This window comes from Pseudoalteromonas sp. TB41 (assembly GCF_000497975.1).
In the GTDB taxonomy this organism is placed as follows: Bacteria; Pseudomonadota; Gammaproteobacteria; order Enterobacterales; family Alteromonadaceae; genus Pseudoalteromonas; species Pseudoalteromonas tetraodonis.
In genome coordinates, this window is record NZ_AUTH01000069.1 from 1 (window position 1) to 57,671 (window position 57,671).

Sequence of the window (57,671 nt, forward strand, 5' to 3'; positions counted from 1 at the left end):
TTTGTTTAAATTACGTTACGCTGGCCTTAGGGCTTTAAAACTGCTGTAAATTGACAGTAATTACGGTTTTTGATAACGTATGGCAAAATTTGGTATGACCAATTTACCTTTTGGTCAGGTCATTCAGTTAAAAGCCTTCTTTAATGGGCTGCTAGCACTTATACAACGCGGACGTTGATTGATGTCTTTAAAAATTAAAGCGGCAAAATTATCTGATGTTATTTTACAACAACTTGAGAACATGATTCTTGAGGGGTCGTTAGCACCAGGAGAAAAGTTACCACCGGAGCGTGAACTCGCTAAGCAATTTGAAGTGTCGCGTCCGTCGTTGCGTGAAGCCATTCAAAAGCTTGAGGCAAAAGGGCTCGTAACCCGTCGTCAAGGTGGTGGAACGTATGTAAAAAATCAATTGGAGGAGGGGCTGACTGATCCGTTGTTTGATTTGATCAGTAAACACCCCGAATCGCAATTTGATTTATTAGAATTTCGTCATGCGCTAGAGGGAATTGCGGCTTATTACGCAGCACTTCGCGGAACAAGTAACGATTTTGCAAAAGTAAAACAGAGCTTTGATCAGATTGCATTAGCTAAAGATGAATTAAAGCAAAAAGCCAAAGCGATTAATGACTTTCATTTTTGCATCGCTGAGGCGTCTCATAACGTAGTGTTACTGCATTTAGTAAGAGGGATGCAAAGCTTACTTGAGCAGAATGTTTTACAAAATTTAACGGTGTTACTTAAAAAGTCAGATATAAGCAGCCAATTAGCCGAGCATAGACGCTTATTGATGGATGCAGTGATTGACGGTAATCCTGAACAAGCTCGCTTAGCGAGTAATGCGCATTTAGCCTATATTGAAGAAGCATTGCTTGAAGCGGGTAAAGAGCACTCGCGAATTGAACGTAGTTTGAGACGCACCAAACAAAATTAAGCAAGTACATTCACTGTTAACTTGATTCAACAGTGAAGTATTCAATACATAAAATTAGTATTTTAAACATAAGGAAACCTCCATATGTCTGAAGTCAATAAAATTGACGTAGACGCGCTAGAAACACAAGAGTGGTTACAAGCTCTTGAATCAGTTGTGCGCGAAGAAGGTGTTGAACGAGCTCAGTTTTTACTTGAGCAAGTGTTAGAGCAAGCCCGCTTAGACGGTGTTGATATGCCAACTGGCATTAACACAAACTACGTTAATACGATCCCGGTTGATCAAGAACCTGCCTACCCTGGTGATGTAAATCTTGAGCGCCGTATTCGTTCAATTATTCGTTGGAACGCGATTATGATTGTATTGCGTGCATCGAAAAAAGATCTCGACTTAGGCGGCCATATGGCGTCTTACCAATCGTCTGCTGCATTTTATGAAGTATGTTTTAACCATTTCTTTAAAGCGCCAAATGATGTTGATGGTGGTGATTTAGTTTATTACCAAGGTCATATTTCTCCGGGTATTTATGCGCGTGCATTTGTTGAAGGGCGTTTAAGTGCCGAACAGCTTGATAATTTCCGTCAGGAAGTAGATGGTAAAGGCTTACCTTCTTACCCTCACCCTAAATTAATGCCGGAGTTTTGGCAGTTCCCAACGGTATCTATGGGCTTAGGTCCAATTTCTTCAATTTACCAAGCACGTTTCTTAAAATACTTAGATGGCCGTGGCTTAAAAGACACTAAAAACCAACGTGTATACGCGTTTTTAGGTGACGGTGAAATGGATGAGCCAGAATCACGTGGTGCTATCTCTTTCGCTGCACGTGAAAAGCTGGACAACTTATGTTACTTAGTTAACTGTAATTTACAGCGCCTAGACGGCCCAGTAATGGGTAACGGTAAAATCATTCAAGAGCTAGAAGGGCTATTTAAAGGCGCTGGCTGGAATGTTATTAAACTTGTTTGGGGCAGCGGTTGGGATATTCTCCTTGCTAAAGACACCACAGGTAAATTACTACAGTTAATGAACGAAACTGTTGATGGTGATTACCAAACATATAAAGCGAAAGATGGCGCGTACGTACGTGAACATTTCTTTGGTCGCTACCCAGAAACAGCAGCACTTGTTGCTGATATGACCGATGAAGAAATTTTCGCCCTTAAGCGCGGTGGTCATGAGCCTTCAAAACTGTTTGCTGCATTTAAAAAAGCAGAAGAAACGAAAGGTCGTCCAACAGTGATCCTAGCTAAAACTGTAAAAGGTTACGGCATGGGTGAAGCAGCTGAAGGTAAAAACATTGCGCACCAAGTTAAGAAAATGGATATGTCGCATGTGGCTCACTTACGCTCTCGTTTAGGCTTAGATGATTTAGTATCTGAAGAGCAATTAAAAGAGCTACCATACTTAGAGCTTGAAAAAGATTCACCTGAGTACAAGTATCTACATGCTCGTCGTGATGCATTACAAGGTTACACGCCAACGCGTATCGCTAAGTTTTCTGAAAAGTTACAGTTGCCAGAAGTTGACGCATTCAAGCCGTTACTTGAAGAGCAAAAGCGTGATATTTCAACCACTATGGGCTTTGTACGTGCTCTTAATATTTTATTAAAAGATAAAGGTATTGGTAAAAATATTGTGCCAATTATTGCCGATGAAGCACGTACTTTTGGTATGGAAGGTTTATTCCGTCAAATCGGTATTTACAACCCACATGGCCAAAATTACACCCCTCAAGACCGTGATATTGTTTCTTACTACAAAGAAGCAACCTCAGGGCAGGTATTACAAGAAGGGATTAACGAGCTAGGTGCAATGTCGTCATGGGTTGCTGCTGCAACATCATACAGCACCAACGACTTACCGATGATCCCATTCTACATTTACTACTCTATGTTTGGTTTCCAACGTGTTGGTGACATGGCATGGATGGCAGGGGATCAACAAGCACGTGGTTTCTTATTAGGTGCTACAGCGGGTCGTACAACGCTAAATGGTGAAGGCTTACAGCACGAAGATGGCCACAGCCACATTCTTGCAAACACGGTACCTAACTGTATTTCTTACGATCCTACTTATGCATTTGAAGTAGCGGTTATTGTGCAAGACGGTATTCGTCGTATGTACGGTGAAGAGCAAGAAAACATTTACTACTACCTAACGCTAATGAACGAAAACTACCATCAGCCAGCAATGCCAGAAGGCGCTGAAGAAGGTATTCGTAAAGGTATCTACAAGCTAGAAAGCTACGAAGGTAAAAAAGCCAACGTACAGCTATTAAGCTCAGGTACTATCATGACTGAAGTGCGTAAAGCGGCGGCAATTTTAAGCGAAGACTATGGTATTGCATCTGATGTTTACTCTGTAACTTCATTTAATGAACTTACGCGTGATGGACAAGATGTTGAGCGTTTCAACATGCTTAATCCAGAAAGCGAGCAAAAAACAGCTTACATTACAAGCGTATTAAACGATTCAGTCACTGTTGCTGCAACGGATTACATGAAAAACTACGCAGAGCAAGCACGTTCATTTATCCCAAGCAGTAACTACAAAGTATTGGGTACAGATGGTTACGGTCGTTCAGACAGCCGTGAAAACCTACGTCGTCACTTTGAAGTTAACGCAAGCTACGTGGTAGTTGCGACATTATCTGAACTTGCTAAACGTGGTGAAGTTGAAAAGTCAGTGGTTGTTGAAGCAATTAAAAAATTCAACATCGACACTAACAAACTAAATCCACTGTACGCATAAGAGGTTTGCAATGAGTATTGAAATTAAAGTACCTGATATCGGTGGCGATGAAGTAGAAGTAACCGAAATACTAGTGAGCGTTGGCGATAAAGTTGAAGTTGACCAATCACTATTAAGTGTTGAAGGTGATAAAGCTGCGATGGAAGTACCTGCTGAACAAGCCGGTACGGTAAAAGAAATTAAAGTAAATGTGGGTGACACTGTTACCACAGGCACTTTAGTGTTCATCTTTGAAGGTGAAGCGCAAGACTCTGCTGCTGACTCTAAAGAAGCTGAAAAAACCGAGGAAGCTGCACCTGCTGCGTCATCGGCTTCATCAATCAAAGAAGTCACTGTGCCTGATATTGGTGATGACGAAGTTGAAGTAACTGAAATTATGGTTGCAGTTGGTGATAGCGTAGAAGAAGAGCAATCTGTCTTAAACGTTGAAGGCGACAAAGCGGCAATGGAAGTACCAGCACCCTTTGCCGGTACAGTAAAAGAAATTAAAGTAAATACTGGTGACAAAGTGAAAACGGGTTCATTAGTATTTGTTTTTGAAGTGTCAGGTGGTGATAACCAAAGTGCCCCTGCAGCGGATTCAAAAGCACAAGAGAAGCCTGCTGAACAAGCATCGGCATCAAGCACTAAAGAAGTTAGCGTGCCTGATATTGGTGATGACGAAGTTGAAGTAACAGAAGTTATGGTTGCGGTTGGCGATAGCGTAGAAGAAGAGCAATCTATCTTAAACGTTGAGGGCGATAAAGCTGCTATGGAAGTACCGGCGCCGTTTGCTGGTACTGTAAAAGAGATTAAAGTAGCGACTGGCGATAAAGTTAAAACTGGCTCATTGATTTTTGTATTTGAAGTGGCGGGTAGTGCACCAGCTGCAGCACCTGCAGAAAAATCAGCACCAGCGCCTAAAGCAGAATCTAAGCCGGCAGCTCAGACTGAGTCAAAACCAGCAGCATCATCTGCTAAAGCAAGCTCTGAAAGCTTTGAAAACAATAGCGCTTATGCACATGCATCCCCAGTGGTTCGCCGTTTAGCACGTGAGTTTGGTATTAACCTTGCCAACGTTAAAGGCACGGGCCGTAAAAACCGTGTTGTTAAAGAAGACGTGCAAAACTATGTTAAGCAACTGGTTAAGCAAGTTGAGTCTGGTCAAGTACCAGCAGCTAAAGGCAATGCGGGGGGCGGTGAGCTTGGTTTAATTCCATGGCCAAAAGTTGATTTTGCTAAGTTTGGTGAAATAGAAGAGAAAAAACTCTCTCGTATTCAAAAGCTGTCAGGTAAAAACTTACACCGTAACTGGGTGCAAATCCCCCATGTTACCCAGTTTGATGAAGCGGATATCACGAGCCTTGAGCAGTTCCGTAAAGAGCAAAACGCGCTTAACGAGAAGAAAAAGCTGGGTGTTAAAATTACGCCACTCGTGTTTGTAATGAAAGCAGCAGCTAAAGCGCTTGCTGAGTTCCCGACATTTAACTCATCGCTTTCAGAGGATGGCGAAAGCTTAATTCTTAAAAAGTACATTAATATTGGTGTAGCGGTTGATACGCCTAATGGCTTAGTTGTACCAGTATTTAAAGATGTTGATAAAAAAGGCATTATTGAACTCTCTCGTGAACTAATGGAAGTATCTGTTAAAGCACGTGATGGCAAGTTAAGTTCATCAGATATGCAAGGTGGTTGTTTTACTATTTCAAGCCTAGGTGGCATTGGTGGTACGGCATTTACGCCGATTGTGAATGCGCCTGAGGTGGCAATTTTAGGTGTGTCAAAATCTGAAATGAAGCCTAAGTGGAATGGTAAAGAGTTTGAGCCTAAGCTAATGGTTCCACTTTCAATGTCTTACGACCATAGAGTGATTGACGGTGCACTTGCTGCACGCTTTACTGTTACTCTTGCAAGTTACATGAGTGATATACGCCAGTTAGTGATGTGATCACTACAGAGTGAGTAAAATCAAATCCCAGCCAGTTGTTTTTAGCTGGGATTTTTATCATTTGCAATGATACAATATTTGCACAAATGCCCTTTTCTGCCTTGCAGAAACATGGCAGTTAAATTTTGGGGCTGTGTCCCGTTCAAACAATAAAGGTAATAGCATGAGCAACGAATTAAAAACTCAAGTTGTTGTACTAGGCGGTGGTCCTGGTGGTTACTCTGCGGCTTTTCGCGCTGCTGACTTGGGCTTAGAAGTTACATTAGTAGAATCTCGCGAGACATTAGGCGGTGTATGTCTTAATGTTGGTTGTATTCCTTCTAAAGCACTTTTACACGTAGCTAAAGTGATTGATGATGCTGCAGAAATGTCATCTCACGGCGTTACTTTTGGCGCACCAAAAATTGACTTAGATGAAGTTCGTTCTTGGAAAGAGTCTGTTGTTGGCCAGCTTACAGGTGGCTTAGACGGCATGGCTAAAATGCGTAAAGTAAAAGTTGTATCTGGTTACGGTAAATTTACTGGTAGCAACACTTTAGATGTTGAAGGCGCTGACGGTAAAACAACCATTACCTTTGATAACGCAATTATTGCTGCGGGTTCTAAACCTGTAAATTTACCTTTCATCCCAGAAGATGATCGCGTTATTGATTCAACGGGCGCGCTAGAGCTTAAAGATGTTCCTGAAAAGCTACTTGTTTTAGGTGGTGGCATTATCGGTCTTGAAATGGGTACGGTTTACCGTGCACTAGGTTCTGCAATTGATGTTGTAGAATTTGCAGACCAACTTGTTCCTGCTGCTGATAAAGACGTCATTAAAATTTACCAAAAGCATGTTAAAGACAAGTTTAACGTGATGCTTTCAACTAAAGTAACTGGCGTTGAAGCAAAAGACGACGGTTTATATGTTACGTTTGAAGGCAAAAATGCACCGGCAGAGCCAGTACGTTATGACAAAGTACTTGTTGCTGTAGGTCGTACACCAAATGGTAAGATGTTAGACGCTGATAAAGCGGGTGTGAATGTTGATGAGCGTGGTTTTATTAACGTTGATAAGCAATTACGTACTAACGTAGAACATATTTTTGCAATTGGTGACTTAGTGGGTCAGCCTATGCTTGCGCATAAAGCAGTTCATGAAGGTCATGTTGCTGCTGAAGTTATCTCTGGTCAAAAACATTACTTTGATCCTAAGTGTATTCCTTCAATTGCTTACACTGACCCTGAAATTGCATGGGCGGGTGTAACTGAAAAAGAAGCCAAAGAGCAAGGTTTAAGCATTGAAACAGCAGTATTCCCTTGGGCTGCATCGGGTCGTGCAATTGCCTCTTCACGTACTGAAGGTTCTACTAAGCTTATTTTTGATAAAGAGAGCGGCCGTATTATCGGTGGTGCTATGATTGGTATTAACGCAGGCGAAATGCTGGGCGAAATCGGTCTAGGTATTGAAATGGGTGCAGATGGTGAAGACCTAGCGTTGACTATCCACGCTCACCCAACATTGAACGAATCAATTGGCCTTGCAGCTGAAATTTTTGAAGGTTCAATCACTGATTTACCAAACAAAAAAGCAGTTAAAAAGAAGAAGTAATTTAACTTTTTAATTTAGTTTTTAAAAACCCAGCTTTTGCTGGGTTTTTTTTTATAGTCGCCAATTCAAAAATAGATAAAGCAAAACTAGCTTTTATTGGTATCGTTTTTTATTTTGAGCTGATAGCTGATAGCTGATAGCTGATAGCTGATAGCTGATAGCTGATAGCTGATAGCTGATAGCTGATAGCTGATATCTATTCCCTTTTATTTTAGCTACAATGCGCAGCCATCAATTTATAGGTAATAAACCACAGTGATTCAAGGTTTCAAAAATTCAGTTTTAGCGTTACGTGCCCAGCAAATAAGTGAATCTCGACGCGAGTTTAATGCCCGGGGCGGTAAGATGGACCGCTGTGAGCAATGCTTAATTGCAAAGCATTACTGTATTTGTGAGGGCGCTGAGTACGCAAGTTGCGACGCTGCGGTTTGTTTACTGATGTATCATAATGAAAGTTTTAAACCGTCTAATACAGGGCGTTTAATTGCTGAAATAGTCCCTGATAATTATGCGTTTCGCTGGGATAGAACCTCCCCAGATCCTGCTTTATTAGCATTATTGAATAATGATAAATATCAGCCTTTTGTGATTTTTCCTGCAGAAGATGTTGAAACAGATAGAGTAGTAACGCAAGTAGAGCCTGTTGCAGGTAAAACGCCTTTATTTATATTCTTAGATGGTACATGGCGTGAAGCTAAAAAAATGATCCGCAAAAGTCCTTATCTAGATAATTTGCCCGTGCTTTCTATTACTGCACAAAAGCTCTCAGATTACCGATTACGTGTAGCACCCCATGCTCACCAGTTAGGTACGGCAGAAGTGGCTATTATGGTATTGGCATTAGCGAATGAGGTTGATGCGAGTACTAAATTAGAACAGCATTTTATCAAATTTCGCGACGCCTATTTACTCGGTAAGCGCAACAAAGGCAGGCCGGAATAAACTGCAAGATGTTGATACGAAAAAGCTGAATTTAACACTTGAGTATAGCTTAAACATATATAATTTTGGCTGACCGCTGACCGCTGACCGCTGACCGCTGACCGCTGACCGCTGACCGCTGACCGCTGACCGCTGACCGCTGACCGCTGATTTTCAGGCAAAAGAAAAGCGCGAACCATCTCTAGTCGCGCTTGCGGAATCTTCTAACTTTGTTGCATCCTGCAATTGAACCTAATCAACTCCAATTTTTACGATCCGTGTTATTACAATATTACTTTCTAGTTCTATGTAATATAGGCTATCCGGGCCTGTCTCCATAAATCCCTAAAACATCCTGTAAGGTAAAATCTATTACCAATCCTTATTGCACATCCGAGTGCATTCCTTTTGCTACCATTCCGTTGTGTTGCCCTAAGGCCTGTCCGTTTTATTCCCTATCCTTTAGCAACAACTTTTCCGTGTTGTTATCCATTACGCATCATCCTGATGCTATCCCTTATGCAACATTCCATTGCGATACTCATCCTGAGCCTGTCCTTAAATTCCTGTTATCCTAAAAACCAAACCTTGGTATTCGAGTAGTTAGTCCGTTTCCATTTACTCGGTAAGCGTCGTTGCTTATTTATGGGTTAATTATAGAGAGTGATTTGCAGTAAATGTAGGATAAAACCGCTTATGGTTTATGTTCTTACAAATGAAATATTTTTAAATTATATAAAATACAATAACTTGCTATGTTTTTGTGGTGTTATACAGAGTGTTTTTACTCATTAGCTGTCATAAGCGTAAGAGATGTCTTACAAGGGTTTTCTTTTTTTGGCGTATTTACCACGAAGTGATTATATAAAGTGTGCACTTTTTAGTTCATCGCGGTAAAATTAATGATAATAATTATTAGTTAGGTAAGACAATATGAAAAAAACACTCGCGCTTGTTGTTGGGTTAATTGCCTCAGCACCGGCTGTTGCAACCGATGTTGTGAATATTTACTCATTTCGACAACCTTTTTTAATTAAACCTATTTTAGACGATTTTACACAGCAAACGGGCATTAAAACCAATGTGGTGTTTGCTAAAAAAGGCTTAATAGAACGTGTTAAGCGTGAAGGTAAACACAGCAAAGCCGATTTAGTTTTAACCTCAAACTTTAGTGCTTTAATTCAATTAGAAGAGCTAAATCTTACGCAAACTATAGAAAGCGAGCTGGTTAATAATAATGTCCCGGCGGCATTTCGTGATGGCGATGGTCAGTGGGTAGCGCTCACTAAGCGCGTGCGTAATGTTTACTCTTCAAAAGAGCGTTTAGGCGCATTGCCTAACCTTACCTACGAAGCGCTTGCTGAGCCGCAATACAAAGGACAAATTTGTACTCGCTCTGGCAAACACCCATATAACTTAGGCCTTGTAGCTTCTATGATCGCTCATCATGGTGAAGCACAGACGAAAACATGGCTTGAGGGTGTAAAAGCTAATTTAGCGCGTAAACCTCAAGGTAACGATCGAGCGCAAGTTAAAGCGGTTAAAGAAGGTTTATGTAATTTAGCCTTAGGTAATAGTTATTACTTGGGCAAAATGCTGCAAGATGAAGCACAAAAACCATGGGCTGAAGCCGTTCATATTAACTTTCCAAATCAAACTGACCGAGGATCACATATAAATGTATCGGGTGCGGTTATTACTAAGTATGCTAAAAACCCTGAAAATGCCTTGAAACTCATAGAGTATATGACAGACAATAAGGCGCAAAATATGTATGCCTCGCTCAATATGGAGTATCCGGTTAAGCCAGGTGTGAAACTTTCTAGTTTGGTTGCATCATGGGGAAGCTTTAAGGAAGACAGCTTACCGCTTGATGAAATTAGCAAATATCGTCCGTTAGCCCTTAAGCTAATTGATGAGGTGAAGTTCGATCTTTAATGACTTATAAATTTCAGCTGTCGAAATGGCAGCTTATTGCGTGGTCGACGGGGTTATTGCTGTCGACCCCGTTGTTTTTCCTACTATTAGAATCTTTACAAGGCGACTCAGAGGTATTTACCCACCTGTGGAATACCGTACTGTGGGACTATATAAGCAATACCGTATTACTGGTTTTAGGTGTAGGGTTACTTAGCTGCTTTATTGCGTTACCACTGGGTTGGCTCACTGCTTATTGCCGTTTTCCTGGTAAAAAACAATTTGAATGGGCACTGATGCTGCCTCTTGCCATGCCTACTTATATTATTGCTTATGTGTACACCGATTTACTCGACTATGCGGGGCCGGTACAAATAACTCTAAGAGAGTGGTTTGGTTGGCTGTCGCCAAGTGACTACTGGTTTTTTGATATACGCACCTTACCAGGGGCAATTGTTATGATTGCGCTGGTACTCTACCCGTATTTATATTTAATTTTTAAAACTGCACTGCGAGAACAATCTTTTAAGTTAGTCCAAGCCAGTCAGTTAATGGGGCTAAATGCATGGAAAAGCTTTTTTAAAGTCAGCCTTGTATTATCCCGTGGTGCCATTGTAGCGGCACTTGCTTTGATCAGCATGGAAACTATGGCTGATTTTGCTACCGTTAGCTACTTTGCAGTCAGTACATTAACCACCGCAGTATACGATACTTGGTTTGGTTATTACTCATTAACTGCAGCAGCAAAAATTTCAGGGGTGATGTTGTTACTGCTATTCTTAGCATTGATCACCGAGCGTTTTAGCCGTCGTAACCAAGCGGTGTTTGAGCGTCAATCGAGTGTGAACAGCGAGGCGCTTTATATCCTCAAAGGTAAGTCTGCATGGTTAGCAACGGGGTTTTGTAGCTTTATTTTAATTATTTCGTTTATTATTCCGATGGTTGTATTGCTCAAATATGCAGTTATGTATTTTGATCAAGCGTGGAATAGTGAGTTTTTTAGCTATGCATGGCAAAGTTTAAAAGTGGCGGCTGTAGTCAGTGTGGTGACTATTATACTGAGTGTTTTAGTGGTGTTTTATCAGCGCATTGCTAAACAAACAAATCCATTAATACCCGGGCGTTTGGCCAGTACGGGCTATGCGTTACCCGGCACAGTATTAGCGATAGCGGTATTGTTGCCACTCACCCTATTAGAAAATACTATCAACCGCACTTTAGCTCCTTATCATTTAGATATTGGTTTATTACTTACTGGCAGCTTACTCACTATTATTTTTGCTTATATAGTGCGGTTTTACGCCGTTGCACACGGAGCTATTGAGTCGAGCTTTTCACGTATTAGTCCCTCCCTTGATATGGCAAGCCAGTCAATGGGAAAAAGCCAAGGGCGCACATTACGCTTAGTGCACTTACCTTTATTACGCCGAGGCTTATTAACCGCAGGTTTATTGGTCTTTATCGAGTGTATGAAAGAGCTACCCGCAGCTTTGTTGTTAAGGCCTTTTGATTTTGAAAGCTTAGCAACTCATGTGTTTCAGTATGTAAGCGATGAACAATTAGAGCTGGCCTCTATATCGGCTTTGTTTATTGTGGTGGTGGGGTTTATTCCGTTATATTTTATTAACCGTTCAATGGAGCAACGTAGCTAAATGAGTAGTTTGATTTTACAAGGCGTGAGCTATGCATATAACGGGACTAAGGTGATAGATAATTTAGATTTAACCTTAGGTAAAGACGAAATAGTGTGTTTACTCGGAGCCAGTGGCTGCGGTAAAACCACCACACTAAAAGCCATTGCAGGATTAATTGAAGCCAAACAAGGGCAGGTATTTATTGATGGTAAGCTAGTTAGTGATGCTAATACGTTTGTTTCACCTGAGCATCGTAATATTGGCATGATGTTTCAAGACTATGCGTTATTTCCGCATTTAACGGTGGCTAATAATATTGCGTTTGGGCTAAGCGGTATGAGCAAAGCAGATAAACACGCACGCGTAAGTGAAATGCTAAAGTTGGTACACTTGGTAGGCTGCGCCGATAGATTCCCTCATCAACTCTCTGGTGGGCAACAGCAGCGAGTAGCGATTGCACGCGCATTAGCTTATAAACCTAGCTTACTGTTACTTGACGAGCCATTTTCTAATATTGATACCCAAGTACGATTTGAGTTAATTGCCGACATTAGGCGCATTATTAAGGCGCAGCAAGTATCGGCTGTGTTTGTTACTCACTCAAAAGAAGAGGCGTTTGCTTTTTCAGATACGCTTGCGGTTATGCACCAAGGTAAAATTGCGCAGCAAGGTACGCCAGAACAGCTTTTTGCTAAACCACGTTCAAAGGAGGTTGCAGAGTTTCTGGGTCAGGGCATATACTTAAGCGCAACCGTATTAACCGCCACTGAATATCAAACGCAGTTTGGGGTGGTTGAATCAATACAGCCACAGCAGCATGGCGTGGCGGATAAGGGCGTTATTTATGTGCGTCCGCATCAACTTGAACTTGCTAGTAATAACGATACGCAACAGCAATCTGAGCGGGTTAGTATATTAAGTAGTCGCTTTATTGGCTCCGCTTATGTATACACTGTGGTTATTGATGAGCAAGAAATAGAAGTTGCAGCCCAGTATGGCCAGTCATTTGAAATAAATGAACAGGTTATAATAAAAATAAAACCGCACACGGTGAATTTTTTTGAATCGTAATTAATCGCTGTGTTTTGCTCTAAAAAGTAAGGAATGACAATGGCGCAAGCGCAATCAGGGATTTGTGCTGAAGCAAACTTACACGGTTTGCACTTATTTTTTAATGTACTTGATGGTCACGACGAATCACTTCGCGCTAAGCTTAAAAAAGTGAGCGATATTGAAGATGAGTTTAGTGATCAGTTCTCTGAATCTATGCTTTCTTGTATGGTCGCCATTGGCGCGCAATATTGGCCACACATTCTGCCTGATTATATGCCAAGTGAGCTGCAAAGCTTTCCTAATATCACCCATAGCGATTTTGTGATGAGTGCAAGGCCATGCGATTTATTTGTACAAATCCGCTCAGACAGAGAAGATGTAAACCACCTGTTTGCATTGCAAATATTAAAACTTTTCAACCCTGATGTTGAGCTGGTGGAGCAAATTCGAAATTTTCGTTTTTTAGATGGCCGTGATTTTAATGGTTTTATTTATGCGGGCGATACTCCGCATGGTCGTCAAAAACGGGTAACGGCCCTCGTTAATAAGCCTGATAGCTTTGAAGATCAAGGCAGCTATATTCATGTTCAGCGCTATAAGCATGACTTAACGTTATGGCAGCACTTGTCGTTGCAAGAACAAGAACAAATAATGGGGCGTACTCGTCTCGACAATACCCTAATAAGCCCCGCACTTGAAAGCAGCCATGCAACCCGAAGTGAATTAAAAGATGAACAGGGGCAAGCATTATTACTAAATCAAAGTATGCCTTATGGCGACGTGTATGAGCAGGGGATGTTAATGATTACGTGCTCGGCTAAAGGGGATGCGTTCGAGAAAGTACTCAATAGCCGATTAGGGCAGGGGGAGTATTACGACCATTGGCTTGATTTTACTCAAGCAGATATGGGCTCTGCGTTTTTTGCACCCTCAGTGCGATTTCTAAAGCAGCTATAAAACAAGCCAGTAACGGCTACGTATCAGTATAGCCGTAACAGTGATAACCAAACGAGTTTAAACCGTATCAAACAAAATACGCACACGCTCTAATGTGAGGTCTATTTCTGATACTTTCGCTGGCGCAATAAAAATAGTGTCATCGCCGGCAATTGTTCCTAATACGCCATCTGCTTTACCTAATGAGTCAAGTAAACGGGCAATTAGCTGAGCAGCCCCAGGACTGGTGCGAATAATAATCATCATTTCGTTATGCATAATATCAATAACTAACTGGCGTAACGGGCTTTTAGCGGTTGGTACACCCATTTCGGCAGGTAAACAGTACACCATTTCTTGTTTTGCATTGCGGGTACGTACCGCGCCAAACTTACTTAACATCCGCGACACTTTACTTTGGCTAATATTATCAAAGCCTTGTTCTTTTAATGCGTCAACTATTTCGCCTTGTGAGCCAAAATTCTCTTCTTTTAAAAGTGCTTTAAAGGCTTTTACCAATGCTTCTTGTTTGTCTTGTGGTTGCATAGTGTCTAATTAGTTATGTTGTCGATACTGCAAATTCTACACAAAAATGCATATTTATGCAGCAGTTGTTTAGGTTTTGCTGCGTTTAAACAGCAAAGTTTACAACTATGGTCGAAAATATAGCTAAAATAGGCAGGATAAATTTGTTTTTAGTCGCTAATTTCTTTATCTTATAAACCACAAATATTTCCTTCCTCAAATCACGGAGAATTCCAATGAAAGTTGCTGTATTAGGTGCTGCAGGTGGTATCGGTCAAGCGTTGTCTTTATTATTAAAAACAGGCTTACCAGCTGGTTCAGAATTATCACTATATGATGTTGCGCCAGTAGTTCCTGGTGTTGCTGTTGACCTTTCTCATATCCCAACAGATGTAAAAGTTGAAGGTTTTGGTGCAGATGCACTAGATAAAGCATTAACAGGTTGTGATATTGTTTTAATCCCAGCGGGTATGCCACGTAAGCCAGGTATGGATCGTGCAGATTTATTTAATGTTAACGCTGGTATCATTAAAACATTAGCAGAAGGTATTGTTGCTAACTGCCCTAAAGCGCTTGTAGGTATTATCACTAATCCAGTTAATGGAACTGTACCTATTGTTGCTGAAGTATTCAAAAAAGCAGGTACTTACGATGCTAAGCGTGTATTTGGTATTACAACTTTAGATGTGATCCGTTCTGAAGCGTTTATTGCTGAACTTAAAGGCGTAGACGTAGCAAGTGTTAAAGTACCAGTGATTGGTGGCCACTCAGGCACAACCATTCTACCGTTACTTTCTCAAGTTGAAGGTGTTACTTTCACTGATGAAGAAGTAGCTACACTAACTCCTCGTATCCAAAACGCAGGTACTGAAGTAGTTAATGCTAAAGCGGGCGGTGGTTCTGCAACATTATCTATGGGTGCTGCTGCAGCACGTTTTTGTATGTCTTTAGTTAAAGGCTTACAAGGTGAAGACGTTGTAGATTATGCATACGTTGCTGTTGAAAATGGCGATGCAGAGTACTTTGCACACCCAGTACGTTTAGGCAAAAATGGCGTAGAAGAAATTCTTTCTTACGGCACTCTAAGCGCATTTGAAGAGCAAGCTAAAAATGACATGCTTGAAACGCTGAAAAAAGATATCAAAGAAGGTGTTGATTTTATGGCGTAATAGCCAAAATTAACCCATAAAAAAGCCTGCATTTGCAGGCTTTTTTATTGCTCGGAATTATCTACACAGTATTACTTAGTGGTCGCGGTCAACCGATATTCTAGCTAAGCTAATTAGTGCTTGCTTGTAACTCGACTCCGCTAAGCAATCTAAACAGGCAATTGCTTTTTCTGCTTCTTGCTCGGCTTTTTCCATTGTGAACTCAAGGGCATTGGTATGTTTGAGCGCAGCCAGTATCTCGTCAAGGTGCTCCATACCATTACAGTGCTCAATAGCGTCTCTTATTAACTGTGTTTGATGCTCACTACCGTGTTGCATTGCATATATAAGAGGTAACGTCGGCTTACCTTCAGCTAAATCGTCGCCAATGTTTTTACCAAGTTGGTCGGCATCAGCGTTGTAATCTAAAACATCATCCACTAACTGAAAAGCAGTACCTAAATGCATGCCATACAAATTAAGTGCCTCTAGTACACTATCGTCTTGCTCAGTAATAATGGCCGCAAGACCCGTCGCTGCTTCAAATAGCTTGGCGGTTTTAGAATAAATAACCTGCATATAGCTGGCTTCAGTGGTATCAGGGTCGTTGCAGTTCATTAATTGCAGCACTTCACCTTCGGCAATAATGTTGGTTGCATCAGCCAGTACTTGCATTATTTGCATTTTACCAAGACCCACCATTAGCTGAAACGAGCGGGTGTAAATAAAATCACCCACCAGTACGCTAGCAGCATTACCAAACTCAGCATTTGCTGTAGGTGTGCCACGGCGCAAATTAGATTCATCTACAACATCATCATGTAAAAGCGTTGCGGTATGAATAAATTCAATGATAGTTGCTAGCGTAATGTGATCTTTGCCTTGGTAACCTAGCGCTTTAGCCGCCAAAATAGCCAACATAGGGCGAACACGTTTGCCACCGCTGTTAACAATATACAAACCAAGTTGATTAACTAACGCCACATCTGAGCGCATTTGCGCATGTATTAGTTGATTGACGTCATTCATATCGCTTTCGATTAACGCCTGGATAGCTTTTATATCCATTGATCTCCGAGCCAATTTTAATGTGTGAACGGCGCAGATTGTACAACAAAAAATGCATTAGCTCGATATTTTGTGATGATTCCTTAAAAAAACACCCTTAAGTAGGTTAAATGACCTATTAACCTTGTGAATAATTGATTAAACATCCTGGTTTAATTTTGAATCACCCCTGGCGGTTAATTGAACTACATAGGCTCGCTTTGTTATTGCTAATTTATTTTCTGTAACCGTTAAAAAGCGCTTGGCAAAGGGGGATTTTAATATAAAATAGGGGAAATATTGAATTGCTCTCAATGCAGCTACTTTTTATTCATTTAATTACAAAAAGAGGCTTGCTAGTTTTTACGCATTAGCGTAAACTTCGCGCCCTATTGAAGAATATTTTAGTTGCGTCGATTTGAGGGCGCACAGACGGAGTTAATTATGTACGCGGTTTTCCAAAGTGGTGGTAAACAGCACCGTGTGACTGAAGGTCAAACAATTCGTCTTGAGAAATTAGACGTTGAAACTGGTGCAGCAGTTGAATTTGATTCAGTACTTTTAGTTGCTGATGGTGAGAAGATCGAGATTGGTGTACCGTTCGTAAACGGTGGTAAAGTAACAGCTGAGGTTGTTTCACACGGTCGCGGTGAGAAGATTAAGGTTGTTAAATTTAGACGCCGTAAGCATTCTCGTAAGCAAATGGGCCATCGTCAATGGTTCACAGAAGTTAAAATCACTGGCATTAGCGCTTAATTAGAGGTACTTAGAAATGGCACATAAAAAAGCAGCTGGTAGTACTCGTAACGGTCGCGATTCAGAAAGCAAACGCCTAGGTGTTAAGCGTTTTGGTGGCGAATCAGTTCTAGCGGGTAGCATCATTGTTCGTCAGCGTGGAACTCGTTTCCACCCAGGCGCAAACGTAGGTATCGGTAAAGACCACACTATCTTCGCAAAAGCAGATGGTAAAGTTCAGTTTGAACAAAAAGGTCCTTTAAACCGTAAATACGTAACTATCGTAGCTGAGTAATCAGTAAGGTAGTTAAAAAACCCCGCCTTTGCGGGGTTTTTTGTTTTAAGCATGTTTAAATATATACCCAAGTGTTTTTATGCTCAGTGTGCTCTATAGGCCACTTAGGTATATAATAGAGTTATTAACAAGCCAATCCCTAAAGTGAGTAATCATGAAGTTTGTAGATGAAGTAGAAATTCGCGCAGAAGCTGGTGACGGTGGCAGCGGCATCGTGTCTTTTCGTCGTGAGAAATATGTTCCAGATGGTGGACCTGATGGCGGTGACGGTGGAGACGGTGGTAGTGTTTATCTACAAGCTGATGAAAACTTAAATACCCTTATTGACTATCAATTTGAGCGTTTTCACAGAGCAGAACGCGGTACAAACGGTCAAAGCCGTAATTGTACGGGTAAGAAAGGTGAAGACCTGATCGTTAAAGTGCCTGTTGGTACACGTATTATTGATGTTGATACACAAGAATCATTAGGGGATTTAACCCAAGATGGTCAACGAATTGTGGTTGCAAAAGGCGGTTTCCATGGCTTGGGGAATGCGCGTTTTAAATCAAGTACTAATCGTGCTCCACGTCAAAAAACACTTGGCACACCGGGTGAAGTACGTAACCTTAAGTTAGAGCTAATGCTACTGGCTGATGTCGGCTTACTAGGCTTACCAAATGCAGGTAAATCAACCTTTATCCGCAGTGTGTCAGCTGCAAAACCTAAAGTAGCTGATTATCCATTTACTACGCTGATTCCTAACTTAGGGGTTGTTCGTCCGGAAGCAAACAAATCATTTGTCATCGCTGATATTCCAGGTTTGATTGAAGGCGCGTCAGAGGGTGCGGGATTAGGTATTCGCTTCTTAAAGCATTTAGAGCGTTGTCGTGTGCTTTTACATATTATAGATGTAATGCCAGTTGATGGCTCTAATCCTGTTGATAATGCATTTGCAATCATCAACGAGCTACACCAGTACAGCCCTAAGCTTGCTGAAAAGCCACGCTGGTTAGTATTTAATAAAATTGATTTATTGCCTGAAGATGAAGCCAAAGCCTTATGTGAGCAAATTGCAGAAGAGTTGGGTGAGTCTGAAAATATTTACAGTATTGCTGCAATTAATAAATTAAATACGCAGCCATTAATTCACGACATCATGACGCTACTTGATAACATGCCTAAAGAGAAGTTTGTAGAAGTGGCTGACGAAGAGGTTGAATTTAAGTGGGATACCTACCATCAAAAAGCCACTAAAGGCGATGATGATGACTGGGATGATTGGGATGAAGATGATTACGACGTAGAAGTTGTCTACGAGCGTTAATAATTGTTTATATTTAAAAGGAGCTAACGCTCCTTTTTCTTTAATTAATAATAAAGTATTGGGTATTTAGTGTGATAATTTCAATGATTGCAGCAATGGCAAATAACCGTGTCATTGGCTTAGATAATAAAATGCCATGGCATTTACCTGGTGACCTTCAGCACTTTAAAAAAGTAACCTCTGGTAAACCCGTTATTATGGGGCGCAAAACATTTGAATCAATAGGCCGACCGTTACCTGGGCGACGTAATATTATTATTACTCGTAATAAAGACTATCACGCATCAGGAATTGAAACAGTAACCACACCAGAAGCTGCACTTGAGCTTGTTAATGATGTTGCAGAGGTGATGATAATTGGTGGCGGAAACATCTACCAGCAGTTTTTAGCGCAGGCGCAGCGCTTGTATTTAACCTTTATAGACTTAGATGTTGAAGGGGATACACAATTTCCTGATTATAAAAGTGTTGCAAACTGGCAAATTGAAGATGAAATGTTGATGACGCCCGATGATAAGAATAAATATAGTTATAAGTTCGTAACTTTGAATAAAGTTTCTTAACATTATTGCGAAAATCTGAGCGTGTTGGTACAATATTAAACAGTCGAGTACGAAAAAAGTATTAATATAGGGTGTCCAATCAATGATTAAATTACCAAAGCTAGTTGTAATTGCTGCTATTGCAGCGGGTTCGTTCGCTTATACTGCGCCTGTAAGCGCTGATGATCAGTTAGCTGTTTCAGTCTGTGAATACATTGCCGCTGATGATAAAAATCGTCTGCGTAGCAAACTAAAAAGTTCACGTGTGAAAGTACGTAATATCTATGATGCAGTTTTCTGTAATGGTAACAACTTATTGCGTCACGCTGTTGCAAGTAATGCGGTTGATACGGGTGAGTACATTGTTAAAAACTTATCAAAAAGCTCACTTGAAGATGGCGCAGATATCGCTTGGGCTGAGGCAAATCATGCTGGTTCAGCTTTAATCCCTATTATTAAAGACCGCGCAGGCCTTTAATTAAAAGCTTAATTTAAAAAAACCGCGTTTATACGCGGTTTTTTATTAGTTACCTTAAACATCCTTCCATTGAGCCTTTATCTATCTCTCAATACACCTGACTATTACCCTAATTAAGTCTTTTACATAAAAATGTCATAAAAATTCAATACTCTGTATGAATGTCACTTTTGAGATATGTTTATGCGTGTATCATTTTTTACCCGTCTTTTAGCTATTTTATTAACGTTAGCCAGTGTGTTGCTCGCTGCTACCTTGTTATGGGCAAGTCATACATTACTAAAAATTCAAGAACAAGATATTGCTTATAGCCAATTAAAAAATACCATAATGGTCGATCTTGCTGGCCTTTTAGAAGACTACTTGGCACGAGGCAATAGCCAATACCTGACGCAATCTTCAGCTTTAATTGAACAACTTAAAGCGCAGCAGCTAACGGTACTTCCCTCTGAGTTAGAAGTGCGCCTTTCAACACAGCTATTTTCACTAAATAAAGACATTAACGGTAAATACAGAGCACTAGGAAAGCTCTCAGGTAACGAAACTGCGCTTTTAGACAATGCTCTGAGACAAATGGCGGGCTCAGCGTCATCGCTTATAAATTATGTACAAAAAGCATCAACTCAAAGTAGCCATGCTCTAAGCTACAATAAGTTGGCGAGTGATTATTATAGTGAAGTGGTTAATTTATCTTTATCGACCTATCAACTGCTAAATGATTACCAGCCTGAAATTGAAAAAAGCCTGCAACAAAGCGTAAAAAATTTAAACTTACTCGCTGCAAAAATTGCACAGTTGCCTAATTTAGGAGTGATGACTGAGGTTGATGAATTTGCTTTATTTGTAGATGAGGAGCCAGAGGATTTGGCTGCTGATATAAAAGCGGAGTTGGTTAGTTGGCCTAAGCGCTATTTACGTGATTTAAGCAGTACTTTATCGCAAGCAAAGCAGCGTAATTCTGGAACAAATGAATTACGGAAACAAATTAGCTTACTATCAAAAACAGTGATTGAAGCAGAGCAAACATTAAAAGCGCAGCAAGATACCGTGAAACAACAAGTTTTTTGGGTATTTGGAATAGCGATAGGTGGATTAGTAATATTAGCTTTTGGTGTTTATTGGGGGCAACGTAAACAGGTTTTACAGCCTTTGCGACAGCTGCGAGATGGATTTGCATTCCTAATCGAAAGCAATGAGTTAAAAAATATTACAGTGAATAATCCTAAAACAGAGGTTGGTGAAATAGCGCAGTATTTTAACCTGTTAATTGAGCGCCAGCGTCTGGAGGCGCAAGAAAGAGCGAGTATGCTTGGTGTCGTTAGTGACTTCATGGAGCAAATGAGTGAGCATTTAGAAAAAATAGGTACAAAAAGTGCGACTAGCTACGAACAAGTTGTTAAAAATGAAAGTTTACTAGTAAATATTCAACACATAGGTGAGCAGGTTAATCATATTAACGCTCAAGCTGCTGAAAATGCTCAAAGTACTTATGAGGCAATGCAGCAAAGTGTTGGTTTTGCTAAAAATATGCTTAATGCGAGTTCTGATACACAGCAACGTATTGAACAAGGTATGCACAGTGTGCAAGAGTTACTGAGCGGCGTACAAGGAGTGAGTAATATAATAACGGTTATTCGCACCATAGCTGAACAAACCAATTTATTAGCACTGAACGCTGCAATAGAATCAGCAAGAGCCGGTGAGCAAGGCCGAGGTTTTGCGGTGGTTGCTGATGAAGTAAGGCAATTAGCCATGCAAACCCAAGGTTCGTTAAAAGAGATTAACGATCAGCTGGCGTTATTAAGTGAGAACTCTCAAATGGTCTATTCACAAATTAATGCGTTAACTGAGGATGCACAGCTACAAACCGAAAATGCCCAAGAGCTTCAAGCAAACTCTGAAGGGGTCGCAAATAATGCTCAGCAGGCAAACACAGTTGCAGTTGAAGCAATGGAGCTTGCAAAACAGCAAAGCAATTTCCTTAGTGACTTTACCCAATCAATGCATAATATGAAAAGCCAAGTAAATGAGTCGAGTGAGTTGGTGTCTGATATTCGCTCGCAGCTAGAGCTGCAAATGGCAACAATTAGAAAGGGATTGGGTTTAGACAGTGATGCAGTTTAATCTCGGTATTAACTCGAAACCGTAAATATTAACCTGTATGCTAAAAGTCTACGTAATTACCCAAAGGATTTAACATGATTGAACAAGGTCAAACAATACCCGCAGTTAGTCTATCTAAGCTAACCGATGACGGTATGCAAACACTGACAAGCAATGAATTATTTGCAGATAAAAAAGTCGTGTTATTTGCAGTGCCAGGCGCTTTTACACCAACGTGTTCGAATGCTCATTTACCTGGATATATCGCGCTAGCCGATAAAATTAAGGCTAAAGGTATTAACGCTATCTATTGTGTATCGGTAAACGATGCATTTGTGATGAAAGCGTGGGGTGAGTCACAAAATGCAGAGCATATAGATATGCTTGCAGACGGTGATGCTAGCTTTACCCGTGCTTTAGGGCTTGAAAAAGATACCGCAGGCTTTGGTGGAATACGCTCAAAACGATACGCGATGGTTGTTGATAATGGTGTTGTTACTGGTCTATTTGTAGAACAAGACAAAGAGTTTGTAATAAGCAGTGCTGAAGCTGTTTTAGCAACGCTTTAAAACTGACGACTTTAATCAGAGAATAAAAAGCCGATACAGTGTATCGGCTTTTTTTATCTAAAGAGAGGATGTTTTATGGCTGGTATTGGCCGCTTAGCGTTAAACCAGAAAATGTTTGATACGCATTAACACTTAAGTGCCATGTTCCCGCTTGAGGATTACTAAAAGTACAAGTTTCGGCGTTACCATTTTTATATGGACGACAATCATAGCTTGAGCTTGTTGGCTGGCTACCAAATTTTACAAATAAGTCTGCATCACCGGTGCCGCCTGACGTTGTAACAGTAAAGCTTGCCATACCCGCCGGTACATCTAGCGTGTAATGTTTCCACTGACCTGCATTTGCTGTGATATCAGACACTGTGCCACCACCTGCTTGAGGTGTACCTGAACCACCACCTGTTGAACCACCCGTAATGTTACCGACTAAACTCACGCCACTGTAGGCTGAATAACCACGCAGCATTACATGGTAAGTGCCGGCTGTTGGACTATCAATAGAACATTCTTCACTGTTTCCACCTTTATATGGACGACAATCATAAGTGGTTGAGGTTGGTTTACTACCTGCACGTACATACAAGTCAGCATCCCCTGTGCCACCACTCATAGTGAAAGTAACATTGGTTGCACCACTTGGTACTGTCATAGTGTAAAAGTCTTGTGCACTTGCCGCACCGCTTAAACCGGTTTTGACTTCTCCATCAACAAGTTCGTTATCACCCGTTGTTGGCGGTGTACCACCAGATGCTGCAGCAACCGCAGCGGCCGCATCAACAATACCTGTACCACAGCTGGTACACGTGGCAGAGAATGGACGAGTGGTTGTTTTTAAAATACTTTCTATTTCATCAGGAGTCGCGTTTGGTTTTGCTTGTTTGATCAGTGCAGCAACACCCGCAACATGAGGAGCCGCCATTGAGGTGCCTTGCGAAAAGCCATAACTGTCGCTTGATGGTGTTGTTGAACCTGAATTGTAAGTTGATAAAACACCTTCAGAATCATTGGCAAAGCTTTGCGCGCCACCCGGTGCTGCCACATCAATATTACTTCCGTAATTTGAGTAATAAGCGCGACCACCATTACGGCCAACCGATGCAACATTAACAACACCATTACAGTTACCTGGGTTGTAGTTTGCAGAATTATCGTTATCGTTACCTGCAGCAATAACAACAACTGTGCCGTTGTTACGAGCGGTATTAATGGCATTTTGCGTGGTTGAACTACATGCACCCGCACCACCTAAACTCATGTTAATTACATCGGCTGGATTAGCATTTGCTGATGTACCCGATACATTACCACCTGAGGCCCAAATGATACCGTCAGCAATATCGGAGGTTAAACCACCACATTTACCCAATACACGCACAGGTACTACTTTGGCGTCATAAGCAACACCAGCAACGCCTTCACCGTTATTCGTTACTGCAGCGACAGTGCCTGCAACGTGAGTACCATGCCAACTAGAGCCTTGTGCACCGTTATTACCACATTCACCAGCTGCAACCGCATCCCCTGGATCGCGAGCATCGTTGTCACGGCCATTGCCATCATTGGCGACTGATAGATTAGAGATCATATCGTAGCCTGGTAAAATATTAGCGTTTAAATCAGCGTGAGGGCGGTAGCCCGTATCAAGCACAGCGACAACCACACCACTGCCTGTTGCCGTATCCCAAGCTGTTGGTAAGTTAAGTCCACCGGCTTGCTCATAGTAATGCCATTGATCATCAAAACGCGGGTCATTTGGTGTCGCAAATGGTTTTAGCATTTGATCGACTTCAATATATTCAACATTACCCGAATTAACCATTTCCTGCATGAACTGCTGGGCCTCTTCAGCGTTTAGTTTTTTATCGGCACGCATTACGTGATGGTTATTGAGTGCCATTGCGCGAACATACTTGGCTTTAACTTTGCCTTTTTTTGAGGTGAAGTTTTTTACAAAGCTTTGCGCTTTTTTATTCATCATTGCTGGTGATGCATCAGCGGTTGAGGTACTCATCATATCGTTGTTATTTTTATATTTAATGATGAATTGAGTCTCAAAGCCACCTTGATTTAGTAACTTGGCTGAGGTTTCTGCCATTGAAGGTGCGATTGCTTGCGCTGGGTTAGCCATGCTTGAGCTGGCAGCAAAGAGTGTACTTATTGTTAGCGCAACAGCGCATTTTTTGAATGAATTATTAGAAGTCATAATTACCCTTAGTTTTATTATTATTTGTGAAAATCCACAAAGCGGGTACAAAGGTAAATGATCTGTTAACTATTTTGAAATATTAAATACGTATGTACCTATTTCATTTAGTTATAACCGCGTATTTAGTGCGCTTTCAGTTGTTTTGTATTTGTTTTATTGATATTAGCGATCCTAATGTATTAGATTTTTTTTGGTGTTTTTTATCATTAATTAACTTTTATTGATAAATTAAAAACAATACAAAAGGGGTGTTGACCTTTGCGGATTAAAATAAGTTCAATCTAGGAAGAGGTTAACCGCGGCGCGCGATTTGTAACCTTGTGGGCTAAGTAAAAATCGAGCAAAGCTTCTTCGTCCTGCTTACGCTTAAGATAAACACGCTCTGGCTATCTGGTTATTATTGAAACTTTGTTATAATTCACAAAAGTTTTTAAGAGATAACTAAATGACTCACGTTGATGTGATAGTGATTGGTGCCGGAGCCGCTGGTTTAATGTGTGCGGCACAAGCAGGGTATCGCGGTCGAAGCGTCACAGTACTTGATATGGGTAAAAAGCCAGGACGTAAAATTTTAATTAGTGGCGGTGGGCGTTGTAATTTTACCAATGAAAATGCAAGCCCTAGCAACTATTTATGCGCAAACCCCCATTTTGTAAAATCGTGCTTAAGTCGTTATACGCAGCACGACTTTGTAGAGCTTGTAGACCGACATGGTTTGGCATATCACCATAAGACACTCGGGCAATTATTTTGTGACAATAGCGCACAAGACATTGTTGATATTTTACTAACCGAGTGTGAGTGGGCGGGCGTTACTATTAAACTGCGCAGCGAAGTGTTAAATGTCGCTAAAACAGCTACCGGCTATAGTGTGACCACTGAACAAGAAACACTTACTTGTGAGTCGCTTGTGGTTGCATCGGGTGGGTTAACCATGCCTAAACTGGGTGCTACGCCAATCGGCTATAAAATTGCAGAGCAATTTGGCTTAAAGATATTGCCGACTATGGCTGCTTTAGTTCCCTTTACCTTACATCAGCACGATAAAGACCGTTTTGAAGGGCTTTCGGGTATTAGTATTCCTTGTGAAGTTGCAAGCGAAGATGGCACCGTATTTAAAGAGAATATTTTATTTACTCATCGTGGGCTATCTGGGCCTGCTATATTGCAAATAAGCTCATTTTGGCGAGCAGGTCAGGCGGTAACGATCAATTTACTGCCTGAAATAGATTTAAAGCAACAGCTAGCTGATTGGCGAGAAACACAAGCGCAAAAATCGTTGAAAAATAGCCTTGCGACTATCCTACCTAAGCGCTTTGTAGAAATACTCCACGACAGTAACGCCATTCCCGATTGTAATATTAATCAACTGACGCATGGCCAAATAGACGCGCTTGCTGATTATATTCATGCGTGGCAAATTAAACCAAATGGTACCGAGGGTTACAGAACCGCAGAGGTTACTTTAGGCGGCGTAGATACCGACGAGTTGAGCTCAAAGACATTTGAGGCTAAAAAAGCCAAAGGCTTATACTTTATTGGCGAAGTAACCGATGTAACGGGTTGGCTAGGAGGCTATAATTTCCAATATGCGTGGAGCTGTGGATTTGCCGCCGGGCAGTACGCGTAGTCGTTTTTAATCAATTATAAAATTTCGCTGCAAACAGCGTATTAACACGCCACTTCATCTTTGAGGTGGCGTTTATTCCTACTCTGTTTATAACTTAAGTTTTTAACTCGTCTGGGTAAGTTTATACTGCTGCATTTTGCTATTTGGTTTTTCGGGAATAGTCATTTCTATAATTCCAGCCTCAATGGCTGGCTTTAAGTAACGCTCTCTAAAATGTTTACGGTCTTTTAATCCAAGTAAATTTTGTAGCTCTTGTCGGTTTAGTGGCTTTTCGCTTTGGATAAATATATTTATTAAAGCGATGACTTGGGGGGCTTGTAAGTCTACATTTATAGCCTCTTTAACTTGAGGGGTTTGTTGGGGGTTTTTGGTTTTTGTTATTGATTTTAAATCACTTTCTAATGACTTTAGTGCCGCTAATAATGCTTCCAATATATACTCAATAAACACGGATGAGTCACCGGACTTGGTACTAAGATTAATGCTTTCAAAATAATGTCGGCGAGTTATCGCTATAACATTGTTAATATTTATTAGTGAAAATAGCGAATGCCACTGCGATAATTGCAGGGTTTGCCACGTACACGCTATTTCAGTATTACCCTGTGCAAAAGGTTGAATAAACTGTAATTCATAATGGCATACTGCACTACTGATTAAAGGATGATGCGCGGTTGTTTTAAACCAAGCAAATAACTCCTCTACCATTTGTGGTACTCGCATTGCTTGTGGTGCCATTTGCAAACCACTTTTTAACGCTAAACTTTGCTGCCTATAACTGCCCGATTTTTCACTCAGATCTTTGATTAAGCTTCGATGCAAGGCTAATAAGCTATCAGGGGTTGATAGGCCAGATGATATTGATTGAATATCAAGGTTATTGATTTGCAGGGAGGCGGTTTTTTGTTGCTTATAGTGCTCAAGCATTGCTGGCGAATATAAGGCACTGATTTTACCTAAAACTTCACTAATATTTACCATACTGTGAGTCATGCTAGCTGAAATAGAGAAGGGGGGAGTGGCGTTGCTCATTTTGGTATAGGGGTTATTCAAATCAGGGGGTTAAGAATACGCGAACTGAGTTTAAAAGTCAGTTTTAATGGGTTTTTAGTCTGGTTTTTTTGTGCTGTTATTGGTTCTTTATAATTAGTTTGGTGTGTGTCGATACATTAATTGGCTATCTTACTTAGTTATAAGAGGCTAGCTGAAGCGACTATCGTTAGTTTATTGTCGCTAAAATAAACTGAATTACGACCATTATTTTTAGCTTCGTATAGTGCGCTATCGGCACGTTCTAACACGCTAATAACTGAATCATCAGAACTGATGGTAGCTACCCCTATGCTTATGGTTAGCTGAATGTTGGCAACAGGGTGTGTCGAAATATAGTCTTTTAACGCGTTTGCTTGTGCTAATGCATTGGTCAGTGAGGTATTTGGCAAAATAATAGTAAACTCTTCTCCCCCCCAACGCGCAATTAATGAATGGTTGGGCATGCTACTTTTAATTAGTTTAGCAAACTCAGCTAACACTTTATCACCGACTAAATGACCATAGGCGTCGTTTATTTTCTTAAAGTGATCAATGTCACAAATGAATAAGCAGTTTGTGGTTTTTGTTTCTTTGCTGCTGGTAATGACTTGCGACAATGCATAGTCAAATTTTTGCCTATTATAAAGCCCTGTGAGTTTATCTGTTTCAGCGAGATGTTGAATCTCTATATTACGGGTTGTTAAATGCGCATATGCAGAAAAACGTGTTTTTTCATAAAATCTGAAAATTAAGATATGGGCAATGCTGACCTCAATGATATTAAATAAAGAGCCCAGCCCGATAGTGACGGTTAGCTGTTGTTGCTTATAAGTTAGGTAAGCACAAATACAAAAAGCAATGGCGCTAAAAATGCTTCCCCAATTTCTACCCACTAAAAAAAACGCAAAAGGGGGAATAAGTGTTGCCCAAAATAAAGAGTGAGCAAGGCCACCGACAGAGATAACAAATGTCATTATTAAACTAACAACCATAAATGTAACCGCCCATGCCGCAGCACTTACATTTGCAGTTTTACTAAACCAGCCATAAATAGCTAATGATATAACTAAGCCTAATGCATCAATGGCGGCAATATCGTAACTGTGAAAGTAGAACAGGTTGAGTAGGGTTAAAACTAAAAAGTAGCAGGTTGCCGTTAATAATGAATGAGCAATTAAGCGTGTGCGCCAAAAGTCTTTATGATCTTTTGGATACTGTGGTAGTCCTTTGTACCAAAAATCTAGCATGCTTTATTTCTCTTAGACTGTGTCTTTTTTATTCACTGATTATTACTCATAACCCGCTCATATAAAAGTACCGAGTAAATAACTACAAAAAGAAAGGGTTATCTAACTTGCGCTATTTTTGTATGCAAAATACAGTTCAGCATTGCAGTGATAGCGAGTAGATTTTCAGCTAGAGATATGACGGGCACATTATTACTTTGGACACTCTCTTTAAAGTGATGATGATTATATAGTTAAAAACCCCGATATCACGCAGTGCAATCGGGGTTTTTAACTTCTAGTGGTTACTCTTCGATAAACGCTTCACCTTCTTTCATCCACTTAGCGGCCGGTTTGCCTTTAAGATAATGATCAAAGTACTGCATCATACGCACTGAAAAATCGACCTGATTAGGAAATTTTTTCAAGTGGTGTGGTTCACCTTCGTATTGTAAAAAGGTTGCATCTTTACCTGCGCGGCGAAGCGCTAAGTAATATTGCACGCCTTCATGCCATGGCACCGCATCATCTTTGTCGCCAAACATAATTAAGATAGGCGTGTTTACTTTATCGGCAAAAAATACCGGTGAGTTTTCAATATAAAGCTCAGGTGCTTCAAATAAATTTTTACCAATACGGCTTTGCCCTGTTTCGTATTGAAATTGGCGTGCAAGTCCAGATTTTAAGCGAATGCCACTGTAAGCACTGGTCATGTTAGACACTGGCGCGCCCGATACCACTGCTTTAAACATATCAGTTTGGGTGATCATAAATGCACTTTGATAACCCGCCCAAGAGTGGCCTTGTAAACCTATTTTATCTGGGTCGGCAATGCCTAAATCAATCAGCTTTTGGGTGGCGTTGATCATGGTTTGCGTTGAGGATTTACCAGGGTGTCCTATTTCAAAGCGAATATCAGGTAAAAAGATGGCGTAGCCATTTGATGTAAACATCGGAAAGTTAGGGCGATGATTTAATTCCATTTTTGGAAAGTCATACATGCGCTGGCTCATATAGCGGTAAAAGTACACCACAACCGGTACTTTATCGCCTTTTTTATAGCCGGCAGGTTTGATTAATACCCCTTGTAAATCTTCTCCATCAAAGCCTTTATAGCTAATAAGTTCAGGTGCTTGTCCCCAAGCAAAGTTGCTTATCTGAGGGTTAAGGTTAGTTACGCGTTGTGGTTGTTTAAAGTTAGAGTCTGTTTGATAAATGTCTGGAAATTGCTGATAGGTTTGCTCAGTAAATAAGTATTTATCGGCATTTTTGGCTTTTTTAATTACATCAAAACGCTTATTACCTGTGAGTACTTTAGTAACGTTAAGCGTTGTTAAATTAAGTTTAGCCACCTCACTTTGCTTACTTTGTAAGTTAATTGCAGAGAGCAAAAGAGTATCATTGCTGTTAAAGCCCACTTGGTTTTTATCAAGCTTGATTACTCTGTACTGAGTATTACTTTGTTTACCATTAGTTAAGCGTTTGGCTTGCTTGGTATTTACATTAAACGACCAAATATCATATTTACTATAAACCAGTATTTCGCTGCTATCGTTAAGCCAGCCTGCAAAACCATAACCAGGCTGCTTGGATGGATAGTCGTGTTTGTCATCTGCAAACGTGGCGTTAATCGCCTTGCTGAGTACGCTCACTTTGTTATTACCTAAGTTTTTAAGCTGTACTTGGTTATTATCAAAGTAAGCAGCAAACTGCCCATTAGGCGCAAGGCTCGGCCTAAATGGATAATCGTTAATGATAGGAGTTTGTTTACCCGTGTTTATATCAACAGCAAAGTAGTCAGCAAAAAAACCGCCGTACATTACTTTTTCAAGATGCGCTAAATTTGAGTAGCCTAACAATGACGTGGCACGCTCAGTATTAAGCGCCAGCTCAGGCATATTTGGGGTGCTTAACTGAACGACTTGCTGTGAGTTTACATGGTATACCGCAGTGTAATGACGATTTTTATTATTTTCATTCCATTGCTGTTCTTCGCGCGGTTTTATTTGTGCATCATTGTTGTGCCATACATTTAGCCCTTTATGGTCGCGAATTACCTCAAAGTCATACAGTGATGACTCATCTGTGTATTCTTTTTGTTTAACTTTTGCAGCGAGTTTTGGGCGGTTTTCAAAGTATAAACGTGTACCATCTTCGGCCCAAGTTAATGTCGCGGTTTTGCCCATTAACCATTCTGGGTTAGGTGATTGCACAGTTATAAGCGTCTCGTTTTGCCACAGCGTTAATTCGTACTGACGACGACGCTTATCATCGTTTACATAGTTGCCTAAGGTAAACGCAACGGTTTTTTCGATTGGGTGCCACGCTATTTTGCTAGCAACCACACCAGGTTCATCAATTAATACGGTGCTGGTAAAATTATCGAGTGAAAATAAGGTAATTTGATTATTGCCGCCATCAACATAGCTTTGACTCACCAATAGTTGATCGCTGGTGGCACTAATGCCATAGGTAAAGGCACTTTCAAGAGTATGAGTGCGTTTGTCACTTAAGTTGATGATAACCAGCGGATAGCTTTTATCTTTTTTGTCGGCAGTGATAGCGCTGTCGCTGTCGAGCTTTTTATCGTCTTCTTCAGCGTTTTCATTTTTGCGATAGGCCAGCCACTGGCCGTTATTAGCTAGCACGTAATCTTTTACATTATTAAAGCTTTGCTGCTCACCGGTTTGGGTATTCACTAATACTAAGTTATTTTTTAAGTCACTTTTTTTCTTAGTGGTTTCTTTTTCAAGCAGAGTAGGCACCTGCGTAAATGCGACCCAGTTTGCCATTTTGCTAATGGTAGGACGGGTTCCTCGTTCCACTTCAGCAATAAGCTTATTGCTATTGAGTGAGTAGACTTTCCCTGTAGCATTCCCGCGATAAGGGGTTGCACTTAAAGAAAGGATTTGACCATTTTCAGAAAGCTGCGTGCCTTTTGCAGATTTAAAATCAAATACATCTTTAAATTCTAGTGGCTTATTAGCTAAAGCACTGGCGCTCGTTAAGCTGGTAATAAGTGCACAGCCTACAAGAGTGAGTTGTGTTTTCATTATAGATTCTCGTTTTTTAACATTATTTTATTGTAACGAGTTTTAATAACAATTCGAGTAGATACGATAAGTGGTAGCAGGGCAGAGATGAGAGGTTAAAAATATAAGGTAAAAGGTAAAAGGTAAAAGGTAAAACTTTCGGGCTACGGGATGCGAGGTGCTAAGTATCCGTAAAAAGTTAGGGAAGCGGAAGTTTAATTGTGGTTTTCAATTTTTTTACTTTCAGCTCTGTGTTCAAATTTATTTTTAAGTCTAATTTATAAAAAGAACACAGAGTTTATGTGGAATAGATTATAAGAAATGGCTAAATAGTTTAATTTAATAACCTTGCTAGCAAAATTAACTAAAACCTTATAACCAAATTTTTTGAAGCTCTGGCCATTGTTTTTCAAATTGCTCGCTAGGTCGTGCACTAAAATTACTGCGCACAAACTGATTCATTTTACCTTCAACGTAGGCAAGCAAAAAGTTAGCTAGGGTTAACTCATCGCTTTGGAAGTTTTTACCTTCACGTAGCTTACGCTCTCTAAGAATTTGTTTAAATTGGGTTTCCAGCTTTTCAAATAAGCCTTGTACACGCTCACGAAGTCGCTCTTGTTCACCCTGTAGAGCATCGCCTGTTAATATACGGGTTATGCCTGGGTTTTTTTCGGCAAACGTTAGCAGCAGTAATAGGGTGTTGTATACACGTGCTTTACTTTCTTTCTCGTTATCTAAAATAAGATTAATACGTGATAGCAGCGTGTCTTCAATAAATTCAATTAACCCTTCAAACATGCGCGCTTTACTAGGAAAGTGGCGATAAAGAGCGGCTTCAGATACGCCAACTTCTGCGGCAAGTTTGGCTGTTGTAATACGCTGGCCTGGGCTGGTTTCTAACATTTGTGCGAGTGCTTGCAGTATTTGCTCTTTGCGATTACTTTTTTTTGTCGCAGGCATGAACATTCCTTTTTAATAGTTATTTTTTTCAACATAAATGTGCGATAACACAGCTTTGTGCCAAGTGTTACAGCGCGCAATACTCAATGGGGTGTTTTTGCACGTATTACAGCGATACATTAGTAATGCGCAAGCGTTAAGCTATTTTAGCGCAGTAAAATTACACTAAAAGGTCACAAGGCGTCATCATGTTAATGTTTTATTCAGTTTGTTTCCAGCCTTTTTATAATCGTTTGGCGAGCTGCTCGATCACTTTAACCGCTATTTCTATTTTACTGCTTTCAGGTAAATCGAGTTGTTCATTTTGCCAGTAAAGAGTGAGTGCGTTACGCTCTGAATTGAAGCCCAAGTCACTTTGCGATACATCGTTGGCACAAATCATATCGAGGTTTTTATTGGTTAGTTTCCCCTTTGCGTAATTAGCAACGTTCTGCGTTTCTGCGGCGAAGCCGACGGTGTAAGGGCGTTTTTGTGTGAGGTTTGCAACCGCGGCTATTACATCTGGGTTTTTAACTAAGCTAAGAGTGAGTTCATCGCCTTGTTTTTTCATTTTTTGCGTGGCGATACTTGCTGCACGATAATCGGCCACAGCGGCACAACCAATAAAGGCATCTGAGTGAGGCGCATATTTGAGTGACTCATGCAGTAACTGTTCAGCACTTTCTATATTAATTAAATTAACACCTTGCGGTGCTGTAATAGTTACCGGGCCTGAGATTAAGTTCACGTGTGCGCCAAATGATAACGCAGCTTGCGCCAGTGCATAGCCCATTTTTCCAGAGCTATGATTTGATATAAAACGAACAGGATCGAGAGGTTCACGGGTTGGGCCTGCAGTAATTGTAATTGTTTTACCTGCTAAGAGTTGTGGTTGCGCAGGTTCAGTGCATAAACTCACTAATTCATGCGGTTCAAGCATTCGACCAGCACCGACATCACCACAAGCTTGCTCACCCTTACTTGGCCCCCAAACAGCAACGCCACGAGCCTTTAAAGTGGCTATATTAGTTTGCGTTGCAAGGTGTGCGTACATTTGCTGATTCATAGCTGGTGCGATGGCAACTTTTGCGGGGGTCGCCAGTAATAAAGTCGTGAGCAAGTCGTCAGCAATCCCTGCGGCCATTTTCGCAATAATATTGCTGGTGGCAGGGGCAACTAAAATTAAATCAGCCCATTTTGCAAATTCAATGTGCCCCATAGCGGCTTCGGCTGATGGGTCTAGCAACGAGTCAGACACCATTTCACCACTCACAGCTTGCATGGTTAGCGGGGTGATAAAATGTTTTGCTGATTCGGTCATTACTACTTTAACGTCACAACCATGGTCTTTTAAGCGTCTTACGAGTTCAGCACATTTATACGCTGCAATTCCACCGCTAATACCCAGCACTATTTTTTTATTTGTTAAATTAATCATGGTTGTTCATCAATTTTATAAAATATTGTGGCTAAAATAACAAATCTTGAGCGTGACAGCTAAGATAAAATGCGTTTTATCGCGCTAATTTTTGATTTTGCATTACAGTTATACAGTACAGTAATCTTTCAAGGATGAATCATGCAATTAACGTCACTGCCTAATTCGCTCCGCCCGCGAGAAAAACTGCTAGAAAAGGGCGCAAAGGCACTCTCTGATGCTGAACTATTAGCTATATTTTTGCGCACGGGCCTACCCGGCATGAATGCCATAGAGTTGGCGCAGCATCTGATCAACGAAAATAAAACCCTGCATAATTTGTTTAATGCCAGTATGGATGAATTTTGTGCGCAAAAAGGCTTGGGAATGGCTAAATATGTTCAGCTACAAGCAGTACTTGAACTAAGCCAGCGATATATGCAAGAGGGCTTTGTGCGCGACGCCGTTTTTAACTCCCCACAAGCCGTTTATGACTATTTAACGCTGCAAATGCGTGGATTGCAGCAAGAGGTATTTATGGTGTTGTACCTTGATAGTCAAAATCGTTTATTAAAAGATGAAATATTATTTTACGGCACAATTAATGCGGCCAGTGTATATCCGCGTGAAGTGGTAAAGGCGGCACTGAAAAATAATGCGGCGGCGGTTATTTTTTCACATAATCACCCCAGTGGTATTGCAGAACCGAGTCAGGCCGATAAGCTCATTACCAATAAGTTGTGCCAAGCACTGCAATTAGTCGACATAAATGTGTTGGATCATATTATTATTGGTGGTGAAAGCAGTGTTTCGTTTGCCGAACGGGGACTGATTTGAGTTTATCGCTTCAGATATGTGCTAAAAATGAGCGGTTTAGTGCGTTTTGGCAAATTAGTTTAATTTAAATGCAGTTTTTACTTTCCCTAAGGGCATTCGATCTTTATAATTAGCCGCTATCAAATTTACACATGAGCTGGTTGGATAAGATCAGTATTTGATCTTTGCCTGTAAAAGCTGTATAAAGAGCGCCCTTCGATTTATCTCTAGGGCACAAATACATGGCCTTAGGGAAAATTAAGCTCGAGCGAAGTTATTGGAGATATATAGACATGTCTAAAGTATGTCAAGTTACAGGTAAGCGTCCAGCGGTTGGTAACCACCGTTCACACGCGAGAAACGCGACTAAACGTCGTTTCCTACCTAACCTACAAACACACCGTTTTTGGGTTGAAAGTGAAAAACGTTTTGTAACATTACGCACTACTACTAAAGGTATGCGTATTATCGATAAAAAAGGCATTGACACGGTTCTTACTGAAATCCGTGCTCGTGGCGAAAAAGTTTAAGGAACTGAATTATGCGCGATAAGATCCGTTTAGTTTCAACTGCTGGTACTGGTTTTTTCTACACTACCGACAAGAACAAGCGTAACATGCCTGAAAAAATGGAAATCAAAAAATTCGATCCTAAGGCTCGTAAACATGTGATTTTCAAAGAAGCTAAAATCAAGTAATTTAGTTTTCTTTCAGAAATGTAAAAACCCAGCTTATGCTGGGTTTTTTGTTTTTAAAATCTGCTCTATCATCCACCGAAACCATATCACCGTAATGATACCCATTGAATTAAATCGCTAATTGGCTTTTGTTAAGCGCCACGAATTATTCCGTAGATAATGGCATCAGTTGTTTATAACTAAAAAACATAAAGAGTATGAGCATTAAATAATTTTACGAGCTAAGTCGTTTGGTGTTGTGTATTTAGAGTGCGGTTATGAGCTGTTTAAGTATGCCTGAAGAGGAATAAGGGGGCTTTACGCTGACTTACTAGGGTATGAGCTGTAAGTAGCTCTAAGGCTACTTACAGCGCGATATTTATACTTTAAAGTTCTCTACTGATATTCTTAGTTCTTCGGCTAATTTAGCCACTTCTGAACTTGAAATATTCGTTTGTACAGCGCCTTCTGCTGTTTGCTCGGCAATAGCAACAATAGACTCTAAGTGCTCACTGATCTCTTGTGATACTTGTTGTTGCTCTTGTGCTGCTGTTGATATCTCTTCACTGACATTATGCGCTTGTGATACTGCAAGGGTAATTGAATCCAGTGCACTGTTGGCTAAGTCACTTTGCTCAACACATGAAACCGCGCGTTCTTTACCTTTTTCCATAGCTTTAACCGCTTCTTCAGCGCCCGACTGTAGTGACTCAATCATAGATTGAATTTCTTGGGTCGACTCTTGTGTTTTACTTGCAAGTGATCTTACTTCATCAGCTACCACGGCGAAGCCTCTGCCTTGCTCGCCGGCACGCGCAGCCTCAATCGCTGCATTAAGTGCGAGTAAGTTAGTTTGCTCGGCAATACCGCGAATAACATCTAAAATACTACCAATTGATGCGCTATCTTTGTGTAGTTTATTGATAACACTTGATGCTTCGTCTACCTCGTAGGCGAGTTGCTCAATGGTTGCTTTATTTTGATTTGAAATACCTTTAACGCGCTCCGCTTCTTTATCGGCATTTTTAATTTCGCTCAGTGCTTGTTGTGCACTATTACTCACTGTTTGTGATGTGCTGCTCATTTCAGTGGTTGCGGTTGCTGCTTGCTCTACTTGCGCTTGCTGATTACTGATTGCTTTGCTTGATTCACCGGTAATTGTTGAGGTTTGCTCAGAAGCGGCTGCAAGTTGTGTTGAACGTGAAATAATACCGGTGATTAAGCTACGTAAACTATCAATTAAGGTATTACAACTTTTCGATAATTCACCAAATTCATCTTTTGCGCTGTCATCTAAGCGTTGAGTCATATCACCACTGGCAACAATATCTAGAATACGATTTACTTCCGCTAATGGCTTAGTAATACGGTTAACCGTAATGATGGCTACAAGCACAGCGATAATAGTCGCAATGATCATACCTATCCATGTCCATAAATTAGCTGAGTTTACGTCACTACGTACGCCTTCTTGTAATGTAAATGCAACGCCACTGGCTTGTAATACTAATTCGTCAATTTGGCTAAGCGCTGTTCTAGTCGCTTTTTCAGACTCTGCTAATTCACGCTCGGTTGTGCTTATTGCGTCAATAAGGCGTTTTTTATTCGCTGAAAGGCTATCGTTACCTAAAATATTGCTCTCTAGGGTATCTACATAACCCTTTAAGTCATTAAACAAGCTGCTGTGACTTTGCTCTATCGCCGGCTTTATTAATGAAACGGTACGAACGACTTCTTCAAAGTAATACACTTGCTCGTTTTTGATAATATCGAGCGTGTTAAGCGTTTTAACGGTTAGCATGTCGGTGCTGCTGGTAACCACAGACATAAAGTTATTTTCAAGGTTATTAGCTGCTTGGTAAGCACGCGGGTGGTTATCTTCTAAGCCATCAATATCAATAATATCAAGTACCATAGAGTTAGCGTCTTCAGCCGCGAGTTCAACAGTTTCTAATTGAGCTTTGAGCTTTTTATTAAGCACTAACTGAGTGTTTTTGTCTTTCAGCAGACTCTCTATAATGTTTAAAAAACTTAAGTAGGTTTTTTCAACTTCAAGGCTGCTTTTGTTTAACTGTGGATCGTCTTTAACAACTTGTTGTAGTTCGCGGTGCAATTTATTAAATATTTGTTTTTGCTCTTCTATTTGCGCTTTTAACGTGGCGAGTTCTTGAGCCGATGTTATATGGAAACTAGCTTGAGCGGCTTTACTCATCAAAATAAATTCAGCTTGTAACTGAGCGCTCTTGTTTAATGCAGGAAGCGATAGCTGATTAACTTTTTGAGTTGAACGATCTATATTTGCTATTTTTATTAAAGAGTTACCGCCAATAATTAAAAGTAATAAAGTGATAAATATAAAACCACCCCAAATACGTTGACTCACTGTTAGATTCATATGGTTTTCCATTCAAAAATATGTCTATTAAAACTTATCGGCGCTTTCAACAATAAGTTAAGTAATTAAAAATAATTAATTTTTACTGTTAATAGTTAGTTGCTAAATTTACCGCAAAACTTAATTACAAACTAAGTCTTTTATTAAAGATAAAAAATAATATAGGCAATAACACTCGTTTACTGTCTATGTTTAACTCAATTATAAGAGCATTGCTATTTTTTACACATTATTGTGAATGTTTTGTAATTATACAATTTAACATCCACTCTTAAACTTAACAGATGTATTAACTTTTTTCAGTTTATTTAGACAAAAGTTGTGATTTTTCTGAAAATTTTTGCTTACTTTGCAGTTCTATTAGTGTCATTGAGCCACCCCATACGCAACCCGTGTCTAGAGCATAAAGGTGGTTGTAGGGCGTTTTGCCTTCAAGTGCTGCCCAGTGTCCAAAAATTAGGTCATGTTGAGCGTTCATAATGGCAGGATGAGAAAACCAAGGAATTAGTGATGATGAATTTGTTGTTGCTTCTTTTGCATTAAAATCGAGCAAATTATCAGGCGTAATAAAGCGCATGCGAGTGAAATAATTAACGATGTAACGAAATTTAGCAGCATCATCAAGTTGCTCCGTCCATTTTAGCGGGTGAGGCTGATACATGTTTTTTAAGAAGAACTTAGTGTTATCAGAACCATAGCATTGCTGCGCAAATTGAGCGTGCTTAATGGCTTGCTCGCACGACCAATCAGGGTTAAGGCCTGCATGAGAAATAAAACAATTATATTGTTCTAAATAAAGCGCTAAAGGCTGAGTTTGTAAAAACGCGATGTAGTGGGGCAGTTTACTACTGTTAAACAGTGCAGTGAGTTTGTCTTTGGGGTTAGGTGTAACGTTATTTAAATAACAGGCAATCATGTGTAAGTCATGATTGCCTAATGTGACGCTAACGCTGTCTTGATGTTGATAAATATAATCAAGGCACGCTTTAGAGTCTGGGCCGCGAGCGACAATATCACCCACTAAATATAGGTGATCTTTGCTAGGGTTAAAGTCGACTTGCTTTAACAATAAACTAAATTCGTCAAAGCAGCCTTGTAAATCACCTATTGCGTAGTCGGCCATTGTTACCTGTTTTTATCAGTGTAGGATATTAGGGCAGGCTAAGCGGAATACGTTTATGGGGGCTTTAAATTCAGCACCAAACTCGTTACGTAAAGTGTAATGTCCCTGCATGGTGCCTACCGGTGTATCTATTATTGCACCACTGGTATATTTGTAGCTTTCACCTGGGGCTATATCTGGGGTTTCACCCACCACACCTTCGCCTTGCACTTCTACTTCTTTGCCATTGGCATCAGTAATTAGCCAATAACGGCTAAGTAGCTTTGCACTGCATAAACTGTGGTTTTTTATAGTAACGGAGTAGGCGAACACAAACTTATCTAGTTCAGGTTGCGATTGCTCTTCTACATAAAACGTTTCAACAGATACCTTTACAGGTGATCCTATATTACTGCTTGTTGTCATAAATCCAGTTAGCTATATCAATAAATTGTTGTAACGACAGGCTCTCAGCTCGCAAAGTAATATCAATGCCAATGCTGGTTAATTCGTCAGCGGTTAGAAGGTTGCCAAGGCTGTTACGCAACGTTTTACGGCGCTGATTAAACGCTTCTAAACAAACGGTGTTTAATATTTTAACGCTTTTAGCGGTGCGCTGCTGTGCCTTTTTAGGGATTAAGCGAATCACCGCAGAATCGACTTTAGGTGCCGGTTTAAAGCATTCAGGCGGTACCTCTACCACAGGCATCGCATGACAATAATACTGAGTCATCACACTCAAGCGACCAAAGGTTTTACTACCAGGGCCTGCTACCATGCGCTTTACCACTTCTTTTTGCAGCATAAAGTGCATGTGCTCAATATGATCGGCAAATTCAAACAGGTGAAACAACAAAGGCGTTGAAATATTGTACGGCAGGTTGCCGAATACTTTTAGCTTTTTGTCATCTTTAACCAAGCTTGCAAAATCAAACTTCATTGCATCGCCTTGGTTTACGGTTAATTTTGGCCCTAAAAATGGGTGTTCAATTAAACGCTGGGCTAAATCTTTATCTAGCTCAACAACCGTTAAATGGCCACTTAAATCTGCAACAGGCTCGGTAATAGCGCCTAGACCTGGGCCAATTTCTACTAAATTATCTTGCGGTTTAGGATCGATAGCGGTGACGATTTTGTCGATGATTGACTCATCGAATAAAAAGTTTTGGCCAAAACGTTTACGGGCGCGGTGTCCTAAGTGTACTTTATCGGTCATTGATTCTGTGCTTTTTCATGGGCGAGCTTAATTGCTTCGCGGATCGCTAATTCAAAACTGCCAACATCAGCATCGCCTGTACCGGCTAAATCAAGCGCAGTACCGTGATCGACTGAGGTGCGAATAAATGGAAGGCCGAGAGTTATATTCACTGACTTACCAAATCCTTTGTATTTTAGCACAGGTAATCCCTGATCGTGATACATAGCCAGCACTGCATCGGCTTCATTTAGGTATTTATCTTGAAATAACGTATCGGCTGGTAAAGGACCGATTAAGTTCATCCCCTCAGCTCTTAATATGTCAAGTGTAGGCGTAATCGTGTCGATTTCTTCTCGGCCTAAATGGCCATCTTCACCAGCATGCGGGTTTAAGCCACAGACTAAAATGCGTGGTTGCTCAATACCAAATTTCGTTTTTAAGTCATGATTAAGAATATTAGCCACTTTAACTAGTCGCTCTTGCGTAATGGCACGAGAGACATAAGCAAGCGGAATATGTGTTGTTACTAGGGCAACACGCAGACCTTCGGTGGCTAATAACATAACTACATCGGCTGTACCTGATTGCTGAGCAAAGTACTCAGTATGGCCACTAAAAGAAATGCCGGCTTGGTTAATAATACCCTTGTGAACAGGCCCCGTAACAACGGCATCAAATGTGCCATCCATATTCTTTTCGCTGGCAATACGTAATGTATCTAACACGTATTGCCCATTGGCGTCATTAAGCACGCCAAGCTCAACGGGCTCTGCTAAATCAATCTGCTTAATATATAAGCTGCCTGCTGCTGTTGGCATTGCTTTGGCTTGTTCATCAAATTCAATTAATTTAATGTTTAAACCTAAATGCTTAGCGCGCTGTTTTAGTAGCGATGCATCTGCAATCGCTACTAGTTGCGCATCCCAGCTATGCTGTGCCAGTTTTAATAGCAAGTCTGGGCCAATGCCTGCAGGCTCACCTGGGGTTACCGCAATTCTTAAGGTCATAATTATTCGTCTATTGGGAAAATTTCAACATGGGCTTGTTCGCGCATTTCTTGCTGCCAGTTAAAGCTTTCCTCTTTAAATTTACGATTAAACAACATGCCATGTGCACGATTACGTTTAGCTTGCTCGGTCTTATCTGCAACACGTTTATCTAGTAACTGCACAATGTGCCAGCCAAACTGACTTCTAAATGGTTCGCTGATTTCGTTTTTATCAAGTGATAGTAACGTATCTCTAAACGCAGGCACGTAGGTGGTTGGATCAGTCCAATCGTATTGACCACCTTTAAGTGCTGAACCTGGGTCTTGTGAGTACTCTTTAGCAAGTTCTGCAAAGTCAGCATCGCCGGCGCGTAAATCTTTAACAAAGCCTGCTAGCATAGTGCGTGCTTTTTCTTCACTTAAAATGATTGAAGGCTTAATAAGAATATGACGAGATTTAACTTCAGTGGTTTCTACTACTTGGCGGCCACGTACGTCTTGTACTTTAATGATGTGGAAACCCGCACCGGAACGAAGTGGACCAATAATCGCATCTTTCTTTTTACCTTTTACAGCTTCTGCAAATAACGATGGCATTTCGTTAATGCCCATCCAACCTAATTGGCCGCCCTCAAGGGCCTTTGAGCCACTTGATGATGAAATGGCAATACGCTTAAATTCTTGGCCGTCTTGCAGCAGTTCAATAACTTTGTCTGCGCGTGTTTTTGCTGAGCTTACGTCGTCTGCACTTGCACCACTTGGAATATCGATAAGGATATGACCAATATCATATTCTTCGGCATTTTGGCCTTGGCTATCCATAATTTTTAGTAAGTTATCAATTTCTTGGTCGCTTACATATATACGGCGGTCTACGTTTGCACGCGTAACTTGTTGCGTGGTTATCTCTTTACGAATTTCTTCGCGGTAAGCTTGAAAGCTCTCACCCGACGCTTCAATAGTACGACGCAAATCAGCAATTGTACCGCCTTGCTCTTTAGCCATGTTGGCAAGGGTTTGGTCAAGCTGGCTATCTGAAATTTCTAAGCCCATACGCTCAGCCATCTGCATCATCAAGGTTTGATTTACTAAGCGTTCAATCGCCTGAACACGCAGTGTTTCGTCTTTTGGCAGCTGTTGGTTTTGTTCTTCTGCTTGTTTTTTTACGCGATCAACAATGGTGTCTACTTCACTTTTTAAAATAACGCCTTGGTTTACAATACCAATTACTTTATCTATTTCGACAGGGGCGGCAAATGCACTTTGGCATAAGCTGAACGTTAAAACTGCTGATGTTAATAATTTTTTTAAATTCATATTCTTTTTACTACTCTTACTAATAGTACTGTTGTAATGCTAAATACGGCTAAATAGATATAGTTATTTGTAAATTGTTACTATAAATAAAGCAGTTTAGTCATTAAGAAAATACGGCCTACGATAACCAAAAATACCTTGTTGTAATAATTTTTGAGCATCGTAACGGCTTTTACTACCAAGCCCTTTTAATACAAAATTCAAACGAATACTCGAATCAAAAGTGGCTTGGGGTTGCCCAATTGACTGATTTAAATCAGTTTCAATTTGGCGATGGCCAGTAATTTGGAACGCCCAACAGCACGATTCATACTGTAATCCACTAAATACTTCAATACTGCGGTTATTATCAAGATCGCGATGGTAACTTGCAATAAATTGCCACTCGTCACTGATAGGGATGCTTGTAAATAAGCCCGCTTGCTCGATTGTATTTCCTGAGACATCATTTGCATAGCGATGGTTCAATTGAACCAGCTGATTATCGTCACCTTTATAGTCTAAGGTTAAATTTGACTGGATAATTTGCTTGCCATCGGTGTCGTACTGAATACCACCCGATAAATACCAGCGGCGGTGCCAATGTAACATGGTTTGCGCTGCAAACAAGGCATTGTAGTTACTATCGCTATTAAGCCCTTGCTCTGTAGGCTTGGCTGAATCACTTAAATAAAATATTTGGCCTGCGCTGAAGTTAAATACTTCTTCATTTTTCTTATCAAATAAACGCGTTGTAGCCCCGAGCGTAAATTGATTAGCTGCGGCAATTCGGTCAACACTTGAAAAACGCGCATCCCTGAATAAACCAAAAAAGTCATCTTGTAACTTGGTGGTATCGTATAAGCCAATGTCAGACTGATCTTTATTAGGCGTATATAAATACTGAATTTGTGGCTCTAGAGTTTGAATACCATCGTCGATAAAAATTGAGGTGTCGCGCTCAAAGTTAAGCTGAGAATATAAGCGCACTTTTGGCAAAGTACGCGAAACATTATCGCTATACTGTGTACCCTGTAAATCACCGTCTTGTTTATAGTTAGTTTGCAATAAGCTCACTTCAGATAAAAACGACCATGCATACTCTTTGTAATCAAAGCGTGCTTTAGGCTCTATATGCACACGAGTGGCTTGGTCAATTACCGCAGAGCTGTTAGTAAAATGGCTCAGCTCGCCTGAAACACTAAAATCGAAATAATCAATTTTCCAAGGGGTGGTTTGGGTAAAGCTAATTTGTGGTAACGCCGTGTATGATTCTAAGTGGTCACCGAGTACTTCAAAGTTTTGCACTTTTATATCAGTACGCCACATTTCGCCCATATGGGTTAGCGAGCCGGTACGATAAAGCTGCGTATCGGTTTTACTGACATAAGCGGAGTTTAAATCAGTTAGGTAGTTGTCATCACTAACATTGGTAATATCAATACTGGCTCGCCAGTCTTCACCAATATAACTTTTTTGTTGCCAATGAAACAAAAAACGCTCGTTAAGCTCAGGCTCTGAGTCATCTTGATTTAAATATTCTACAGCCACTAAACCTTGGTGCTCTGGGGTTAAATATCTAAATTCAGTTTGTAATTGTAGCCCCTTACGTGACATATAACGCGGGGTAATAGTGGCATCATAATTAGGGGCAATATTCCAATAATAAGGCGTAATCGTTTCTAACCCATAGCGATCTGAACTTGAAAAGCTGGGCGTTAATAAGCCTGACTTACGGCGCTCATCGAGTGGGAAAGTAAAATAAGGTAAATAGAGTACCGGCGTATCTAAAATACGTAGCACGGCATTGTAGGTTTCGCCCCAGCCTTCTTCACGTGATAAGTTTATTTCATCGGCTTCAATAGCCCACATAGGCGTATTACCTGGGCACGCAGTAAAGCTTGCATTCATCAGCATTAAGCCAGACTTATCGATGGTGAGCTTTTCCGCGCCGCCTTTGCCTTGTTGTTGTGTTAGGCTGTATTGTGCGCCTAATAAACTAAATGCTGAGTTGTTTAAATCGGCATTTAAGCCCGAACTTTGTACGTGGCTTACATAATCGCGATAGGTAATTGGGCCAGTGGCATTAAGCAGGCCACGTTGTTTATCAATCAGTGCTGATTGTGCGGACAAACTCATGTTAACGGTGTTAATATCAACATTGCCAGTAAATTCAGCGCTTTGTGTGCCTAAAAGCTCAACGTCATCAGCGCTGATATCAACCGTTCCAAGCTCAAGGCCAGCAAGCGGTTGCCAAGCTCTGGTTTGCATTGAAGTGCCACAAAAATTGTGTGTCAGTTCAGTTTCGGCAAGCGATGGTGCGCTCAGTACGCTTAGCATCAAAATGCCCCAGGTTTTGCTCATTTATCGACCTTTATGCTCTGTGATTAGTTACAAGCTATACATAATAAAGGAAAACAATGGCAAAGTAATTAGTGAAAAATAGATAGCTTATAAAATGACACGCTTTGAGAGTTTACAACAGTTTATTAATACTCACTTTGGTGAGCAATCCTATGCGCTTAATGCAATAACCGCAGATGCCAGTTTTCGCCGTTATTATAGGTTAAACGCTGAAAATAAAAACTTTATTGTGATGGACTCCGATCCAAAAAAAGTTAACAACGTCCCTTATATTGCATTAAACAAGGTGTTTTCTGAGCAGGGGTTTTTATTACCATCCATTATTCATAGTGACGAGCAGCAAGGTTTTTTTATTCTAAGTGATTTAGGTAGCACCCATTTAGCTGACTTGCTTGATGATGGCAATCGCAGCGAATATTACCAGCAACTGATCAGTTTAAGTGCCAAGTGGGCAAAAACTCCAGCCGCGCCGTCAATGAATCCGTATGACCGTGACTTTATTGCATTAGAGTTGGATATTTTTAAAAATTGGCTGGTTAATGATTTTATTAGCGCAGAGCTCAGCGCTGAGCAGCAACAGACTTGGCAAACAAGCACTGCGCTGCTAATAAATACACTGCTTGAGCAACCTACAGTCACAATGCACCGGGATTATCACAGTCGTAATATTATGCGCTGCGAGCAGCAATGGGCGATTATTGATTATCAAGACGCGGTACAAGGCCCATTATGTTATGACTTGGTCTCGCTTTTAAGAGATTGTTACTTTAAGTTGCCTAATGACGAGCTTACTCACTTACTCGAGTTTGGCTATGACGAATTTAAGCGCCAAGGTTTAACTCATGAATCATTTGCAGAATTTAAATATTGGTTTGATTTAACGGGTTTACAGCGCCATTTAAAAGCGGCGGGTATTTTTTGTCGTTTATATTTGCGTGATGGTAAACAAGGTTACTTAGCAAATATACTCCCTACACTTGAATACGTAATAGAGGTGGCGGCACAATACCCTGAGCTTAGCGACTTATCGGCTTTGATAAAAACTAGCGTGGTGCCAAAAGTGCAACAGCGGTTAAAAGAGGAACAACCATGAAGGCGATGATATTAGCCGCTGGGCGCGGTAAACGTATGATGCCGCTCACCGCAGAGTTACCTAAGCCTATGTTATGTGTAGCGGGAAAACCACTGATTGAGCATCATATTATGCGCCTAAAGGCTGCAGGTATTACTCAAATAATAATTAACCTTGCGTGGCAAGGGGATAAAATAAAAACCTATTTTGCAGATGGGCGCGCGTGGGGCGTGACTATAACCTATAGCCAAGAAGTGACGGGCGGGCTTGAAACCGCAGGCGGTATTATTCAAGCGCTTCCTTTACTTGGTGAATCATTTATTGTGATTAATGGGGATGTTTACAGCGACTACGATGTCAGTGCATTAATGCAGCTACATTTACAGCCTAAAGAGGCGCACATTGTATTGGTTGAAAACCCTGCGCATAATCCTGATGGCGATTTTGCACTGAGCTACTTACCGACAAATAGCCAGCGGTATACCTTTTCAGGGATAGGGCGTTATCAAGCTGACTTTTTTGAGGGGCTAGCCCCAGGCATTCGGCCATTAGGCCCTTTGCTACGTGAAAAATTAAATGAACATTTAGTCTCCACTGAACTCTATATTGGCCAATGGGACGATATAGGCACACCAGAGCGTTTATCGGCTCTTAACCAACAACTAGCGCCATAAGCTAAATATAAAACATTAGAGGTAAGTTTTAAAATGTGGGGAAAAATTCTCGGTTTCTGTTTTGGTTTTATGTTTGGCAAAATATTTGGTGCCATTTTAGGCTTATACCTAGGCCATATGTTTGATAAAAGCTTAAAAAAAGACTTTGATAAAGCTGGCGGCTTTTCTAACCTTTTTAAAGGCGATGATGTTAACGAACGCCAAGCGTTGTTTTTTTCGAGTTGCTTTGCGGTAATGGGACATATTGCCAAGTCGAATGGCCGTGTTAGCGAAACCCACATTAAAGCAGCGACGCTGTTTATGGATGAAATGGGCTTAAAAGGCGAAGAGCGCCGTGAAGCGCAGCAGGCGTTTCAATCGGGTAAAGACAGCGACTTTTCACTCAAAGATACGGTTTATGATTTTAAAGAACGTTTTGCTAAACGTTATGATTTACTGCAGTTATTTTTAGAAATTCAAATCCAGATGGCGTTTTCTGACGGGGTACTTGCTGCACAAGAAAAGCAATTACTGCAAGAAGTTAGTAAGCAGCTAGGTGTGTCTAAAGCACACTTTGCCTTTGTATTAAAACGTTATCAAGCAGAGTTTAACTTTAGGCAGCAACAACAGCGTTTTAAACAGCAGCAAAGTCAAAGTAGCAGCTACCGTGAAGGCTCAGGGCATCATGTACCACCAAGTAATGATATGAACCGTTCGCAAGCATTGGCCTTATTAGGGTTAAATAAAGACGCATCGCAACGTGATATTAAAGTAGCCTACCGAAAGCTCATGGCTCAGCACCATCCTGATAAGCTCGTATCGCAAGGTTTACCTAAGCATATGATGGAAGTCGCGGTTAAAAAAAGCCAAGATATTCAAGCGGCATACGAGTATTTAAAAAAGGCGGCGTAAAAACCCGTCTATTTCTTTGCTTAGCCGCGCATGTTGCTGCGGCGCATCGCGTAATCCAAACAGCTGGCGCTGGCGATAATCAAACTTTGCATTTCGATTAACCCAACGCTGGCGGTTTTTAAGATTCATTAAAATATCATTACTGTCTGTAGCAAAATAAATATCTAACAAAGCGGGGGTGACCAAAGATGTTATTTGGCTTAACTTTGCATTGCGTTTTGTATTAGGAAGGTAACTGCTCAAACTAATGAAGGCGTTTATTTTTGAGTCTGAAAACTCAGCGTAATGCTCCAATAACACCCCAGCACTGGTGCCTTGTGCAATAACAACAATATTCTCAGACTCAATCGCAGCCTGCTGATATAAAGCGTCGTAGCGAGCGAGTAGTTTTAACTTGTAATTGTCTACCACCTCAGTATTTACTTGCTCAACATAGTCAGCATGATGGGGCTGTTTTTGTGTACTGGTGTTTGGCTTAGTATTTGCGTTGGCTGTTTCATCATTTGTGCCCACAGAATCATTAGTCGTTTTTGCTGTGTCATCTTGGGCTGCTTGCCAATCTATATCAGGAACTGTCATCGCATAAGAAGTGTACCCATGATTATTCAGCTCTTTACGCAAAAAGTTCATGCCGGAATTGTTTGTGGGCGTTGATTGCCAGTCAGGAATGAGTATGACTACCCCTCTAAAGTCGGCGCTCATATATTCACTGTATAAAGTTAAAAACTCAGTATCACCAGCTAAAATAGACTTTACTTCATCACTTTGGGCTAGGTGAGAGATATCCGCATCAATATTTTTTGAAAAGGGAGGAGGAGCGAGATACTCAGCACTAAGTACTTGAAAACTGATTAATGCACAGCCAAGCGAAAGAGTAGTAATAATGACTTTAAACATCTGCGTAATAAACATAATAAGCTTTTAATTTAAATCTTATTTATGTATCGGCGTAGCACTCTTAAAGTTTAGCTATTTACTACAAATAACTAAAAGATTAATCCGTATTAAAAGTCGGGGTCAGCTTCAAACGTGAGTACTTGCTCTGTAACAGGATGCTTTAGTTGCAGCATTTGTGCATGTAGCTGTAATCGAGGTGCCGCAGCAAGTGCGTCTTTGTGGGCATATAAACGATCGCCTAAAATAGGGTGGCCTAAGCTTAGCATATGTACTCGCAGCTGGTGGGAACGCCCTGTAATAGGAGTAAGCTCTACACGGGTTGCCTGTACTTCACGTTCAAGCACTTTAAAATGGGTAAGCGAAGGTTTGCCATTGTCGTGATCAACCATTTGCTTAGGGCGGTTCGGCCAATCACAAATAAGCGGTAAATCAACGGAGCCGGTTTCATTTTCAAGCTGTCCATAAATTCGCGCAATGTAACGTTTTGCCGTTTCGCGCTCTTGAAATTGCATACTTAAATGCCGATGAGCGGCTTTGTTCATTGCCAAGCAAAGTATTCCTGAGGTAGCCATATCTAAACGGTGAACAATTTTAGCCGTAGGAAAAACACGGTTGACGCGATTAATTAAGCTATCGGCATGTTTTGGGTCTTTACCTGGTACGGTGAGTAACTCGCTAGGCTTATTTACAATAAGTAAATCATCGTCTTGAAACAGTATAGTTAAATACGGGCTCATAGGGGGATTGTAGTTAACTAACACGGCAGACCTCAGTGATTTTGAAGTGCGCTATTTTAGTGGAGTGAGGTCTTAGGCTCAAGTAAAAAGCGCGATATAAATATCGCGCTTTCTTTTTATACACACACGTTAGTAATCTTTAACTAACGACTGACAGCTAGGTTCTCTAGTGCGAAACCACAATCAAACGAATCGCATCGAGTTTTAACTGCGCTTTTTCAATATGTGCGGTGAGCTCATTGCGTTGTTTATCGTAAAAGGTAATTTCCTCTTGGCGAATGTTTGGATTAATTTGTTTCAGTGCAACTAATCGCTGTTGCTCTTCGCTCAACGATGTTTGCATTTTTGCTAATGACTCGGCACGAATAAAATCCAGCTTTTGTTGCGCCATGTCTTTTGCGGTATTGATCATTGGATGAACCGCACTTTGCAATGCACCGGCTAATTTACTTGCTGTTTGACGACCTACCGCAGATAGTTGCTGATTAAAGCCATCAAAACCAACATTTTCACCTAAGTTATTACTGCTCTTATCGAGTAAAATACGAATTGGCGTAGGGGGTAAAAAGCGACCCACTTGCAGGACTTTTGGTGCCATGGCTTCGGCAACAAATATTAGCTCAACAAAAAAGGTGCCTGGTGGTAACTTTTTGTTTTTAAGTAACGCCACCGATGAACTACCAAAATCATCATCACAAATCATATCCATAGTGCCTTGCACCATAGGGTGATCCCAACTAATAAAGTGCACATCTTCCTGAGAAAGCGCGGTATCGCGGTCAAAGGTTACTGTCATACCATCGTCTTTTAGCGATGGGAACGAAGCGTTTAACATGTGCTCAGTGGGCTTTAAAATAATGGTGTTTTCACCTTTATCTTCTTGGCTTACACCAAAGGTGTCGAACACGTTGATCATGTAGCTTGGCAGTTCAAACTGGTTATCGAGCTTTTCAATGTCAGCTACAAGTGAGTCAGCAGCACCTTGTCCCGATGAATGTAGCTCTAGTAAGCGATCTCGACCACTTTCCATTTGCTTACGTAATATTGCATTCTTTTGTGCTACTTGCTCAAGGAGTGGATCTAGCTCATCTTCATCACAATTATGAGCTGCAATGTACTCAAGTAAATCTTCGCTAAACTCTTTATACAGCAACTGCCCAGTGGTTGATGTGCTTTCAAACGCATCTAAGCCTTCGTTATACCAACGCAGTAGTACTTCTTGTGCTGTGTTTTCAAAGTAAGGCACGTGAATGTTCACATCTTGTGTTTGCCCTATACGGTCTAATCGACCAATACGTTGCTCAAGTAAATCGGGGTTGAGTGGTAAATCAAATAACACTAAGTGATGTGAGAACTGGAAGTTACGACCTTCTGAACCAATTTCTGAACACAGTAATATTTGTGCGTTATCGTATTCATCGGCAAAGAATGCCGCAGCGCGATCACGTTCAATAATCGACATGCCCTCGTGGAACACAGAGGCTTTAATTGCTTCGCGTTCACGTAATATTTGCTCCAGGCTAATTGCTGTTTCGGCTTTAGCACAAATAAGCAGTACTTTTTCACGCTTGAGTGTTTTTAGCGTTTCGATTAGCCAATCTACACGGGGGTCAAATAATCCCCAACTTGCGCTTTCACCTTCAAATTCTTGAAATATTTTTTCAGGGAAAAGTGCACGTTGCGCACTGAGTTCGGCATTTTGAATGCCACTCATATTACCCAGTACGGTCATTGCTGTTTTGTATTGCTTAGGTAATGCCATTGGGTAGGCATGTAATTTACGGCTAGGGTAGCCATCAATGCCACTGCGGCTATTTCTAAATAATATGCGTCCAGTGCCATGGCGATCTAATAACATATTGAGTATTTCTTTGCGTGCAGCAAGGTCGCCTTGTTGGGCTTTTTCAAGGATATCGGTGATATCTGTTTCTTTTAATAGCTCAATTAATGTGGCCTTTGCGCTGTCATCCAGTGCTTGTTCTTGTAATAACTGATTAGCAGCTTCGGCAACGTCTTTGTAGTTTGCTTCTTCTTCTTTAAACACGTCATAGTCGTAAAAACGATCTGGGTCGAGCAGTTGTAAACGAGCAAAATGACTACGATGACCCAGTTGGTCTGGCGTAGCGGTAAGAAGAATTAGCCCTGGAATATCTTGGCTCAGCTCAGCCATACGTTGGTATTCGGCACTAGGTTTATTGTTATTAATACTTAAATGATGCGCTTCATCGATTACTAATAAATCCCAGTCGGCCAACGTAGCTTGTTCAAACCAGCGTTTTTTCTTGGTTAAAAACTCAAGGCTAGTAAGTACCAGTTGCTCGGTATCAAATACATTGGGTGAATCAGCAAACGCTTCGTCGCAGCGTTCTTCATCAAAAATTGAAAAACGTAAATTAAAACGGCGTAGCATTTCTACTAACCATTGGTGTTGTAAGTTCTCAGGCACAACAATAAGTACACGGCTGGCACGACCGGTGATAATTTGTTGATGTAAAATCATGCCCGCTTCGATGGTTTTACCTAAGCCTACTTCATCAGACAGTAATACCCGTGGTGCAAAACGTTTACCGACTTCTTGAGCAATATAAAGCTGATGCGGAATAAGATTAGCGCGTTGACCAATTAAGCCTTTAATAGGTGATTGCTGACGTTCAAACTGATGTAACCAGGTTTGATAGCGCAAAGTATACCGATCAAAACGGTCTACTTGGCCCGCAAATAAGCGGTCTTGCGGTTTATTGAACTTGATAAAGTGATCTAAAAAAGTTTCTTTTAATTGTACTTTTTCACCGGTATCAACACGCTCTCCGTGATAGCACAATAACTCACCCTGCACTTCAATAGACTCGACTTGTAATTCCCATTCTTCAACGCTTCGGATCACATCACCAGGATTAAATGCTACGCGGGTTACCGGTGCTTCTGCAGAAGAATAAACACGGTTTTCACCACTGGCAGGAAATAAAATACTGACCTGGCGGCCATCAATGGCAACAACGGTGCCCAATCCTAAATCTGACTCTGTGTCACTTATCCAACGCTGACCTAAGGAAAAATTCATGTATGTCTCGTCTATGAAGAAAAAGGCGGCTATGTTACCTGTTAGATAACACCACTGCAAGGCGCTATTTGCCTGACTTTTAATTAATTTTATAAGTATGAATTATTACCAACCCTAAGCGCTCATTAGTGCGTCGATTTTGTGGAAAATTCAAACTAAATGATATTTGTCATAAAACAGACTTTTATGACAAATAGACTAAACTCAAATTATATCTAAGTAATTAATCAAGTTTATTAGTAACCACTGATTAGTTTATTGGGTATAGCATAAAAATCATAAAACGTAAGGAAAGTACTATGGGAAAAGCTTCAAATTTTGATAGTAAAATGTATGTGCTAGATACCAATGTATTACTTCACGAACCCCTCGCGTATTTGTCATTCCAAGAGCACCAAGTTGTTATCCCAATGACCGTATTGGAAGAACTTGATCATATAAAAGATAGAAAACACGATGTGAGCCGCGATGCGCGAGTGGCTATTCGTGGCTATTCGTGGCCTTGATGGGGTGTTGAGTCAGGCAACTCCCGAACAAATGTTACAAGGTGTGGCGCTGCCAAGGAATAAACAAGGCGGATCGACAGGCAGCTTAATTATTGTAAACGACCATTTATTTGCCGATTCTATTTCTGGTTTGCCGGGCAATGAAAACGACCACCGTATTATTAATTGTGCGGTGCATTTACAAAACCAGCACAGCGATAAAAAAGTCATATTAGTAACTAAAGATATTAACATGCGCTTAAAAGCCAAAGGGGCGGGGCTTAAATATGTTGAAGACTATCGTACTGATCAATTAATTGACGATATTGATTTACTCACCAGTGGTTATAAAAAAATTGAGGGCGATTTTTGGCAGCATGTCGGCCAGTGTAATACTGAGCAACACGGACGTGAAACAGTTCATCATATCCCTAAAGATTTAATTCCTGATGTGTTTTGTAATGAATATTTACTTGATGATGGCGATCAGTTTGCCGCTAGAGTTAAATCGTATGATGGTGAGCATATTACCATTAAAGATATTGGCGCAGAGCGATTGATGCATCAAAGTGCATGGGGAATAAAACCAAAAAATATTTACCAAGCAATGGCTATTGATGCCTTGCTCGACACGTCTATTGAGCTTGTTATTTTAACCGGTCCAGCGGGATGTGGTAAAACTTTACTGGCACTTGCGTGTGCGCTAGAGATGGTGATTGAAAAAGGTATTTACGACAAAGTCATTGTAACCCGTAATACCCCTGAAATTGCTGAATCAATAGGCTTTTTACCTGGCACTGAGGAAGAAAAAATGGCGCCATGGTTAGCGGCGATCACCGATACCTTGGAGGTGTTGCATAAAGGAGATGAGAACCCAATTTCGAGTCGTAATTACATTATGGAAAAAGCCAATATTCAGTTTAAGTCGGTGAACTTTATGCGTGGGCGAAGTATTCAAAATGCGGTGGTGATTTTACAACCCCGAATTGGAAAGATTTTAAAGTTTTTACCCCCTTGTTTTTATTGGCCTGTAGAAAAAGTAAAAAGAATTTCTCTAAACATGGATTTTTGTAACGACTTTAAGCATTCCCACAATAGCCAATCTTTACAGAGTATTTGTTATTTGGGATGTAAGTACAACACGCATTCTAGCAACGATGCAAACTTTTGGAGGGCTGCGTCATGAAAAGCTCTGTTGAAAACCGAAACCCTCGTGTTCTTGACACGTCTGCGTTGGTTCATGATCCAAAAAGTATCCTGTCATATCAAGATGATATTTACATCTGTCTAACAGTTCTAGAAGAATTAGATAACTTAAAAGAAAGAACTAACAAATCGGTTAGTGCTGATGCTCGTGTATGTATTCGTATGCTTGAAGATATAATAAATGGGCACAGTGCAGAAGAGATGGAAGCTGGTATTCCACTGCCTTCTACTGAAACAGCTAAACGAGGAAAACTGTTTATTGGAATTGATACCCAGCTCGATATGGCTAAAGAGTTAAAGCACGGTATTGGAAGTGACGCTGACAATAGAATAATTAACTATGCACTGTATCTTCAGAAGGACTTAGATAAAGACGTAGTAATTGTTAGCCGTGACATTAATATGCGCTTGAAAGCTCGAACCGTAGGGGTCATGGCAGAAGACGTTGCCGTAGATAATCAAATATCAGATATTGATCTTTTATACACAGGGGTACAAGCCTTTAAAGGAGATCTTTTTGATCGAATTAAATCAGACAAAGACTTCAAGGTTTCAGGAGAAGTTTATACTTTCCCAATAAGTCTATTTAATGATGAAGTTCAGCCAAACATGTATTGGTACGATGAAGCTGGACACATTGGGCGAATTTCAGAAGTAACAGATACTGAGGTATTCACAAAGTTATTGCCTCGTAAACAAGAAAAAGTATGGGGCATTTTGCCTAAAAATCAGCGTCAGGCAGTAGCTTTAAGCCAATTAACAGATCCATATTATGACTTAAATATCATCCTTGGCCCTGCTGGCTCCGGAAAAACTTTTTTAGCAGTTGCTTCGGCGCTGCATCAAGTATTGGAGTTAAAAAAGTACAAAAAAATCGTTGTGGTGCGCTCCAGAGACTTTATGGACGATGATCCGGGGTTTTTACCCGGTGACCTGACAGAGAAATCAATGCCGTTATTAGCAGGTATAACAGATGCGCTTATATCAATGCATTCAGGTGATAACAATGAAGGTAATATTAGTGCAACTGTTGAGCATGTGATCGAAAAAGCCAATATAGAATTTACTAGTATGGCTTACTTCCGAGGTCGTTCAATAGACGATGCTGTTTTAATCATTGATGAAGCTCAAAACATGACTAGAGCGCAAATTAAGGGCATGTTAAGCCGTGGTGGCAAAAATTGTCGCACAATCGTGTTGGGCAACTTAGCCCAGATTGATGATAAGTTTGTCACACCCGCATCTTCAGGTGCTAGCGCGGCTGTTAACGTGTATAGAAACTATGAAAAAGGCTCAGTATTGATATTTGATGAAGTAGAGCGTAGTAGCTTGGCTGAATTCACTGAAAAGAACATGTAGGCATCAAACTACAATTCACATTTCCTTATAATATTGCGACAATAGCCACTGCTTTTTGCAGTGGCTTTTCAGAGAAGCCCGTTCCCACGAAAACAGGACGAAATGGATTTACTCTGAACTAAAAGATTAAATATTCACAAAAACTGAGTGACATAGGTGCGTGGCCTAGCGTTGCCGTTTTTTGGTGTATTGATGTCTTTTAATAAAGAAGACCTGCTAGTAAATATAAAAAGGCAGGCAAAACGATTATCTAAATTATTAACTATTCCCCTTGGACAAGCCCAAGAAGCCCTAGCTATTTGTCTGTATGACTGTAACAGTTACAGCGATTTACTAGTAAAAATAAAAGCTGAATCCTTTGACAACCCATTGATAGCACTGTCTGCTCTCTCACCAAACTCGGAAATATTTTTAGTAAAAATATTAGCTAGCCACCTAGATAGCATCATTGGAAATTTTGAAAAAAAATTTCCCGGTTCCAATATAAATGAAGAATTAGTCATATCCCTTTTCGGACTTAGCTTTGATGAGTTCAAAGCCAAAATTTCTGACTGATTTTGTACAAATCCGTAAGTTGCCATTTAAAAATTTAGCGATATTATGAGTGAAAGGTTGTGCGGACAGCCTACGCCTACACATGTTTTTCGCCTTGAAAAACGTGAACAGTGAAGCGGAGCATCCGTAAAAATTTGGTTATTTGAACAATAAATAAAGCAATGTGTTGGTAGGCCATTGTTTATTGGAAAGTTGTTTGGAGAACTAAGTGATCTCACTTTATCAATTAAAGAATAAGCTCAATAAACAAGCAAAAGAGTTTGCTGAGTTATTAGAGTTTCCTGATCTTTACGCCCAAGGCCTGTGGGCTAGAGGTGTTTATAACTGCCCTCATTTTTCTGATACCCATAAATATCTCTCTGAAGTATTTGAAAAGAAAAAGCTGGACTCAATTCTAAAGCACGATTCCCTGAAATATTTAATGATCAACGAATACGATGATCAAGAAATTATTGAATCGCTTCATAAAGAAATTGAGTCAATGGCAAACCGTATTGAAAGCCTGATGCTGGTAGATATCGAAACATTAGAGTTAGTTTCAGTGATATACCAAGTTTTAGGGTTGCCTGAAAATGCCAAGTTTATTGTAAATACAGGTGCAGACTTCCGCTTAGAGTGGCGACCATACTTTGATGCCTTTGATGATCCGTTGATAGTTCAATATGCAGATTTAAAAGTTCATGGTTGTTATTTCAGGCTAATCGCTTGCAAGTTTCCGTTTGAAAAGCTTTCCTTGGATGACATTAGAAAATACATGTACATCAATCATGTAAACCATAATGGTGAGTTTGAAGGCTGTATTTCTGAAGGAAATACATTTTCTAAGCATGTGCACTGGCTGGTGTTGACACTTGAATTATTCAGTAGCGGCAAAGTAAATAAGGCTCAGTTCAATCCAACAACCTTCAAAATCGAAGGTATGCGCTATTTGGTATATGGCTTCCCATTGATTCCTTCCTTTGTATCTGATTGGCACAAACCTGATTTATGTCTACGAGTCAAAAATCTAGATGGCGATCAGAAGTTCATTGTTCGTATCGAACAGCAAGATCTTGTTTTTTATGCGAGGCGCGTTGATACCAACTTTTTTAACACAATCGATTATGAAAAATACATTTCGTTGTATCAATCTAGTGTTCTGTCACATTTTGATGCTGACAACAATTTGCTTAAAGTTGATGGGGTTAAATATCTAAGTTTTTTTCGTCCTTTTTCTGTAGAAGATATGAAAGGAGTTCAAGCATGAGACCTAGAGTAAAACTAACCAACGCAAAACTTATCTCAATTCAATCTGATACAGAGGAAAAAGTTGAACGGGTGCTTTACGGCACATTTGCTGACGAAAATGAAAATGGTAAAGAAGGAGATGCTTTATTCACGATAAAGGTTTTGGAAATCAATGGTCTAGAAAGTAAGTGCTTTGGTGTTGACTTTTATATCTTAGATGCTGAATCTAAAGAGTTTGATGTAAATGCATTTGAGTTTAATTTAATGCATGAGTGTATGTATTCTCCTAATGAGTTATTAGAGCTGCGAGATATGCTCCCGGCTAGTTATTAGTAAGGGAATACGTTGGATAGAATATATTTAAAGGATGCCTACATAGTATCTGTTTACGACTATAAAGAATTTGAAAAAATATTTCTTGGCGAGTTTTTATCAGGGGGGGTTATTGAAGATGAAACATTCAGGTTTCGGCCATTTCAGCAAATCGTGACTTCAAAGATTGTTAGCAAATCTGCTGATGAGGATAAGTTAGAAATATACACACATAGTGGGAGTTGTTATGTGATTGATGCTGACCATAAGTTAATTGATATTTCATTTGTTGAACTGGTTGTTATGAGAGCAGGAGCTTATTCGGCAGATCGAGTTTTAGAAATGAGAGAGCAACTTAAGTCTCAAAATAAAAGCCATTGAATAGCGAAGATAAGAAGTCTGATGAGATTATTATTTGTCACTTACCTCTTTGAAAAATTTGACGATAATCAAATATTCATAAATGTTT

General features: G+C 40.5%; 47 protein-coding genes and 1 pseudogene. 30 read left to right on the forward strand and 18 right to left on the reverse strand.

The genetic code is table 11. The annotated features are described in order from the left end of the window. Positions 1–181 precede the first annotated feature (181 nt). The 9 genes from pdhR (at position 182) to L641_RS0109230 (ending at position 13,682) form a co-directional block, all read left to right on the forward strand. Entirely contained in the window at positions 182–931 is a 750-nt protein-coding gene (gene pdhR, locus L641_RS0109190; protein WP_008114937.1) for a pyruvate dehydrogenase complex transcriptional repressor PdhR, read from the forward strand. 84 nt (positions 932–1,015) lie between these two features. Next, positions 1,016–3,682 carry a pyruvate dehydrogenase (acetyl-transferring), homodimeric type gene (gene aceE / locus L641_RS0109195; protein ID WP_024601738.1) on the forward strand — a complete coding sequence of 889 codons (2,667 nt, stop codon included), beginning with the start codon at positions 1,016–1,018 and terminating at the stop codon, positions 3,680–3,682. Between the two features lie 10 nt (positions 3,683–3,692). Next, positions 3,693–5,609, forward strand: a complete 1,917-nt coding sequence (gene aceF, locus L641_RS0109200) for a pyruvate dehydrogenase complex dihydrolipoyllysine-residue acetyltransferase (RefSeq protein ID WP_024601739.1) — start codon at positions 3,693–3,695, stop codon at positions 5,607–5,609. A gap of 163 nt (positions 5,610–5,772) precedes the next feature. Next, positions 5,773–7,200: a dihydrolipoyl dehydrogenase gene (gene lpdA / locus L641_RS0109205; protein WP_024601740.1), complete on the forward strand. Its 1,428-nt coding sequence runs from the start codon at positions 5,773–5,775 to the stop codon at positions 7,198–7,200. A gap of 255 nt (positions 7,201–7,455) precedes the next feature. Continuing rightward, positions 7,456–8,142 carry a DTW domain-containing protein gene (locus L641_RS0109210; protein ID WP_024601741.1) on the forward strand — a complete coding sequence of 229 codons (687 nt, stop codon included), beginning with the start codon at positions 7,456–7,458 and terminating at the stop codon, positions 8,140–8,142. A gap of 912 nt (positions 8,143–9,054) precedes the next feature. Further along, positions 9,055–10,059, forward strand: coding sequence for a Fe(3+) ABC transporter substrate-binding protein (locus tag L641_RS0109215; protein WP_013465926.1), 1,005 nt, complete (start codon positions 9,055–9,057; stop codon positions 10,057–10,059). Next, positions 10,059–11,690 carry an iron ABC transporter permease gene (locus tag L641_RS0109220; RefSeq protein ID WP_024601742.1) on the forward strand — a complete coding sequence of 544 codons (1,632 nt, stop codon included), beginning with the start codon at positions 10,059–10,061 and terminating at the stop codon, positions 11,688–11,690. Before L641_RS0109215 ends, L641_RS0109220 begins: the two co-directional genes overlap by 1 nt. Beyond that, positions 11,691–12,743, forward strand: a complete 1,053-nt coding sequence (locus L641_RS0109225) for an ABC transporter ATP-binding protein (RefSeq protein WP_024601743.1) — start codon at positions 11,691–11,693, stop codon at positions 12,741–12,743. Positions 12,744–12,782: 39 nt separating this feature from the next. Next, positions 12,783–13,682, forward strand: a complete 900-nt coding sequence (locus L641_RS0109230; protein WP_013465923.1) for a Dyp-type peroxidase — start codon at positions 12,783–12,785, stop codon at positions 13,680–13,682. A gap of 57 nt (positions 13,683–13,739) precedes the next feature. Here L641_RS0109230 and argR read toward each other — a convergent pair whose 3' ends face one another. Then, positions 13,740–14,207, reverse strand: coding sequence for a transcriptional regulator ArgR (gene argR / locus L641_RS0109235; RefSeq protein WP_008114955.1), 468 nt, complete (start codon positions 14,205–14,207; stop codon positions 13,740–13,742). Between the two features lie 215 nt (positions 14,208–14,422). Between argR and mdh the strand changes: the two genes are divergently transcribed. After that, positions 14,423–15,355 (forward strand): malate dehydrogenase, encoded by a 933-nt coding sequence (gene mdh / locus L641_RS0109240; RefSeq protein ID WP_013465922.1) that lies wholly within the window; start codon positions 14,423–14,425, stop codon positions 15,353–15,355. A gap of 75 nt (positions 15,356–15,430) precedes the next feature. Here mdh and ispB read toward each other — a convergent pair whose 3' ends face one another. After that, on the reverse strand, positions 15,431–16,402 hold the full coding sequence (gene ispB / locus L641_RS0109245) for an octaprenyl diphosphate synthase (protein ID WP_024601744.1): 972 nt from the start codon (positions 16,400–16,402) through the stop codon (positions 15,431–15,433). A 423-nt stretch (positions 16,403–16,825) separates the two neighbouring features. On the opposite strand from ispB, the gene rplU reads away from it, so the two are divergent. From rplU to L641_RS0109280, 7 genes are all read left to right on the forward strand, one after another. Continuing rightward, the gene (rplU, locus tag L641_RS0109250; protein WP_004587921.1) at positions 16,826–17,137 is read left to right on the forward strand and encodes a 50S ribosomal protein L21; all 312 of its coding nucleotides are present in this window, start codon (positions 16,826–16,828) and stop codon (positions 17,135–17,137) included. 16 nt (positions 17,138–17,153) lie between these two features. Continuing rightward, complete coding sequence (gene rpmA, locus L641_RS0109255) at positions 17,154–17,411, forward strand: 50S ribosomal protein L27 (RefSeq protein WP_008114963.1); 258 nt, start codon at positions 17,154–17,156, stop codon at positions 17,409–17,411. 154 nt (positions 17,412–17,565) lie between these two features. Beyond that, positions 17,566–18,717, forward strand: a complete 1,152-nt coding sequence (gene cgtA, locus L641_RS0109260; protein ID WP_013465920.1) for an Obg family GTPase CgtA — start codon at positions 17,566–17,568, stop codon at positions 18,715–18,717. Positions 18,718–18,788: 71 nt separating this feature from the next. Then, entirely contained in the window at positions 18,789–19,280 is a 492-nt protein-coding gene (gene folA, locus L641_RS0109265; protein WP_024601745.1) for a type 3 dihydrofolate reductase, read from the forward strand. Positions 19,281–19,362: 82 nt separating this feature from the next. Continuing rightward, on the forward strand, positions 19,363–19,737 hold the full coding sequence (locus L641_RS0109270; RefSeq protein ID WP_013465918.1) for a DUF3718 domain-containing protein: 375 nt from the start codon (positions 19,363–19,365) through the stop codon (positions 19,735–19,737). A gap of 183 nt (positions 19,738–19,920) precedes the next feature. After that, positions 19,921–21,861 carry a methyl-accepting chemotaxis protein gene (locus L641_RS0109275; protein WP_024601746.1) on the forward strand — a complete coding sequence of 647 codons (1,941 nt, stop codon included), beginning with the start codon at positions 19,921–19,923 and terminating at the stop codon, positions 21,859–21,861. Positions 21,862–21,935: 74 nt separating this feature from the next. Further along, on the forward strand, positions 21,936–22,409 hold the full coding sequence (locus L641_RS0109280) for a peroxiredoxin (protein ID WP_013465916.1): 474 nt from the start codon (positions 21,936–21,938) through the stop codon (positions 22,407–22,409). A 73-nt stretch (positions 22,410–22,482) separates the two neighbouring features. Here L641_RS0109280 and L641_RS0109285 read toward each other — a convergent pair whose 3' ends face one another. Further along, the gene (locus L641_RS0109285) at positions 22,483–24,612 is read right to left on the reverse strand and encodes a S8 family peptidase (protein WP_024601747.1); all 2,130 of its coding nucleotides are present in this window, start codon (positions 24,610–24,612) and stop codon (positions 22,483–22,485) included. A gap of 448 nt (positions 24,613–25,060) precedes the next feature. Here L641_RS0109285 and L641_RS0109290 point away from each other — a divergent pair, with 448 nt between their 5' ends. Then, positions 25,061–26,245 carry an NAD(P)/FAD-dependent oxidoreductase gene (locus L641_RS0109290; protein ID WP_013465912.1) on the forward strand — a complete coding sequence of 395 codons (1,185 nt, stop codon included), beginning with the start codon at positions 25,061–25,063 and terminating at the stop codon, positions 26,243–26,245. Positions 26,246–26,347: 102 nt separating this feature from the next. Here the strand turns inward: L641_RS0109290 and L641_RS0109295 are convergent, their stop codons facing one another. The 5 genes from L641_RS0109295 to coaBC all read right to left on the reverse strand — a co-directional run bounded on the left by L641_RS0109295 (position 26,348) and on the right by coaBC (position 33,912). Further along, the gene (locus tag L641_RS0109295) at positions 26,348–27,238 is read right to left on the reverse strand and encodes a Fic family protein (protein ID WP_029750364.1); all 891 of its coding nucleotides are present in this window, start codon (positions 27,236–27,238) and stop codon (positions 26,348–26,350) included. Between the two features lie 197 nt (positions 27,239–27,435). Beyond that, entirely contained in the window at positions 27,436–28,524 is a 1,089-nt protein-coding gene (locus L641_RS0109300) for a GGDEF domain-containing protein (RefSeq protein ID WP_024601749.1), read from the reverse strand. Between the two features lie 284 nt (positions 28,525–28,808). Beyond that, positions 28,809–31,556 carry a prolyl oligopeptidase family serine peptidase gene (locus L641_RS0109305; RefSeq protein ID WP_024601750.1) on the reverse strand — a complete coding sequence of 916 codons (2,748 nt, stop codon included), beginning with the start codon at positions 31,554–31,556 and terminating at the stop codon, positions 28,809–28,811. 351 nt (positions 31,557–31,907) lie between these two features. Continuing rightward, positions 31,908–32,495: a nucleoid occlusion factor SlmA gene (slmA, locus tag L641_RS0109310; protein WP_008113236.1), complete on the reverse strand. Its 588-nt coding sequence runs from the start codon at positions 32,493–32,495 to the stop codon at positions 31,908–31,910. Positions 32,496–32,718: 223 nt separating this feature from the next. After that, positions 32,719–33,912 (reverse strand): bifunctional phosphopantothenoylcysteine decarboxylase/phosphopantothenate--cysteine ligase CoaBC, encoded by a 1,194-nt coding sequence (coaBC, locus tag L641_RS0109315; protein WP_024601751.1) that lies wholly within the window; start codon positions 33,910–33,912, stop codon positions 32,719–32,721. A gap of 141 nt (positions 33,913–34,053) precedes the next feature. Here coaBC and radC point away from each other — a divergent pair, with 141 nt between their 5' ends. The 3 genes from radC to rpmG all read left to right on the forward strand — a co-directional run bounded on the left by radC (position 34,054) and on the right by rpmG (position 35,404). After that, complete coding sequence (radC, locus tag L641_RS0109320; RefSeq protein WP_013465906.1) at positions 34,054–34,728, forward strand: DNA repair protein RadC; 675 nt, start codon at positions 34,054–34,056, stop codon at positions 34,726–34,728. A gap of 272 nt (positions 34,729–35,000) precedes the next feature. Continuing rightward, on the forward strand, positions 35,001–35,237 hold the full coding sequence (gene rpmB, locus L641_RS0109325) for a 50S ribosomal protein L28 (RefSeq protein WP_008464111.1): 237 nt from the start codon (positions 35,001–35,003) through the stop codon (positions 35,235–35,237). 11 nt (positions 35,238–35,248) lie between these two features. Further along, positions 35,249–35,404 carry a 50S ribosomal protein L33 gene (rpmG, locus tag L641_RS0109330; protein WP_004587947.1) on the forward strand — a complete coding sequence of 52 codons (156 nt, stop codon included), beginning with the start codon at positions 35,249–35,251 and terminating at the stop codon, positions 35,402–35,404. 358 nt (positions 35,405–35,762) lie between these two features. On the opposite strand, the gene L641_RS0109335 is transcribed toward rpmG, so the two are convergent. From L641_RS0109335 to lptD, 7 genes are all read right to left on the reverse strand, one after another. Continuing rightward, positions 35,763–37,778 carry a methyl-accepting chemotaxis protein gene (locus L641_RS0109335; RefSeq protein WP_024601752.1) on the reverse strand — a complete coding sequence of 672 codons (2,016 nt, stop codon included), beginning with the start codon at positions 37,776–37,778 and terminating at the stop codon, positions 35,763–35,765. A 304-nt stretch (positions 37,779–38,082) separates the two neighbouring features. Then, a complete protein-coding gene (locus L641_RS0109340; protein ID WP_024601753.1) occupies positions 38,083–38,901 on the reverse strand; it encodes a symmetrical bis(5'-nucleosyl)-tetraphosphatase in 819 nt (272 codons plus the stop codon). Between the two features lie 15 nt (positions 38,902–38,916). Beyond that, a complete protein-coding gene (gene apaG, locus L641_RS0109345; protein WP_008113223.1) occupies positions 38,917–39,306 on the reverse strand; it encodes a Co2+/Mg2+ efflux protein ApaG in 390 nt (129 codons plus the stop codon). Further along, complete coding sequence (gene rsmA, locus L641_RS0109350; protein ID WP_008113221.1) at positions 39,290–40,096, reverse strand: 16S rRNA (adenine(1518)-N(6)/adenine(1519)-N(6))-dimethyltransferase RsmA; 807 nt, start codon at positions 40,094–40,096, stop codon at positions 39,290–39,292. Before rsmA ends, apaG begins: the two co-directional genes overlap by 17 nt. Beyond that, complete coding sequence (pdxA, locus tag L641_RS0109355) at positions 40,093–41,085, reverse strand: 4-hydroxythreonine-4-phosphate dehydrogenase PdxA (RefSeq protein ID WP_008113219.1); 993 nt, start codon at positions 41,083–41,085, stop codon at positions 40,093–40,095. The genes rsmA and pdxA overlap by 4 nt, the downstream gene beginning before the upstream one ends. Before the next feature lie 2 nt (positions 41,086–41,087). Continuing rightward, entirely contained in the window at positions 41,088–42,383 is a 1,296-nt protein-coding gene (gene surA, locus L641_RS0109360; RefSeq protein ID WP_008464120.1) for a peptidylprolyl isomerase SurA, read from the reverse strand. A 96-nt stretch (positions 42,384–42,479) separates the two neighbouring features. Then, the gene (gene lptD / locus L641_RS0109365; protein ID WP_024601754.1) at positions 42,480–44,726 is read right to left on the reverse strand and encodes an LPS assembly protein LptD; all 2,247 of its coding nucleotides are present in this window, start codon (positions 44,724–44,726) and stop codon (positions 42,480–42,482) included. Between the two features lie 94 nt (positions 44,727–44,820). On the opposite strand from lptD, the gene L641_RS0109370 reads away from it, so the two are divergent. Genes L641_RS0109370 through djlA form a run of 3 tightly spaced genes read left to right on the forward strand, consistent with a single transcriptional unit; the run spans position 44,821 to position 47,363 of the window. Then, a complete protein-coding gene (locus tag L641_RS0109370) occupies positions 44,821–45,819 on the forward strand; it encodes a phosphotransferase (RefSeq protein WP_024601755.1) in 999 nt (332 codons plus the stop codon). Continuing rightward, positions 45,816–46,472, forward strand: a complete 657-nt coding sequence (murU, locus tag L641_RS0109375; RefSeq protein WP_024601756.1) for an N-acetylmuramate alpha-1-phosphate uridylyltransferase MurU — start codon at positions 45,816–45,818, stop codon at positions 46,470–46,472. Before L641_RS0109370 ends, murU begins: the two co-directional genes overlap by 4 nt. Positions 46,473–46,505: 33 nt before the next feature. After that, a complete protein-coding gene (djlA, locus tag L641_RS0109380; protein ID WP_008113211.1) occupies positions 46,506–47,363 on the forward strand; it encodes a co-chaperone DjlA in 858 nt (285 codons plus the stop codon). On the opposite strand, the gene L641_RS0109385 is transcribed toward djlA, so the two are convergent. The 3 genes from L641_RS0109385 to rapA all read right to left on the reverse strand — a co-directional run bounded on the left by L641_RS0109385 (position 47,346) and on the right by rapA (position 52,058). Beyond that, positions 47,346–48,275 (reverse strand): DUF3530 family protein, encoded by a 930-nt coding sequence (locus L641_RS0109385; RefSeq protein WP_024601757.1) that lies wholly within the window; start codon positions 48,273–48,275, stop codon positions 47,346–47,348. The two genes, djlA and L641_RS0109385, sit on opposite strands and share 18 nt — an antisense overlap. 92 nt (positions 48,276–48,367) lie before the next feature. Beyond that, positions 48,368–49,021, reverse strand: a complete 654-nt coding sequence (gene rluA / locus L641_RS0109390; protein ID WP_024601758.1) for a bifunctional tRNA pseudouridine(32) synthase/23S rRNA pseudouridine(746) synthase RluA — start codon at positions 49,019–49,021, stop codon at positions 48,368–48,370. Positions 49,022–49,163: 142 nt separating this feature from the next. Then, on the reverse strand, positions 49,164–52,058 hold the full coding sequence (gene rapA / locus L641_RS0109395; protein WP_024601759.1) for an RNA polymerase-associated protein RapA: 2,895 nt from the start codon (positions 52,056–52,058) through the stop codon (positions 49,164–49,166). Between the two features lie 299 nt (positions 52,059–52,357). On the opposite strand from rapA, the pseudogene L641_RS22285 reads away from it, so the two are divergent. The 6 genes and pseudogenes from L641_RS22285 (at position 52,358) to L641_RS22290 (ending at position 57,583) form a co-directional block, all read left to right on the forward strand. Further along, positions 52,358–53,729, forward strand: a pseudogene (locus tag L641_RS22285) (PIN domain-containing protein). After that, positions 53,726–55,108: a PhoH family protein gene (locus tag L641_RS0109405; RefSeq protein ID WP_008464132.1), complete on the forward strand. Its 1,383-nt coding sequence runs from the start codon at positions 53,726–53,728 to the stop codon at positions 55,106–55,108. The pseudogene L641_RS22285 and the gene L641_RS0109405 overlap by 4 nt, the downstream one beginning before the upstream one ends. 192 nt (positions 55,109–55,300) lie before the next feature. Continuing rightward, a complete protein-coding gene (locus L641_RS0109410) occupies positions 55,301–55,663 on the forward strand; it encodes a hypothetical protein (RefSeq protein ID WP_024595179.1) in 363 nt (120 codons plus the stop codon). Positions 55,664–55,871: 208 nt separating this feature from the next. Next, complete coding sequence (locus L641_RS0109415) at positions 55,872–56,909, forward strand: hypothetical protein (protein ID WP_013465892.1); 1,038 nt, start codon at positions 55,872–55,874, stop codon at positions 56,907–56,909. Next, positions 56,906–57,223 carry a hypothetical protein gene (locus L641_RS0109420; protein ID WP_008109627.1) on the forward strand — a complete coding sequence of 106 codons (318 nt, stop codon included), beginning with the start codon at positions 56,906–56,908 and terminating at the stop codon, positions 57,221–57,223. Before L641_RS0109415 ends, L641_RS0109420 begins: the two co-directional genes overlap by 4 nt. Positions 57,224–57,235: 12 nt before the next feature. Continuing rightward, complete coding sequence (locus L641_RS22290; RefSeq protein WP_016899198.1) at positions 57,236–57,583, forward strand: hypothetical protein; 348 nt, start codon at positions 57,236–57,238, stop codon at positions 57,581–57,583. The last annotated feature ends 88 nt before the right edge of the window (positions 57,584–57,671 follow it).

Bases quoted from the DNA above. Each gene is read 5' to 3' on its own strand.
- pdhR (WP_008114937.1), top strand. From the start codon at position 182: ATGTCTTTAAAAATTAAAGCGGCAAAATTATCTGATGTTATTTTACAA.
- aceE (WP_024601738.1), top strand. From the start codon at position 1,016: ATGTCTGAAGTCAATAAAATTGACGTAGACGCGCTAGAAACACAAGAG.
- aceF (WP_024601739.1), top strand. From the start codon at position 3,693: ATGAGTATTGAAATTAAAGTACCTGATATCGGTGGCGATGAAGTAGAA.
- lpdA (WP_024601740.1), top strand. From the start codon at position 5,773: ATGAGCAACGAATTAAAAACTCAAGTTGTTGTACTAGGCGGTGGTCCT.
- L641_RS0109215 (WP_013465926.1), top strand. From the start codon at position 9,055: ATGAAAAAAACACTCGCGCTTGTTGTTGGGTTAATTGCCTCAGCACCG.
- L641_RS0109220 (WP_024601742.1), top strand. From the start codon at position 10,059: ATGACTTATAAATTTCAGCTGTCGAAATGGCAGCTTATTGCGTGGTCG.
- L641_RS0109225 (WP_024601743.1), top strand. From the start codon at position 11,691: ATGAGTAGTTTGATTTTACAAGGCGTGAGCTATGCATATAACGGGACT.
- L641_RS0109230 (WP_013465923.1), top strand. From the start codon at position 12,783: ATGGCGCAAGCGCAATCAGGGATTTGTGCTGAAGCAAACTTACACGGT.
- argR (WP_008114955.1), bottom strand. From the start codon at position 14,207: ATGCAACCACAAGACAAACAAGAAGCATTGGTAAAAGCCTTTAAAGCA.
- mdh (WP_013465922.1), top strand. From the start codon at position 14,423: ATGAAAGTTGCTGTATTAGGTGCTGCAGGTGGTATCGGTCAAGCGTTG.
- ispB (WP_024601744.1), bottom strand. From the start codon at position 16,402: ATGGATATAAAAGCTATCCAGGCGTTAATCGAAAGCGATATGAATGAC.
- rplU (WP_004587921.1), top strand. From the start codon at position 16,826: ATGTACGCGGTTTTCCAAAGTGGTGGTAAACAGCACCGTGTGACTGAA.
- rpmA (WP_008114963.1), top strand. From the start codon at position 17,154: ATGGCACATAAAAAAGCAGCTGGTAGTACTCGTAACGGTCGCGATTCA.
- cgtA (WP_013465920.1), top strand. From the start codon at position 17,566: ATGAAGTTTGTAGATGAAGTAGAAATTCGCGCAGAAGCTGGTGACGGT.
- L641_RS0109270 (WP_013465918.1), top strand. From the start codon at position 19,363: ATGATTAAATTACCAAAGCTAGTTGTAATTGCTGCTATTGCAGCGGGT.
- L641_RS0109275 (WP_024601746.1), top strand. From the start codon at position 19,921: ATGCGTGTATCATTTTTTACCCGTCTTTTAGCTATTTTATTAACGTTA.
- L641_RS0109280 (WP_013465916.1), top strand. From the start codon at position 21,936: ATGATTGAACAAGGTCAAACAATACCCGCAGTTAGTCTATCTAAGCTA.
- L641_RS0109285 (WP_024601747.1), bottom strand. From the start codon at position 24,612: ATGACTTCTAATAATTCATTCAAAAAATGCGCTGTTGCGCTAACAATA.
- L641_RS0109290 (WP_013465912.1), top strand. From the start codon at position 25,061: ATGACTCACGTTGATGTGATAGTGATTGGTGCCGGAGCCGCTGGTTTA.
- L641_RS0109295 (WP_029750364.1), bottom strand. From the start codon at position 27,238: ATGACTCACAGTATGGTAAATATTAGTGAAGTTTTAGGTAAAATCAGT.
- L641_RS0109300 (WP_024601749.1), bottom strand. From the start codon at position 28,524: ATGCTAGATTTTTGGTACAAAGGACTACCACAGTATCCAAAAGATCAT.
- L641_RS0109305 (WP_024601750.1), bottom strand. From the start codon at position 31,556: ATGAAAACACAACTCACTCTTGTAGGCTGTGCACTTATTACCAGCTTA.
- slmA (WP_008113236.1), bottom strand. From the start codon at position 32,495: ATGCCTGCGACAAAAAAAAGTAATCGCAAAGAGCAAATACTGCAAGCA.
- coaBC (WP_024601751.1), bottom strand. From the start codon at position 33,912: ATGATTAATTTAACAAATAAAAAAATAGTGCTGGGTATTAGCGGTGGA.
- radC (WP_013465906.1), top strand. From the start codon at position 34,054: ATGCAATTAACGTCACTGCCTAATTCGCTCCGCCCGCGAGAAAAACTG.
- rpmB (WP_008464111.1), top strand. From the start codon at position 35,001: ATGTCTAAAGTATGTCAAGTTACAGGTAAGCGTCCAGCGGTTGGTAAC.
- rpmG (WP_004587947.1), top strand. From the start codon at position 35,249: ATGCGCGATAAGATCCGTTTAGTTTCAACTGCTGGTACTGGTTTTTTC.
- L641_RS0109335 (WP_024601752.1), bottom strand. From the start codon at position 37,778: ATGAATCTAACAGTGAGTCAACGTATTTGGGGTGGTTTTATATTTATC.
- L641_RS0109340 (WP_024601753.1), bottom strand. From the start codon at position 38,901: ATGGCCGACTACGCAATAGGTGATTTACAAGGCTGCTTTGACGAATTT.
- apaG (WP_008113223.1), bottom strand. From the start codon at position 39,306: ATGACAACAAGCAGTAATATAGGATCACCTGTAAAGGTATCTGTTGAA.
- rsmA (WP_008113221.1), bottom strand. From the start codon at position 40,096: ATGACCGATAAAGTACACTTAGGACACCGCGCCCGTAAACGTTTTGGC.
- pdxA (WP_008113219.1), bottom strand. From the start codon at position 41,085: ATGACCTTAAGAATTGCGGTAACCCCAGGTGAGCCTGCAGGCATTGGC.
- surA (WP_008464120.1), bottom strand. From the start codon at position 42,383: ATGAATTTAAAAAAATTATTAACATCAGCAGTTTTAACGTTCAGCTTA.
- lptD (WP_024601754.1), bottom strand. From the start codon at position 44,726: ATGAGCAAAACCTGGGGCATTTTGATGCTAAGCGTACTGAGCGCACCA.
- L641_RS0109370 (WP_024601755.1), top strand. From the start codon at position 44,821: ATGACACGCTTTGAGAGTTTACAACAGTTTATTAATACTCACTTTGGT.
- murU (WP_024601756.1), top strand. From the start codon at position 45,816: ATGAAGGCGATGATATTAGCCGCTGGGCGCGGTAAACGTATGATGCCG.
- djlA (WP_008113211.1), top strand. From the start codon at position 46,506: ATGTGGGGAAAAATTCTCGGTTTCTGTTTTGGTTTTATGTTTGGCAAA.
- L641_RS0109385 (WP_024601757.1), bottom strand. From the start codon at position 48,275: ATGTTTATTACGCAGATGTTTAAAGTCATTATTACTACTCTTTCGCTT.
- rapA (WP_024601759.1), bottom strand. From the start codon at position 52,058: ATGAATTTTTCCTTAGGTCAGCGTTGGATAAGTGACACAGAGTCAGAT.
- L641_RS0109405 (WP_008464132.1), top strand. From the start codon at position 53,726: ATGAAAAGCTCTGTTGAAAACCGAAACCCTCGTGTTCTTGACACGTCT.
- L641_RS0109410 (WP_024595179.1), top strand. From the start codon at position 55,301: ATGTCTTTTAATAAAGAAGACCTGCTAGTAAATATAAAAAGGCAGGCA.
- L641_RS0109420 (WP_008109627.1), top strand. From the start codon at position 56,906: ATGAGACCTAGAGTAAAACTAACCAACGCAAAACTTATCTCAATTCAA.